General features: G+C 68.8%; 48 protein-coding genes and 2 pseudogenes (2 of these 50 running past the window's edge). 24 read left to right on the top strand and 26 right to left on the bottom strand.

Annotated elements, in window-relative coordinates; all coding sequences use genetic code 11:
- Positions 1-573 carry the beginning of a tRNA guanosine(34) transglycosylase Tgt gene (gene tgt, locus BO996_RS00525; protein ID WP_012202481.1) on the bottom strand. 600 nt of this gene lie to the left of the window's left edge, so 573 of the gene's 1,173 nt are visible here — the first part of the coding sequence; it begins with the start codon at positions 571-573; the stop codon falls past the left edge of the window.
- Positions 574-708: 135 nt separating this feature from the next.
- Here tgt and BO996_RS00520 point away from each other — a divergent pair, with 135 nt between their 5' ends.
- Positions 709-1,179 (top strand): universal stress protein, encoded by a 471-nt coding sequence (locus BO996_RS00520; protein ID WP_034397960.1) that lies wholly within the window; start codon positions 709-711, stop codon positions 1,177-1,179.
- 25 nt (positions 1,180-1,204) lie between these two features.
- Here BO996_RS00520 and BO996_RS00515 read toward each other — a convergent pair whose 3' ends face one another.
- The 4 genes from BO996_RS00515 to BO996_RS00500 form a co-directional block, all read right to left on the bottom strand.
- Entirely contained in the window at positions 1,205-1,657 is a 453-nt protein-coding gene (locus BO996_RS00515; protein WP_071953749.1) for a hypothetical protein, read from the bottom strand.
- Between the two features lie 167 nt (positions 1,658-1,824).
- Complete coding sequence (locus tag BO996_RS00510; RefSeq protein WP_071953748.1) at positions 1,825-3,045, bottom strand: phospholipase A; 1,221 nt, start codon at positions 3,043-3,045, stop codon at positions 1,825-1,827.
- 88 nt (positions 3,046-3,133) lie between these two features.
- Positions 3,134-3,622, bottom strand: coding sequence for a hypothetical protein (locus BO996_RS00505; protein WP_071953747.1), 489 nt, complete (start codon positions 3,620-3,622; stop codon positions 3,134-3,136).
- A 17-nt stretch (positions 3,623-3,639) separates the two neighbouring features.
- Positions 3,640-5,709 (bottom strand): ATP-dependent helicase, encoded by a 2,070-nt coding sequence (locus BO996_RS00500; RefSeq protein ID WP_013800309.1) that lies wholly within the window; start codon positions 5,707-5,709, stop codon positions 3,640-3,642.
- A gap of 281 nt (positions 5,710-5,990) precedes the next feature.
- Between BO996_RS00500 and BO996_RS00495 the strand changes: the two genes are divergently transcribed.
- From BO996_RS00495 to BO996_RS00455, 9 genes are all read left to right on the top strand, one after another.
- Complete coding sequence (locus BO996_RS00495) at positions 5,991-6,737, top strand: hypothetical protein (RefSeq protein WP_043824313.1); 747 nt, start codon at positions 5,991-5,993, stop codon at positions 6,735-6,737.
- Positions 6,734-7,297: a GTP-binding protein gene (locus BO996_RS00490; RefSeq protein WP_071953746.1), complete on the top strand. Its 564-nt coding sequence runs from the start codon at positions 6,734-6,736 to the stop codon at positions 7,295-7,297. Before BO996_RS00495 ends, BO996_RS00490 begins: the two co-directional genes overlap by 4 nt.
- Entirely contained in the window at positions 7,294-7,695 is a 402-nt protein-coding gene (locus BO996_RS00485; protein WP_071953745.1) for a roadblock/LC7 domain-containing protein, read from the top strand. The genes BO996_RS00490 and BO996_RS00485 overlap by 4 nt, the downstream gene beginning before the upstream one ends.
- Before the next feature lie 98 nt (positions 7,696-7,793).
- A complete protein-coding gene (locus tag BO996_RS00480; protein WP_071953744.1) occupies positions 7,794-8,153 on the top strand; it encodes a hypothetical protein in 360 nt (119 codons plus the stop codon).
- Between the two features lie 128 nt (positions 8,154-8,281).
- Positions 8,282-9,232, top strand: a complete 951-nt coding sequence (locus BO996_RS00475) for an AEC family transporter (RefSeq protein WP_012202491.1) — start codon at positions 8,282-8,284, stop codon at positions 9,230-9,232.
- Positions 9,233-9,333: 101 nt separating this feature from the next.
- Positions 9,334-10,953: a glycosyltransferase family 39 protein gene (locus BO996_RS00470; protein WP_071953743.1), complete on the top strand. Its 1,620-nt coding sequence runs from the start codon at positions 9,334-9,336 to the stop codon at positions 10,951-10,953.
- On the top strand, positions 10,950-11,954 hold the full coding sequence (locus tag BO996_RS00465) for a glycosyltransferase family 2 protein (RefSeq protein ID WP_012202493.1): 1,005 nt from the start codon (positions 10,950-10,952) through the stop codon (positions 11,952-11,954). The genes BO996_RS00470 and BO996_RS00465 overlap by 4 nt, the downstream gene beginning before the upstream one ends.
- A 2-nt stretch (positions 11,955-11,956) precedes the next feature.
- The gene (locus BO996_RS00460; RefSeq protein WP_012202494.1) at positions 11,957-12,379 is read left to right on the top strand and encodes a GtrA family protein; all 423 of its coding nucleotides are present in this window, start codon (positions 11,957-11,959) and stop codon (positions 12,377-12,379) included.
- Positions 12,376-13,242, top strand: coding sequence for a ChbG/HpnK family deacetylase (locus BO996_RS00455; RefSeq protein WP_071953742.1), 867 nt, complete (start codon positions 12,376-12,378; stop codon positions 13,240-13,242). Before BO996_RS00460 ends, BO996_RS00455 begins: the two co-directional genes overlap by 4 nt.
- A gap of 184 nt (positions 13,243-13,426) precedes the next feature.
- Here the strand turns inward: BO996_RS00455 and BO996_RS00450 are convergent, their stop codons facing one another.
- The 3 genes and pseudogenes from BO996_RS00450 to hemE form a co-directional block, all read right to left on the bottom strand.
- Entirely contained in the window at positions 13,427-14,563 is a 1,137-nt protein-coding gene (locus BO996_RS00450) for an asparaginase (protein WP_013800315.1), read from the bottom strand.
- A 223-nt stretch (positions 14,564-14,786) separates the two neighbouring features.
- Positions 14,787-17,029, bottom strand: a pseudogene (locus tag BO996_RS00445) (primosomal protein N').
- 525 nt (positions 17,030-17,554) lie between these two features.
- Entirely contained in the window at positions 17,555-18,667 is a 1,113-nt protein-coding gene (gene hemE / locus BO996_RS00440) for a uroporphyrinogen decarboxylase (protein WP_043824322.1), read from the bottom strand.
- Positions 18,668-18,844: 177 nt separating this feature from the next.
- Here hemE and BO996_RS00435 point away from each other — a divergent pair, with 177 nt between their 5' ends.
- The 9 genes from BO996_RS00435 to BO996_RS00395 all read left to right on the top strand — a co-directional run bounded on the left by BO996_RS00435 (position 18,845) and on the right by BO996_RS00395 (position 28,254).
- Complete coding sequence (locus BO996_RS00435; protein ID WP_063327655.1) at positions 18,845-19,834, top strand: tripartite tricarboxylate transporter substrate-binding protein; 990 nt, start codon at positions 18,845-18,847, stop codon at positions 19,832-19,834.
- Positions 19,835-20,065: 231 nt separating this feature from the next.
- Positions 20,066-20,848, top strand: coding sequence for an enoyl-CoA hydratase-related protein (locus tag BO996_RS00430; RefSeq protein WP_012202500.1), 783 nt, complete (start codon positions 20,066-20,068; stop codon positions 20,846-20,848).
- An 11-nt stretch (positions 20,849-20,859) separates the two neighbouring features.
- Complete coding sequence (gene paaI / locus BO996_RS00425) at positions 20,860-21,327, top strand: hydroxyphenylacetyl-CoA thioesterase PaaI (RefSeq protein ID WP_013800320.1); 468 nt, start codon at positions 20,860-20,862, stop codon at positions 21,325-21,327.
- A gap of 11 nt (positions 21,328-21,338) precedes the next feature.
- Positions 21,339-22,643: a phenylacetate--CoA ligase PaaK gene (gene paaK / locus BO996_RS00420; RefSeq protein WP_071953741.1), complete on the top strand. Its 1,305-nt coding sequence runs from the start codon at positions 21,339-21,341 to the stop codon at positions 22,641-22,643.
- 17 nt (positions 22,644-22,660) lie between these two features.
- The gene (locus BO996_RS00415; RefSeq protein ID WP_063327653.1) at positions 22,661-23,320 is read left to right on the top strand and encodes a TetR/AcrR family transcriptional regulator; all 660 of its coding nucleotides are present in this window, start codon (positions 22,661-22,663) and stop codon (positions 23,318-23,320) included.
- Positions 23,321-23,355: 35 nt separating this feature from the next.
- Positions 23,356-24,507 (top strand): ABC transporter substrate-binding protein, encoded by a 1,152-nt coding sequence (locus tag BO996_RS00410; protein WP_013800322.1) that lies wholly within the window; start codon positions 23,356-23,358, stop codon positions 24,505-24,507.
- 83 nt (positions 24,508-24,590) lie between these two features.
- Positions 24,591-25,619 carry a branched-chain amino acid ABC transporter permease gene (locus BO996_RS00405; RefSeq protein WP_012202505.1) on the top strand — a complete coding sequence of 343 codons (1,029 nt, stop codon included), beginning with the start codon at positions 24,591-24,593 and terminating at the stop codon, positions 25,617-25,619.
- Positions 25,616-27,508 (top strand): branched-chain amino acid ABC transporter ATP-binding protein/permease, encoded by a 1,893-nt coding sequence (locus BO996_RS00400; RefSeq protein WP_071953740.1) that lies wholly within the window; start codon positions 25,616-25,618, stop codon positions 27,506-27,508. The genes BO996_RS00405 and BO996_RS00400 overlap by 4 nt, the downstream gene beginning before the upstream one ends.
- Entirely contained in the window at positions 27,505-28,254 is a 750-nt protein-coding gene (locus BO996_RS00395) for an ABC transporter ATP-binding protein (RefSeq protein WP_065346537.1), read from the top strand. The genes BO996_RS00400 and BO996_RS00395 overlap by 4 nt, the downstream gene beginning before the upstream one ends.
- 70 nt (positions 28,255-28,324) lie before the next feature.
- On the opposite strand, the gene BO996_RS00390 is transcribed toward BO996_RS00395, so the two are convergent.
- The 4 genes from BO996_RS00390 to BO996_RS00375 form a co-directional block, all read right to left on the bottom strand.
- Positions 28,325-29,296 carry a Bug family tripartite tricarboxylate transporter substrate binding protein gene (locus tag BO996_RS00390; protein ID WP_013800325.1) on the bottom strand — a complete coding sequence of 324 codons (972 nt, stop codon included), beginning with the start codon at positions 29,294-29,296 and terminating at the stop codon, positions 28,325-28,327.
- A 104-nt stretch (positions 29,297-29,400) separates the two neighbouring features.
- Positions 29,401-29,667, bottom strand: a complete 267-nt coding sequence (locus tag BO996_RS00385) for a DUF2783 domain-containing protein (RefSeq protein ID WP_013800326.1) — start codon at positions 29,665-29,667, stop codon at positions 29,401-29,403.
- 31 nt (positions 29,668-29,698) lie between these two features.
- On the bottom strand, positions 29,699-31,390 hold the full coding sequence (locus BO996_RS00380; protein WP_071953739.1) for an FAD-dependent oxidoreductase: 1,692 nt from the start codon (positions 31,388-31,390) through the stop codon (positions 29,699-29,701).
- Positions 31,391-31,522: 132 nt separating this feature from the next.
- Positions 31,523-32,488, bottom strand: coding sequence for an MBL fold metallo-hydrolase (locus tag BO996_RS00375; protein WP_013800328.1), 966 nt, complete (start codon positions 32,486-32,488; stop codon positions 31,523-31,525).
- Between the two features lie 149 nt (positions 32,489-32,637).
- On the opposite strand from BO996_RS00375, the gene BO996_RS00370 reads away from it, so the two are divergent.
- Positions 32,638-33,456 (top strand): IclR family transcriptional regulator, encoded by an 819-nt coding sequence (locus BO996_RS00370; protein ID WP_170962106.1) that lies wholly within the window; start codon positions 32,638-32,640, stop codon positions 33,454-33,456.
- Between the two features lie 19 nt (positions 33,457-33,475).
- Here BO996_RS00370 and BO996_RS00365 read toward each other — a convergent pair whose 3' ends face one another.
- Positions 33,476-35,308, bottom strand: a complete 1,833-nt coding sequence (locus tag BO996_RS00365) for a methyl-accepting chemotaxis protein (RefSeq protein ID WP_071953737.1) — start codon at positions 35,306-35,308, stop codon at positions 33,476-33,478.
- Positions 35,309-35,615: 307 nt separating this feature from the next.
- On the opposite strand from BO996_RS00365, the gene BO996_RS00360 reads away from it, so the two are divergent.
- Entirely contained in the window at positions 35,616-36,449 is an 834-nt protein-coding gene (locus tag BO996_RS00360) for a GNAT family N-acetyltransferase (RefSeq protein ID WP_065346541.1), read from the top strand.
- A gap of 254 nt (positions 36,450-36,703) precedes the next feature.
- Here the strand turns inward: BO996_RS00360 and BO996_RS00355 are convergent, their stop codons facing one another.
- From BO996_RS00355 to BO996_RS00340, 4 genes are all read right to left on the bottom strand, one after another.
- Positions 36,704-37,171, bottom strand: a complete 468-nt coding sequence (locus BO996_RS00355; RefSeq protein WP_071953736.1) for a CoA-binding protein — start codon at positions 37,169-37,171, stop codon at positions 36,704-36,706.
- 28 nt (positions 37,172-37,199) lie between these two features.
- Positions 37,200-38,471 carry a Na+/H+ antiporter NhaA gene (gene nhaA, locus BO996_RS00350; protein ID WP_071953735.1) on the bottom strand — a complete coding sequence of 424 codons (1,272 nt, stop codon included), beginning with the start codon at positions 38,469-38,471 and terminating at the stop codon, positions 37,200-37,202.
- Positions 38,472-38,707: 236 nt separating this feature from the next.
- Positions 38,708-39,241, bottom strand: coding sequence for a hypothetical protein (locus BO996_RS00345; RefSeq protein WP_071953734.1), 534 nt, complete (start codon positions 39,239-39,241; stop codon positions 38,708-38,710).
- Between the two features lie 193 nt (positions 39,242-39,434).
- Positions 39,435-41,711: a protein-disulfide reductase DsbD family protein gene (locus BO996_RS00340; RefSeq protein WP_071953733.1), complete on the bottom strand. Its 2,277-nt coding sequence runs from the start codon at positions 41,709-41,711 to the stop codon at positions 39,435-39,437.
- 214 nt (positions 41,712-41,925) lie between these two features.
- On the opposite strand from BO996_RS00340, the gene BO996_RS00335 reads away from it, so the two are divergent.
- Complete coding sequence (locus BO996_RS00335) at positions 41,926-42,903, top strand: Bug family tripartite tricarboxylate transporter substrate binding protein (protein WP_071953732.1); 978 nt, start codon at positions 41,926-41,928, stop codon at positions 42,901-42,903.
- Between the two features lie 41 nt (positions 42,904-42,944).
- Complete coding sequence (locus BO996_RS00330; protein WP_071953731.1) at positions 42,945-43,808, top strand: creatininase family protein; 864 nt, start codon at positions 42,945-42,947, stop codon at positions 43,806-43,808.
- Positions 43,809-44,155: 347 nt separating this feature from the next.
- On the opposite strand, the gene BO996_RS00325 is transcribed toward BO996_RS00330, so the two are convergent.
- From BO996_RS00325 to BO996_RS00305, 5 genes and pseudogenes are all read right to left on the bottom strand, one after another.
- Positions 44,156-45,130, bottom strand: a complete 975-nt coding sequence (locus BO996_RS00325) for a Bug family tripartite tricarboxylate transporter substrate binding protein (RefSeq protein ID WP_071953730.1) — start codon at positions 45,128-45,130, stop codon at positions 44,156-44,158.
- 119 nt (positions 45,131-45,249) lie between these two features.
- Positions 45,250-45,933, bottom strand: coding sequence for a histidine phosphatase family protein (locus tag BO996_RS00320; protein WP_071953729.1), 684 nt, complete (start codon positions 45,931-45,933; stop codon positions 45,250-45,252).
- Positions 45,934-46,024: 91 nt separating this feature from the next.
- Positions 46,025-46,984: a PhzF family phenazine biosynthesis protein gene (locus BO996_RS00315; protein ID WP_071953728.1), complete on the bottom strand. Its 960-nt coding sequence runs from the start codon at positions 46,982-46,984 to the stop codon at positions 46,025-46,027.
- A 224-nt stretch (positions 46,985-47,208) separates the two neighbouring features.
- Positions 47,209-48,386: pseudogene (locus tag BO996_RS00310) on the bottom strand (aminotransferase-like domain-containing protein).
- A 233-nt stretch (positions 48,387-48,619) separates the two neighbouring features.
- Positions 48,620-49,222, bottom strand: coding sequence for a LysE family translocator (locus tag BO996_RS00305; RefSeq protein ID WP_043822593.1), 603 nt, complete (start codon positions 49,220-49,222; stop codon positions 48,620-48,622).
- A gap of 207 nt (positions 49,223-49,429) precedes the next feature.
- Between BO996_RS00305 and BO996_RS00300 the strand changes: the two genes are divergently transcribed.
- Positions 49,430-50,881, top strand: a complete 1,452-nt coding sequence (locus BO996_RS00300) for an aminotransferase-like domain-containing protein (RefSeq protein WP_034398015.1) — start codon at positions 49,430-49,432, stop codon at positions 50,879-50,881.
- A gap of 213 nt (positions 50,882-51,094) precedes the next feature.
- Here BO996_RS00300 and BO996_RS00295 read toward each other — a convergent pair whose 3' ends face one another.
- The 4 genes in view from BO996_RS00295 to flhA are tightly spaced (at most 5 nt apart) and all read right to left on the bottom strand, a layout consistent with a single transcriptional unit that may run on beyond the window.
- Positions 51,095-51,808: an RNA polymerase sigma factor FliA gene (locus tag BO996_RS00295; RefSeq protein ID WP_012202528.1), complete on the bottom strand. Its 714-nt coding sequence runs from the start codon at positions 51,806-51,808 to the stop codon at positions 51,095-51,097.
- A gap of 5 nt (positions 51,809-51,813) precedes the next feature.
- Positions 51,814-52,695 (bottom strand): hypothetical protein, encoded by an 882-nt coding sequence (locus tag BO996_RS00290; protein ID WP_012202529.1) that lies wholly within the window; start codon positions 52,693-52,695, stop codon positions 51,814-51,816.
- On the bottom strand, positions 52,688-54,343 hold the full coding sequence (gene flhF, locus BO996_RS00285) for a flagellar biosynthesis protein FlhF (protein WP_071953727.1): 1,656 nt from the start codon (positions 54,341-54,343) through the stop codon (positions 52,688-52,690). Before flhF ends, BO996_RS00290 begins: the two co-directional genes overlap by 8 nt.
- Positions 54,340-55,872 carry the 3' portion of a flagellar biosynthesis protein FlhA gene (gene flhA, locus BO996_RS00280; RefSeq protein ID WP_012202531.1) on the bottom strand. The gene runs 567 nt beyond the window's last position, so only the last 1,533 of its 2,100 coding nucleotides appear in the window; its start codon lies beyond the right edge, outside the window; it ends in the stop codon at positions 54,340-54,342. The genes flhF and flhA overlap by 4 nt, the downstream gene beginning before the upstream one ends.

The following is a 55,872-nucleotide window of genomic DNA, read 5'->3' as shown; positions in this document are numbered from 1 at the left end:
GAACAGCGCATTGGGGTTGCCCAGGCGCTGGAACTCGTCGCTGGAGCGCTTGGCCCAGCGGCGGCTCATCTCCATGCTCTTGCGCGCCTCGGCCTCGGTGGTCTTGTGGCCGTTGGTCTCGTAGGGCGTGCATTCGTCCAGTTGCATGACGATGTCCGAGTTCAGCACGGTCTGGATCTGCATGCTGACTTCGGGCGACATGAACAGCTTGTCGCCGTTGACCGGGCTGGCGAAGTGCACGCCTTCCTCGGTGATCTTGCGCATGGCGCCCAGGCTCCAGACCTGGAATCCGCCCGAGTCGGTGAGGATGGGCTTGTCCCACTTCTCGAAGCCGTGCAGGCCGCCGAAGCTCTGCATGATGTCCAGCCCCGGGCGCATCCACAGGTGGAAGGTGTTGCCCAGGATGATCTGCGCGCCCATCTCCTGCAGGCTGCGCGGCATCACGCCCTTGACGGTGCCATAGGTGCCCACGGGCATGAAGATGGGTGTCTGCACCACGCCGTGGTTGAGCGTGAGCTGGCCGCGGCGCGCGTGGCTGGAGGGATCGGTCTTGAGCAGGTCGAATTGCAGCATAGCCCTCCATTGTCCCAGATGGCCGCATGTGCGTGTCGGACGCTCCGTGACTGTCCCCGGAGCCCGTCTGGCTTAGCCGGCCCGCGTCTACACTGGGGTGGTTGCGATTCGCCAGCTACAAAAAAGGAGGTCCGCATGCTGAAGATCATGATTGCCGTCGATGGGTCCGAGCCCTCGCTGGATGCCGTGCACCACGCCATCTCCCTGGTGCGCCAGGGCCTGCAGGCGCATTTCGTGCTGGCCCATGTGCAGCAGGAAGCCTCGCTGTTCGAGCTGGCCACGCAGGACTCGGACATGATCGCCGCCGCCAGCGTGGACGCCGGCATGCACCTGGTGGCGCCGGCCGTGGCCCTGGTGCGGGCGGCCGGCATTTCCTACGAGGTGGAGATCGGCCTGGGCGAGCCCGCCGCCGCGCTGGCCGACATTGCCGAGAGCACGGGCTGCGAGCAGATCATCATCGGCGCACTGGGCCAGGGCGGCCTGCGGCGCGTGCTGATCGGCTCGGTCTCGCGCGAGGTGGCACGCAACAGCCGGCTGCCCGTGACCATCGTCAAGCATGCCGAGCCGCACGATGAAGAAGGGGAAGAGGACCTGGGTCCCGAGTGAGGTGGTGCCGGGCGCGCGCGGGCTTTCAGGCGGCCCGCCGTTGCTGGCCCTGATGGGACTGGTGCCGGCCTGCATGGGCACCATAAGCTCCGTAGGCACCATGAGCGTGCGCATGCGCGTGGGGTTGCAGCTTGCCGTGCGGCAGGCTGGCCAGGCGCTGGAACATGCGGCGGCAGTAGCCGCGTATGCCCAGGCATTTGTTGATCTCATCCACCGGCAGGGGCCCGGAGACCACGACGATGCTGTCGGCCTGGTCCCAGTCGCCGGCCGCGCGCAGCCGCCTGCGCGTGCACAGCGCCCAGGCATGGATGCGCGTGGGCGAGCCATGCTCATGGACCTGGCCCGTGACCAGGTCGAAGGCAATGGCCACCAGCTCGGTCCTGAGCCGGCAGCGGCGCTCGCCCGTGATGGCACTGGGCGTCTCGCGCATGTCGTACAGGCAGTAATTGCCGGCCTTGAGCTGGTATTGCAAATCCATGGCGGACCTCCGCGGTTCGTTCTGGGGCGGGTTCCGGGCCTGCCTGAAAAGGCCCGGGGCATCGGCGCATTCTGACGCATGGCCCCGGCCGCTGGCAATGCAGCCAGCGGGGCGGGGCTTCCCCGCGAAGGGCAAGCGGCAAAGCGTGCCCCGCGAGGGCCGGTCTTCTAGAAGTCCAGAAGACTGAAACCCACGCTGAGCACGGTGCGCTTGTAGTTGTAATCGATCAGGCTGTCACCGTATCCGCTGAAAAGCTGGACATGCAGGCGCAAATTGCTCTTGCCACCGTTCCATCCTTCGCCTAGGGTGCGCAGCCATTCGACGCGGCCCGAGCCGCGGCCCTGGCCCAGCGAGCCGCGCGCAGTGAAGCCCAGATAGTTCTGCGCATTGACGTTCCAGCCCAGTTTCACCTCGCCCCGGCCGATGTAGTCCTGGATGCGCGGGTTGTCGTCGTGCTCGGCGCTTTCGCGGATGCGCTGCCAGGCCTTGGCGTGCAGCTGCCAGCGGTTGTCCAGCTCGAAGCCGGTCATCAGATACCAGCGGTTCCAGCTGCGCGACAGCGGATCGCTCTGGCCGTTGGACTGGTGCACCAGGCCCACGCCGCTGTAGCGCCAGCGCCAGCCGAAGGGCAGCCGGGCATCGGTGGGGTAGACGTAGAAGATCTCGGGCTCGTGGTCCGTGTTGCGGAAGGGCCGCGAGATGGCGGGGCTGAACAGCTGCCAGTACGACTGCTGGGTGTAGCCGACCCACAGCGAGTCCTTGCCCGCCGAGGTGCTGCTGGTCAGCAGGCCCTGGGCGACCTTGGTGCGCACGGACAGCTGCACGCGCATTTCCTCGGTCTTGTAGGGCTGCGACTGCGCAGGGTCCTTGCCGGGCGTGGTGGGCTGCCGGTTGACATGGTCGGCCGTCACCACGGACACGGACATGGGCCGGTAGCCGCGGAAGCTGAAGGTGCCGCAGTCGCTGCCCGGTTCCAGCTCGAAGTAGCGCGACAGCTCGCTGTAGCGCGGGTCGCGGCAGCCGCCGTTGGTGGGCGTGGTGGGCAGCGCCAGGCCCTGGCCGCTGTCGGCCGTCACCACGGGGGCGGGCGTGGGCAGGGCGCCAGGATCGGCTGCGGCGCTGGCGGCCGGAGCACTCCAGCCGGTGGCCGGCGGCGCGGTCAGCGGCTGCTGCTGCTGGGCCCAGGTGTCGAAGCAGGCCAGGCGAGACTGGTTGTCCGTGGTGGCGGCGCACTGGCGCCAGGCGTCCTCGGACAGGGGGCGGGGCGCGGTCTGTGCCTGGGCGCCGAGCCAGGGCGTGGCGCCCAGTCCCATGGCCAGGGCCCACTGCAGGGGTGTCGGCGTGCGGCGTGGGCGCTTGCGGCGATCCAGGTGTGTAGGAGTCGTCATGGCTTGGGTCCGGTGATGGAAGGAGCGAAGAGTAAGGGGTAATGAGTGAAGAGGGAGCAGGGGGCTCGTGTGCAGGCTCGGGGGCCGGTCAAGGCGCGAGCTTGCGCAGCACGAAGGGCCGGGGCGCCGCATCGTCGCCTTCGATGAAGTTGCCGCGGATCTCGCGGGCGCAGCTGCCTTCGACGACATCGCCCAGCCAGGTGGCGGTGATGCGCTTGCCGTCGGCGCTTTCTTCCAGCGTGATGTGGTCATCGGCCACGTCGCCGACCATGGGGCGGGTGTCTGCGCCGCGCGCGATCGTGCCCTTGACGTTGCCCTTCCACTGGGGGTGCGGCCCCAGCTGCAGGCGCACGGGCTGGGACTGGCCTTCGACGGTTCCCGTCCATTCGCCCTGCAGCTGGCTGTCCTTCATCTCCTCGTCGCCGGGACATGGGGCGTGTGGCAGGGCGGTGGCAGCGCGGGCGGCCTTGGGCGCGGCCTGGAGGGTGGGCCGGGTGGTGGTCTGCAGGTCCGTGCTGGAGCAGGCGGTGGTCACGGCCACCAGCGACAGGCTGAGAACGGGGCGGTAAAAACGCATGCTGTGTCTTTCTGGAATCAGGAGTCGGCGGGCGTGGACTGCTGCGCCTTGAGGGCGAACTCTGCGCGCAGCTGGCGCAGCTTCTCGCGCGGGTCCTCGCGCGAGGTGGCGGCGTCCAGGCCCATTTCCTTGATGAAGCGGCTGGGCAGGGTGGAGACCATCTCGCGCCCCTTCTTGCGGCGCTTGGTCCAGCTCACGGCCAGCGAGCGCCGGGCGCGCGTGATGCCCACGTACATGAGGCGGCGCTCTTCCTGCAGGCGCTGGGCGGTTTCGTCGCTGACCTTCTGCTGGCGGCCGTTGTCGTCGTCGAGCTTGAAGGGCAGCATGCCCTCGGTCACGCCCACCAGCATCACATGCGGCCATTCCAGGCCCTTGGAGGCGTGCAGGGTGGACAGGATGACCATGTCCTGCTCCTTCTCGCGCTCGCTGATGGTGGACAGCAGGGCGATGTTGCGCGCCACTTCCAGCAGGCTCTTGACCTCGGTGTGCGTGGTCGTGCCCGCCGCATCCTCGATCTGGCCGCCGGCGCGCTGGGACATCCAGTCGCAGAACTCCAGCACGTTGCTCCAACGCGCGGCGGCGACCGATTCGCTGTCCTCGCTGTCGTAGAGGTACTGCTCGTAGCCGATCTCCTTGAGCCAGTCGAGCATGAAGCCGCGCGACTGCTCGGCGCCCAGCGTGTGGCGGGCGCGGTATTCGAGGTCGTTGATGTAGCGGCCGAACTCCAGCAGGCTGTCATGCGCCTTCTTGGGCAGGGCCGCTTCCAGCATGTGCGCGAACAGGGCGCCGAACATGCTGAGCTTGTGCTGCGAGGAAAACTCGCCCAGCTTGCCCAGCGTGGTGTGGCCTATGCCGCGCCTGGGCGTGCCGATGGCGCGCAGGAAGGCGGGGTCGTCGTCGTTGTTGATCCACAGCCGGAACCAGGCGCACAGGTCCTTGATCTCGGCGCGGTCGAAGAAGCTGGTGCCGCCCGAGACCTTGTAGGGAATGCTGGCCTTGCGCAAGGCCTTCTCGAAGGGCTTGGCCTGGTGGTTGGCGCGGTAGAGGATGGCGAAATCCTTCCAGTCCGGCGGCGGGTTGCTGGCCGCGCGCAGGCTCTGGATGCGGGCGACGGCGCGCTCGGCCTCGTGCTCCTCGGTGTCGCAGTCCACGATGCGCACGGGCTCGCCCTCGCCCAGCTCCGAGAACAGCGTCTTCGGATAGAGCTTGGGGTTGGGCTGGATGACGTTGTTGGCCGCGCGCAGGATGGCCGAGGTGGAGCGGTAGTTCTGCTCCAGCTTGATCACCTTGAGCTGCGGGAACTCCACCGGCAGCTTCTTGAGGTTGTCCAGCGTAGCGCCGCGCCAGCCGTAGATGCTCTGGTCGTCGTCGCCCACGGCGGTGAAGTGGGCGCGGCTGCCCACCAGCATCTTGAGCAGCTCGTACTGCGTGGCGTTGGTGTCCTGGTATTCGTCCACCAGCACATGGCCCAGCAGGCGCTGCCATTTCTCGCGCACCTCGATGTGGTTCTTGAGCAGGCGCATGGGCATGCCGATCAGGTCGTCGAAATCCACGCTCTGGTAGGCGGTCAGGCGCTCTTCGTAGCGCTGCATGATCAGCGCCGTGCTGCGCTCGTTGTCGTCCTGGGCCATGGCCAGGGCCTTGCGGCTGTCCCAGCCGGCGTTCTTCCAGTTGCTGATGGTCCACTGCCACTGGCGCGCCGTGGCCAGGTCGGTGGTGCCGCCCGAGCAGTCCTTGAGGATGCCCGTCACGTCGTCGGCGTCCAGGATGCTGAACTGGGGCTTGAGGCCCAGCACATGGCCGTCCTCGCGCACCATGCGCACGCCCAGGGCGTGGAAGGTGCACACCAGCACGTCCTTGGCCTGGCGGCCGATGAGGCCGGCCGCGCGCTCGCGCATTTCGGCTGCGGCCTTGTTGGTGAAGGTGATGGCCGCGATGCGGCGCGGCGCCATGCCCATCTCGATCAGGCGCCCGATCTTGTGCGTGATCACGCGTGTCTTGCCCGAGCCCGCGCCGGCCAGAACCAGGCAGGGGCCTTCGGTGTAGTGGACGGCCTGGAGCTGGGCCAGATTGAGTCCTGCGGACATGGGTGCGTTGCGCGGGGAAAGGCGTGAAAGTGAGGGAAGCGGGAGCATACCGCTTCGGGGATCGAGGCCATCAGGCCATGTGTAAGCACCCTTGGAATTCGGCGACAAATCTCGCGGCCACTCTGGTCCGTACTGTGGCGGCGTTGGTCTAAATAGAAAAGTTCACATTAAATCAAGTGAGTAATGTGTAAAAACTATCCAAAATATCAGTCTTCGCCGATGTTCTGTCACGGGCGAATCTGGTTTGTCCATTTCAGTTCCTATCCGGTGAGGTGTCAAAGATGGCTCGCACTACAGACGAGATCGGCCTGGCTGCCGAGCTGTGGTCTCCTCTGCTCAAGCAGCGTTTTGAGGCATTGTTCGCCGTGGCGTCCCGCAAGTCGCTGCGCGGCTGGCGGCAGGTGCCCCTGGTCAGCGCCCAGGTGCTGGTCGTCGATGGCAACATGCCCGCGCCCGAGGCTGCAGGGTGGATGCCCTGCGTGGTCTACGTGGGTGGAGTGCCCCAGGGACAGCACCTGGAGCGCACGCAGCAGCGACTGGCCACCTATCTGGACATGAATTTCACGCTGTCCGACCTGATCGACATGCTGGACCGGGCGGCCGTCTTCCTCATGGACTGGACGGTGCGCCAGCAGGTGGCGACGTCGCATACGCTGGCGCGGGCGCTGGACGATCTGCAGCAGCAGGGCGTGGACTGCCGCTACCGCTTCCAGCTCAAGGCCTGGGTGGCGCTGCCCGCGCCGTGGAACAACTCCGAATGCCTGCGTGCCCTGGCCATGCTGTGCCGTGGCCCCATGGAGGTGGCCCTGTTGTGCGAGCACAGCGGCATGCAGGCCCGCGCCGTGGCCGAACTGCTGCGCCATCCCCGGCTGCGCAGCCTGCTGGAGTGCAGCCTGCGGCCCGCGCGCGAAAACGATCTCCCGCCGCTGCGCGGCAGCCGCGCACAGGCGCCTGCCGCGGTGGCCGGGCTGCCGCGCCAGTGGGTGCAGAAGCTGGCCGGATGGATCCGGCGCGGAGGCGTGGCATGAGCCTGTGGATGAACGCGCAGCCTGCTGCCGGGTTGGTACGGGTGAGCCTGGTGGGCCCCATGGGCATAGGCAAGACCACGGCCCTGCGCAGCCTGTGCGGCGCGTTGATGGCGGCGGCGGATGTGCCCAATCTGGACCGGGCCTCCCATTCCAAGGAATTCACCACGGTGGGTGCCGAGTTCGGCGAGATCGACCTGGGCGGTGGAGAGCGGCTGCAGCTGGTGGGCAGCCCGGGGCAGGAACGCTTCGACTTCGTGCGCCGCTGGGTGCTCAATGCCTCGGTGGGCGTGCTGCTGATGGTGGATGTCTGCGACGTCAGCGCACCGGACTACGCGGCGCAGTGCCTGGCCGAGATCGCCTCTCTGGAATCCGGGCCCCTGGTGGTGGTGGTCAGTTGCCGTGATGCCAGCGAGCAACAGCAGGAAGCATTCAGCAGCGCCTTGGCGGACAGAGGTCACGGTATAGTGCCTGTCATCCAGGCGGACCCCCGTGACCGGCAGCAGTTGCTGGATGCGCTGGGGGTGCTCGTTTCCTTGCTTTCCTTGCAAAGTCAGGTATGAAGACACCAACGCTTCCCCGGATTCCTCCCTCTCTGATCGAAGCTGGCAGCGATGTGCTCCACCGCGTGGTGGCGCCGCTGGAGGGCGTGCACATCGCCTTGCTGTGCACGCCTGACGGCTTCGAGATCACCTCCCTGCGGGTCAGGAGCGAACTGCCGACGGAGCGCCTGTCGGCCATGGCGGGCTCGCTCATGGCCATGGCCAGGGCCGTGGCCACCGAGATAGGCCACAAGTCCTGCCGGCGGCTGACCTTCGAGACCGAGCTGGGCACCGTCCTCTTCCAGGCCGTGTCCGGCAACCAGCCGGCCATCCTGTGCATGGTGGTCGATCAAAGCGCCCTGCTGGGCCGCGCGCTGTGGGCGGCGGGCGAAGTGGCCTCCGAACTGTCCCGTTCCTGATCCGCGGCATCCGCTGCAGAAGTTTGGTTTTCTTCCCCCGAGGAGCGGGCGCGGTGGTCCATCGCACAGCCTGCCCTTGCTATTTGAAAAGGTGGCATATGGCTTCGATACATGATTCTCTGAACGGCCTGCTGGGCATCGATGGCGCCCTGTGCGCGGCCCTGGTGGACAGCACCAGCGGCATGCTCATGGGCAGCGTGGGCTCCGGCCTCGACATGGAGCTGGCCGCTGCCGGCAACACGGAGGTGGTGCGCGCCAAGCTCAAGACCATGCGCATGCTCAAGCTCGATGACGCCATCGACGACATCCTGATCACCCTGACGCACCAGTACCACATCATCCGGCCCGTGGCCGCCCATGAAGGTGTGTTCTTCTACCTGGTGCTGGACAAGAGCCGCTCCAATCTGGCGCTGGCCCGCCGCAAGGTGCAGGAAGTCGAGAAGGACCTGGCGCTGTAAGCGCACGCGCTTGTTGCGCTCACGCCCGACCTGCCGGATGCGGATTCCGGCAGGTTTTTTTTCGCCCGGCGTCCGCGCGGTGACACGGGCGCGCGGCAGCGGCACCGGCTTGCTGCCAGAATCGCCGCGTGCTGTCCGTCCTGCTGATCACCTTCCCCTTCTTCGCGCTTGTGGCCTGCGGCTTTGCGGCCACCTGGCGTGGCGTGCTGCCGCAGGCGGCGATACCGGGGCTCAATGCCTTCGTGCTGTATTTCGCGCTGCCCTGCATGCTGTTCCGCTTTGGCGCGCAGACGCCGATTGCCCAGCTGCTGGATGTGGGCGTCTCCGTGGTCTACCTGCTGTGCGCGCTGCTGATGGTGGGTGCCACCGTGGCGCTGACCGTGCGGCGCGTGGGCTGGAACGATGCGGCCTTTGGCGCGCTGGTGGCGGCCTTTCCCAACACCGGCTTCATGGGAGTGCCCATGCTGGTGGCGCTGCTGGGCGAGCGTGCGGCGGGCCCGGTCATCGTCACCATGGCCATCGACATGGTGGTGACCACTTCGCTGTGCATTGCGCTGTCGCGCCTGGGGCTGCCGGGCGGGCATGGCGTGTCCGTGGCGCTGCGCAGGGCGTTTGCCGGCATGGCCGCCAATCCCATGCCCTGGGCCATCGTGCTGGGTGGCGTGGCCTCGGCGGCAGGCTGGACGCTGCCCGGCCCCATCGACCGCACCGTGGCCATGCTGGCGGGCGCGGCCTCGCCCGTGGCGCTGTTCACCATTGGCGCCGTGCTGGCGCGCTCGCAGATGAACAGCCACGAGCGCGTGGCCGCGCGCGACTACGTGCCCATTGCGCTGGCCAAGCTGCTGGTCCACCCGCTGCTGGTCTGGGCCGTGGCCCGTGCGGCCATGGCGCTGGGCCTGCCGCTCGGCGAAGAGGCCTTTGTGGCGCTGGTGCTGCTGGCCGCGCTGCCCAGCGCCAGCAATGTCTCGCTGCTGACCGAGCGCTTCGGGGCGCACGGCGGGCGCGTGGCCCGCATCATCCTGGTGTCCACGGTGCTGGCCTTCCTGAGCTTCTCGGGCGCCGTGGCGCTGATGACCTGAGCAGGCCCCGGGCACACCTGAGGGGCAGGCCCGGGCCGCACGGGCATGCTGGTGCTCACTACAATCCCGCCCATGTTTTTTCACCACCTCGACGGGATCGCATGAAATCCTCCCCCTCTGCCCCGGCAGGCGTTCCCACGGGCGCGGCCCTGCTCTGGATGGTGACGCTGGCCTGCCTGCTCTGGGCCCTGGTGTCCTGGCTGGCCAATGGCAATCTGGACGGCTACCACGACATGCTGGAGAACTATGCCTGGGCCCAGCCGCTGCAGCTGGGCACGCACAAACATCCGCCGTTCTTCGCCTGGGTGGTCGGCCTGTGGTTCATGGTGTTCCCGCAGAACGACGGCTTCTATCGCCTGCTGTCCTATGCCAATGTGGGCGTGGGCATCTGGGGCGTCTACGTGCTGGGCAGGCGCCTGGGGCTGGCGCGCCTGGCGCCGCTGGGCGCGGCCCTGTTGCTGTGGTGCTTTCCGTATACGACGCTGGCCGGCAAGTTCAACGCCAACAGCCAGCTGCTGTCCCTGTGGCCCTGGGCGGCGGCCCTGCTGCTGGCCAGCTGGCAGGAAAAGGGGGCGCGCGGCGTGGCCTTCAGCGTGGCGCTGGGCGTGGTCTCGGCCGCCTGCATGCTCAGCAAGTACTACAGCGGCGTGTTCCTGGCCGGTTTCCTGCTGCCCATCTTCCTGGTGCGTGAAGGGCGCCAGTGGCTGCTCACTCCTCGGCCCTACGTGGCGCTGGCAGCCTTTGGCCTGGCGCTGGCGCCGCATGTGGCCTGGATTGCCCACCACCAGTGGGTGACGCTGGGCTATGCCATGGACCAGGGCGGCGGGCAGGTGGTGTGGGGCTATGTGCTGCGCTTTGCGCTGGCGCCCATCTTCTACTGGCTGCCGGCCTGGCTGGCCGTGTGCCTGGTGTATGGCTTCATGCAGGCCCGCCAGCAAGGCGGCGGCTGGCTGCGCTGGAGTGCGCGTTTCCTGCGCCGCAGCTGGTGCTGGCAGGGGCGCGGCGACACGCTGTTCTGGCTGGCCCTCATGCCCTGGCTTGCGACGCTGGGCTTTGGCGCCACCGGCGTGGTGGAGCTGTCCACGCCCTGGGCCATTCCCATCGGCTATGCCTTCGTGCTGCTGTGGCTGCGCAACCTGGACGCCGAGGCGCCCGCCGTGACGCAGGCCGCCCTGGCCTCGCTGCGCCGCGCCTGGTGGCCGAGCATGGCCGTGGTGCTGGTGATTGGCGTGGCCGCGGGCTGGGGCAATGCGCGCAAGAGCGGCTCCGACTACTACCGCCCTGCGGCCGATGCGGCGCAGGCCATCGTGCTGTCCTGGAACCAGCGCCACCCGCAGCAGCCGCTGCAGTGGGTGGGCGGCGACTGGGCGGAAAACGCCATGCTGTCTTTCTATGCCCAGCCGCATCTGCGCACCATTCCCGGCCTGCCCGACAGCGAATATGCGCGCGTGCTGGCGCTGCCGGACTGGCGCCAGCAGCCCGGGCTGCTGCTGTGCCCGCGCGGCCCGGTGGCCAGCGAGCCCGGCCCGACCGCGAAATCGCGCGACTGCGAGCAGCAGGCGCAGGCCTGGCTGGCGAAGCTGGGCCTGCCGCAGGAGGCGCGTGTGCTCACGGTGCAACGCTCGCGATGGCGTTTTCCTCGGCCCAGTCCCTATGCCTATGCGGTTTTTGACGTGTTGCCGCGCGCGGGCAGCCAGCCCGCTGACAATGCTGGCCTATGACCGAATTGCATGCTGACATTGCTCCGGCCGCTCCCAAGGGGATGCTGCCGCGCCCCCCGCTGCGGCTGAGCTGCGTGGTGCCAGCCCACAATGAAGAGGGCAACCTGGAGGCGTTCCTGCGCGCCCTGGACGCGACGGTGCGCACGCTGACACCCGACTACGAGCTGATCGTCGTCAACGACGGCAGCCGTGACGCCACGCACGAGATCGCGCTGCGCATGGCCCAGGAACTGCCCGTGCGCTATCTGGCGCTGTCGCGCAACTTCGGCAAGGAGGCGGCGCTGTCGGCCGGCATAGACCATGCGCGCGGCAACGCCGTGGTGCTGATCGACGCCGACTTCCAGCATCCGCTGGAGATGCTGCCCCAGATGTGCGAGCTGTGGCAGTCCGGCTACGACATGGTCTATGGCGTGATCGCCGACCGGGGCGCCGAAAGCGGCGCCAAGCGCGTGGGCACCAACCTGTTCTACCGGCTCATGAATGCCGGCAACCTGGTGAAGATCCCGCCCAATGCCGGCGACTTCCGCTGGCTGGACCGCTGCGTGGCCGACGCGCTCAAGGCCCTGCCGGAGAGCCACCGCTTCATGAAGGGCCTGTACGCCTGGGTGGGCTTCAAGGCCGCGGCGCTGCCGTTCGTGCCGGCCGACCGCACGGCCGGTGCGTCCAGCTTCAATTTCCGGCGCCTGGGCTCGCTGGCCCTGCTGGGGCTGACCTCGTTCACCACCTTGCCGCTGCGCGTGTGGAGCGTGGTGGGCGGGATCATCTCGCTGGCGGCCCTGCTCTACGGCCTGTGGATCACCATGGAGACGCTGATCTTCGGCAACCCGCTGGACGGCTGGCCCACGCTGGCGGCCAGCATCATGCTGTTCTCGGGCGTGCAGCTGATGTCCATCGGCATCCTGGGCGAGTACATCGGCCGGATCTATGACGAGGTCAAGCGCCGTCCCACCTACCTGCTGGCGCGCGACGAAGACCGCAGCCCGCTGGCGCCACGGGACTAGCCATGCACGACGTGATCGCACAGCTGCGCCGCCTGCCGCAGGCGCTGCAGTTCGTGCTGGTAGGGGGCTGCGCGGCCGCCACGCACCTGGCCGTGGTCGCCCTGCTGGTGCAGCGGGTGGGCATGGCGCCGCTGCATGCCAACGTGCTGGCCTTTCTCGTGGCCTTCGTGGTCAGCTACAACGGCCATGCGCTGTTCACCTTCGTGCAGGCCGGGGCGCAAGGCTGGGCCGTGGCCGGCAAGTACTTCGCCGTGGCCTGCGCCTCCTTCGTGGCCAACGAGCTGCTGTACTGGGTGGCCCTGCACTGGCTGCACTGGCACTACTTCTGGAGCCTGGCCCTGGTGCTGGTGCTGGTGGCGGTGGGCACCTTCGTCTTCGCCAAGTTCTGGGCCTTTGCGGCCCCCGGCCGCAAGGAATCCTCATGAACACCGTACCTGCCAGAAACAACGGGGAGAAGGCCTCGGCCAGAACCGTCGTCCTGTGCGCCGACGACTATGCGCTGCATCCCCTGGTCGATGAAGCCGTGGAGCAGCTCACGCTGCAGGGCCGGCTGTCGGCCACCAGCTGCATGACCACCTCGCCGCACTGGAGGCAGGCCGCCAGGCGCCTGCCCGCGCTGCGCCCGCGCCTGTCGCTGGGCCTGCACTTCAACCTGACCGAAGGCCACGGCCTGCAGCCTGCCGCCGGAATCGGTGCCGTGATCGCGCGCGCCTATGCCGGCGCACTCGGCGGCGCCGCCATGCGTGACGCCTGGCGCCGCCAGCTCGACGCCTTCGAGGACGCGCTGGGCATGGCCCCCGACTTCATCGACGGCCACCAGCACGTGCACCAGCTCCCCGGCGTGCGCGCCGCGCTGGTGCAGGAATTGCGCCAGCGCTATGGCGACAACGCCGACGACCTGCCCTGGGTCCGCTCCACCACCCCGGCCGGCCAGCTCTGGCGCGACCCCAAGGCCGCCATCATCGCCCTGCTGGGCGGCTGGACCACCACCCGCCGCCTGCGCCGCCAGGGCATGCCGCTCAACCACGGCTTTGGCGGCGTCTACGCCTTCGACCAGCCCACGCCCGAAGGCTATGGCCGCCACATGGCCCAATGGCTGGCCCAGCTGCAGCCCGGCAGCCTCATGATGTGCCACCCCGCCACCGCCCCCGTCCAGGGCGACGCCATCGGCGCCCAGCGCGCCGTCGAATACGCCTACCTGCGCTCCGACGCCTTCGCCCAGGCCCTGGAACAAGCGCACTGCCACATCGCCCAAGGCCCCCTCACCCCGCTGTTCACAACGAACTAAGAAGCGGCAATAGAAAAGGCCCGGCCAAAAATGGACCGGGCCATGTGGGCGCAGCGCAAAAAACCGGCGCGGCCCAAAGCAAGGGACAGCAAGCAAGGGCCGCCCCGCAGCGAGGCTGTCGTCCCCCTCCCCCGCGAAGCGGGTAGAGAGGGGGAAGGCGCGCAAGCGCCTCAGGGGGTGCCTATCAATACTCCCAGAAGATGCGCTGCAACTGCTTCGTGTCCTGCGTCTTGGTCAGGGCCACGGCGGCCAGCAGGCGCGCCTTCTGCGGATTCAGGTCATGGGCGACGACCCAGTCGTACTTGTCATCGGGCTGCTCGGCATTGCGCAGCACGAAGCCGGCCGGCACGCGCGAGCTGCGCACCACGATCACGCCCTTTTGGCGCAGTTCGTTGAGCTTGGGCACGATGCGGTCGGCCACCGAGCCATTGCCCGTGCCTGCATGCACGATGGCCTTGACGCCGGCCTTGCCCAGCGCGTCGATGGCCGTGGCGGGCACGTTGCCGTAGCCATAGACGATGTCCACGGCGGGCAGGTCGGTGATCTGCTCGATGTTGAACTCGCTGCCCCTGGTGTGGCGCTTGACGGGGGCGCGGAACCAGTAGGTCTTGCCCTCGACCACCATGCCCAGCGGGCCCCACTGGCTGGCGAAGGCATTGGTCTTGATGTTGGTGAGCTTGGCGACATCGCGTGCGGAGTCGATGTTGTCGTTCATGCTGACCAGCACGCCCTTGCCCGCCGAGTCCTTGGACGCGGCCGTGGCCACGGCGCCCAGCAGGTTCAGCGCGCCGTCGGCCGAGATGGCCGTGCCGGGGCGCATGGAGCCGACCATGACGATGGGCTTGTCGGTGGGCACCACCAGGTTCAGGAAGTAGCCGGTTTCCTCCAGCGTGTCCGTGCCGTGGGTGACGACGATGCCGTCCACGCCGGGCTGCTTGGCCAGCTCGTTGACGCGGCGGGCCAGCGTCAGCAGTTCCTTGTTGGTGAAGCTCTCGGAGGCGATCTGGAAGACCTGCTCGCCGGACACGTTGGCGATGTTGCTCAGCTCGGGCAGGCCGGCCAGCAGCTTGTCCACGGGCACCTTGGCGGCCGTGTAGGTGGCGCTGTTGACGGCGCTGGCGCCCGCGCCGGCAATGGTGCCGCCCGTGGCCAGGACGACCACGTTGGGCTTGCCGGCCTGTGCGGTGGGAGCGGGTGCAGGGGCGGCGGCCGTGGCGGGCGCTGCGGCTGCGGGGGCCTGGCTGGCGCCGGGCTGGGACGCGCAGCCTGCCAGCGCAAGCGCGACGGCCATCAAGGTCATACGGAAGGGGGTGAACGGCATGTATCGCTCCTGGAAAGGCATTGAATGATCCAGCCTTGTGGGCTGAATGCGGCACGATGCAATAAACATGCCCCGCCTGCATCAGCGCAAATCCCGATGGGAGCCGTGCGGCGAATGCGCTAAAAGCGCTTCCGAAAAAGGAGCGGTGAACGCTTTACGGGATTGCGCCGAAGGCCTGAAAGGCTTGAGGTTTTTTGGGGCCGTTCCAAAGGCCGTGCCACGCTCAGATGGCCAGCGGGTCCACGTCCACCAGCCAGCGCACCAGGGCGCGGTGCCCGGGCTGTGCCCTGATCCAGTGCAGGTGCGCCTGCCAGGCCCAGAGAAAGCGCAGCAGGGCGGGCCGCTGGGTCGACTCGATCAGCATCTGAGCGCGCTCCACATTGGCCACGCGCTGCACGGACATGGGAATGGGCGGGTAGAGAAACACATCGTCCACATGGGGCAGGCCGGCCTGGCGGGCAGCCTCGGCCGCAGCGGCCAGGAAGGCCTGGGCGGCTTCCTGGGTGCGCGCATCGGCCCGCACGATGGCCTGGAAGGCGAAGGGCGGCATGCCCGCATCGCGCCGCTCGCGCAACTGGCGTGCGGCGAAGGCCGGGTAGTCGTGCGAGCGCAGCGCGGTGTAGACGGGGTGGGACGGGTCGTGCGTCTGTATCCACATCTCCGGGTGGCTGCCCTGGGCGGCCACGTAGTGCGCGTCGCGTCCTGCGCGGCCGGCGGCCTGCATCAGCAGGCTGAACAGGCGCTCGGGCGCTCGGTAGTCGCTGGAGAAAAGAGCGCTGTCGGGCTGCACGGCGGCCACCAGGGTGATGCGCCGGAAGTCATGGCCCTTGGCCACCATCTGGGTGCCCACCAGCACGTCGATGTCGCCCGCATGCACCTGGGCCAGTTGCTCCTCCAGCGCGCCCTTGGCGCGCGTGGTGTCGGCGTCGATGCGCGCCACGCGGGCGGGCTCGCGGTCGGGGCGCTGCACATTGCGCAGCAGGCGGGCCAGTTCTTCCTCCAGCTGCTCCGTGCCCTTGCCCAGCGGCAGGATGTCGGGATTGCCGCAGCCAGGGCAGGCCATGGGCACGCGCTGGGTGTAGCCGCAGTGGTGGCAGCGCAGCGTGCGGTCGGCCTTGTGGAAGACCTGGTGGGCGCTGCAGTGCGGGCAGTCGCTTTTCCAGCCGCAGTCGGCGCAGAACAGGACGGGCGCGAAGCCGCGGCGGTTGAGCAGCACCAGGCTTTGCTCGCCGCGCTGCACGCGCTCGGTGATGGCATCGATCAGCGGCGGCGAGAACACGGCCTTGCGCGGCTGCTGGCCCATGTCCACCAGGCGCACGCGCGGCAGGGCGGCCGCGCCGATGCGGCTGGGCATGTGCAGGCGCAGGTAGCGGCCGCCCTGCGGCTCGTCGGCATTGGGCGGGCGGCTGGCGTGCCAGCTCTCCAGCGACGGCGTGGCACTGCCCAGGATGACCTTGGCGCCGGTATCGCGCGCGCGCCAGATGGCCAGGTCGCGCGCCGAGTAGCGTGCGCCTTCCTGCTGCTTGTAGCTGGCGTCGTGCTCCTCGTCCACCACGATCAGCGACAGGCCCGGCAGGCTGGCGAAGACCGACATGCGCGTGCCCAGCACGATGCGCGCCACGCCGGTGTGCGCGGCCAGCCAGCTCTTGAGCCGCTGGGGGTTGGTCATTGCGCTGTGCATGCTGACCACGCAGGCGGCGCCGTACTGCGGCGCGAAACGCTCCGTGAAGCGCTGCTCCAGCTGGGGCGTGAGGTTGATCTCGGGCACCATCACCAGCACCTGGGCGCCGGGGTCGGCATCCAGCGCGGCCTGGGTGGCTCTCAGATAGACCTCGGTCTTGCCGCTGCCCGTGCTGCCGAAGAGCAGGAAGGGGCCGGGATGGGCGGCGATCTGCGTGAAGACGTCGGCCTGCTCGGCGCTGAGGACGATGGGGGAATGTCTGCGGCGGCCGGGGCCGGTGCGAGCGCTGATGCAGGCGCTGATGCAGGCGCTGATGCAGGCGCAGTGCCAGGCGCCTGTTGCGCCTGTTGCGCCTGTTCCGCCTGTTCCTCTTTTGCAGCCTTGGCCGCTCTCTTCGCTGCGGCCTTGGTCGGCCTGAGCCGGCGCGCCAGTTGCTCGGCCGTCATCTCGCGCAGTTGCGGGGGCAGGGCCGTCACGGCGATTTCGCCCACGCTGCGCTGGTAGTAGTAGGCGGCGAAGGCCACCAGCCGGCGCCAGGCGGCCGGCAGCGGCGCAATGCCCTGCAGCACGGCGGCGACGGGGCGCAGCTCCACGCCTTCGGGCATGGCGGCGGGGCGGGGCGGGGCGTCCCAGACCACGCCCAGCAGGTCCCGGCGACCCAGGGGCACGCGCACCAGGGTGCCCGCCTCCAGGGGCTGGTCGCAGGTGTAGCTCAGCAGTTCGCCCACGGCGCTGTGCGCCGGCGTCTGGACGGCGACATGGACGGTGTGGGCGGGGAGGGACATGCGAATGCGGGGAAAGCGGGGCCTGAAAACGCGGGCGCCGCACGGCAGGGCCTGCGGCAACCAAGCCGCCAAGCATAAGCCTTTGGCGCTGCCCGGGACCTGGGTGCGGCGTTCTACACCAGACGCCCCGGCCGGTGACTGCGGGTTTCTGGGTATATCGTCAATTTCTGTGGATAACTTTGTGGGGATTATTCGGATCTATGGGCATGCACCTGCTTATCCGGCCTTGCCAATCGGTGCATGCTGAAAATGTTGCTATCAAAAAAATTATTCAAAAACAATGGCTTATATCGATATGTCGCCGGCGTGCAGGCGCGGATGACAACTGCAACTCCTAGGGCCTCGCTCGGATTTTTCTGTGCATAAGATGGTCTGTGGCCATCTTGTGCAGCAAGCGGCTGTCGGGTACCCGGCTTGTGGACAGCGGGGCCTTGCCGGGCCGTTGGCGGCCCCGGCAGGGGCCGGCGCTGCGCTGGCGTCCGGCCCTGGGGTTCGGGAGAAGCGGCAGGCGGGGAGGCGGCTCGCTCAGCGCTGGCGCAGGGCGCGCGAATGGCTGTGCACGGTCTCCACCAGGGCCGCCACATGCTCGGGCGGCGTGAACTGGCTGATGCCGTGGCCCAGGTTGAAGATGTGCGTGGGGCCCGTGGTGGTCCTGTCGGTGTGCGGGGCGCCGAAGCTGTCGAGCACGGCGCGCGCCTGCTCGGCCACGCGCTCGGGCGGTGCGAACAGCACATTGGGGTCGATGTTGCCCTGCAGCGCCTTGCCGGGTCCGCCCACCTCGCCGCCGACGATGGCGCGGGCGCGGGCCAGGTTGGCCGTCCAGTCCAGGCCCAGCACCTCGCAGTCCAGGTCCTTCATGTCGGGCAGCCAGATGCCGCCGCCCTTGGTGAAGACGATGCGCGGCACGTCCTGCCCATCGACGCCCGTGCGCTTGAGTCCGGCCAGCACGCGCTTGGTATAGGCCAGGCTGAATTCCTGGAAGGCGCCGTCGGCCAGCACGCCGCCCCAGCTGTCGAACACCATCACGGCCTGGGCGCCCGCATCGATCTGGGCGTTGAGGTAGGCGGCCACGCTGTCGGCGTTGATGGCCAGGATGCGGTGCATCAGGTCGGGGCGCGCATACATCAGGCTCTTGACCAGGCGGTAGTCGTCGCTGCCCTTGCCCTCGACCATGTAGCAGGCCAGGGTCCAGGGGCTGCCCGAGAAACCGATCAGCGGCACGCGGCCATCGAGCGCGCGGCGGATGCTGGTCACGGCGTCGAACACATAGCGCAGCTTGTCCATGTCGGGCACGGCCAGCTCGGCCACGGCGGCCTCGTCGCGCACCACCTTGGCAAAGCGCGGGCCTTCGCCTTCGGCAAAGGACAGGCCCAGGCCCATGGCGTCGGGCACGGTCAGGATGTCGGAGAACAGGATGGCCGCGTCCAGCGGGAAGCGCTCCAGAGGCTGCAGCGTGACCTCGGTGGCGTAGTCCACGTTGGTGGCCAGGCCCATGAAGCTGCCGGCCCGGGCGCGCGTGGCCTTGTATTCGGGGAGATAGCGGCCCGCCTGGCGCATCAGCCACAGCGGCGTGTAGTCGGTGGCCTGGCGCCGGCAGGCGCGCAGGAAGGTGTCGTTGGTCAGGGGGGCGAAGCTCATGGTGGGCGATTGTCGCCGAGTCGGCTTCGCCAGGCTGTCGCGATGCCCGAGCGGCGCAGGGCGTCTTGCCTCGGGTTAACCCTGGTCAATATCGGCGGCAACGGGCTTTTTGAGGCCGCTACATTGTGCGGCGTGCGTTCCGCACGGGAATCCGTCCATGCAAGGAGAGAGTTTGCGATGCAGCGAAGAACCCTGACCCAGATCCTGGCCCTGGCCCCGGCTGTTTCGGCCGCCAGCTGGCTGGCTGGAAGTGCCACGGCGGCCGAGCCGCTGTTTCCGGGAAAGGCGCCGCTGCGCATCGTCGTGGGCTACCCGCCCGGTGGCGCCACCGACCGCGTGGCGCGCATCGTTGCCGACAAGCTGCAGGCGCGCGTGGGCTCGCCCGTGGTGGTGGAGAACAAGCCCGGCGCGGGCGGCCGCCTGTCGGCCCAGTATGTGAAGAACGCGCCGGCCTCCCAGCCCGCGCTGCTGCTGGCCAACCCGGCCGTGATGCTGGTGGCGCCCCTGGTGTTCCCCGACTCGGGCTACGACCCCGACAAGGACTTCCGCCCGGTCAGCGAGGTCAATCGCTACGAATTCGGCGTGGCCGTGGCCAGTGCCGTGCCCGTCAGGCAGCTGTCGCACCTGCTGGCCTGGCTGCGTGCCAATCCGCAGCAGGCCAACGTGGGCGTGCCGGCCACGGGCAGCCTGCCGCACTTCTTCTCGCTGATGCTGGGCGAGGCCGCCAAGGTCCGCACCGAAACCGTGGGCTACAAGGGCTCGGCCCCGCTGCTGACCGACCTGGTGGGCGGCCAGGTGCCGCTGGCCATCGACACCTTCGACGTGCTGCTGCCCCAGCACGAGGCCGGCAAGATCCGCGTGCTGGCCGTGTCGGGCGAGCGCCGCAGCACCATGGCGCCGGACATACCCACGCTCAAGGAATCGGGCCTGAACCTGTCGGGCATGGGCTGGAACACCTTGTTCGCGCCGCAGAGCATGGCGCCCGACGTTGCCGAGCGCCTGTCGCGCATGGTGCAGGAGATCATGAAGGAACCCGACACGCGCCAGAAATTCGAGGCCAGCCGGCTGACCCCGGTCTCCAGCAGCAGCGCGCAGACGGCCGAGATGCTCAAGGCCTACCGCGCGCAGTGGACGCCGGTGGTGCAGCGCTCGGGCTTCAAGCCCTGAACCTTCGACAAAAATGGCCCGTGCGGGCCTTTTTTCATCGCCGGGCCGCCCCAAGATGAAAAACGCCCCCTCGGGGGGCAGAGTGGGGGTCATTTTTCATGGGGCCTAGGGGTTTCCTCGGTGCCTGGGCGCTTGTGGTGGAAAGGGTCTGGCGACTAACATTTACCGACCATTCGGTAAATTATGTTTGATCTGCCGCATAAAGACGGCAGACAGGCCACGGAGACTTTCATGCCCCCATCGCTGGTTCTGGTTGAGCAGCAAGACGCCGTCCGCACCCTGGTGCTGAACCGCCCCGACGCGCTCAACAGCTTCAACGCGCAGCTGCACGAGCAGCTGCTTTCGGCCCTGGAGCAGGCCGCCGGCGATGCCACGGTGCGCTGCGTGGTGCTCACGGGCGCGGGGCGCGGCTTTTGCGCGGGCCAGGACCTGTCCGACCCCGAGGCGGCGCCCGACCAGAACCTGGGCGACCTGATCGAGCGCCGCTACCAGCCGCTGTGCCTGCGGCTCAAGTCCATGCCCGTGCCCGTGGTGGCCGCCGTCAACGGCGTGGCCGCAGGCGCGGGCGCCAATATCGCGCTGGCCTGCGACCTGGTGCTGGCCGCGCGCTCGGCCAGCTTCATCCAGGCCTTTGCCAAGATCGGCCTGGTGCCCGACTGCGGCGGCACCTGGCTGCTGCCGCGCCTGGTGGGCCGTGCGCGCGCCCTGGGGCTGGCCCTGCTGGGCGACAAGCTGCCTGCGGCCGAGGCCGAACGCATCGGCCTGATCTGGCGCTGCGTGGAAGATGCCGATTTGCGCAGCGAGGCCCAGGCCCTGGCCCAGCGCCTGGCCGCCATGCCCGTGCGGGCCCTGGCGCGCACGCGGGAGGCCATGGACTCTGCCCAACTGCTGGACTACGAACATGCGCTCACGCGCGAGGCGCGCCAGCAGGGCCAGCTGGGCGCGGCCCACGACTACCAGGAGGGCGTGGCCGCCTTCCTGGGCAAGCGGGCTGCCGTGTTCTCGGACCGTTGAGGAGCGGCGCCATGCAAGACACCCACACCCCGGACGAAGCCGCACAGCGCCTGGCCGAACAGGTGCGCGACGGCATGCTGGCGCGCGACCGCGCCGCGCAAGGCCTGGGCCTGCGCATCACGGACATTGCCCCCGGCGCAGCGCGCATGGAGATGGCTGTGCGCGACGACATGCTCAACGGCTTCGACATCTGCCACGGCGGCTTCATCACGGCGCTGGCCGACACGGCCTTTGCCTATGCCTGCAATGCGCGCAACGAGATGACGGTGGCCTCGGGCCTGAGCGTGGACTTCGTCGCGCCCGGCCGGCCCGGCGACGTGCTCACCGCGCAGGCCCGCGAAATCTCGCGCGCAGGCCGCACCGGCGTCTATGACGTGCAGGTCACCAACCAGCGCCAGGAAGTGATTGCGCTGTTCCGTGGCCGCTCGCACAGCTTCAAGGGCCGGCCTACCGTGCCCGGCCTGACAGAGCCCACCTGAAGAGGTCCGCCATGTCCCTGCAGCGCCCCGCCCCCGGCGACCTCGACGCCATCGAAACCGCCAGCCGCGACGAGATCGCCTCGCTGCAGCTGCTGCGCCTGCGCTGGTCGCTGCAGCACGCCTACGACAACGTGCCCCACTACCGCCGCGCCTTCGACGAGAAGGGCGTGCATCCGTCCGACCTGCGCACGCTATCCGACCTGGCCCGCTTTCCCTTCACCACCAAGAAGGACCTGCGCGAGAACTATCCGTTCGGCATGTTCGCCGTGCCGCGCCAGAAGGTGGCGCGCGTGCATGCCTCCTCGGGCACCACGGGCAAGCCCACGGTCGTGGGCTACACGTTGAATGACATCGACAACTGGGCCAACCTGGTGGCGCGCTCCATCCGCGCGGCGGGCGGGCGGCCTGGCGACATGGTGCATGTGGCCTATGGCTACGGCCTGTTCACGGGCGGCCTGGGCGCGCACTACGGCGCCGAGCGCGCGGGCTGCACGGTGGTGCCCATGTCGGGCGGGCAGACCGAAAAGCAGGTGCAGCTGATCCAGGATTTCCGGCCCGACATCATCATGGTCACGCCCAGCTACATGCAGGTGATCGTGGAGGAGATGCAGCGCCAGGGGATGGACCCGCGCGAGAGCTCTTTGCGGATCGGCATCTTCGGCGCCGAGCCCTGGACCGAGGCCATGCGCCGCGAGATCGAGGGCAAGGCGGGGCTGGATGCCGTGGACATCTACGGCCTGTCCGAAGTCATGGGCCCGGGCGTGGCCAGCGAATGCGTGGAGAGCAAGGACGGGCCGGTGATCTGGGAAGACCATTTCTATCCCGAGATCATCGACCCGGACACGGGCGAGGTGCTGCCCGATGGAAGCGAGGGCGAGCTGGTCTTCACGTCGTTGAGCAAGGAAGCCATGCCCATCGTGCGCTACCGCACGCGGGATTTGACCCGGCTGCTGGCGCCGACCTCGCGCAGCTTCCGGCGCATGGGCAAGATCGTGGGGCGCAGCGACGACATGCTCATCATTCGCGGCGTGAACCTGTTTCCCACGCAGATCGAGGAGATCGTGCTGCAGAACGCCCAGCTGTCGGGCCAGTACCAACTGGTGGTCACGCGCGACGGCAACCTGGACCGGCTGGCCGTGCGCTGCGAGATGCAGCCGGGCACGCAGGGCGACATTGAGGCGCTGGCACTGTGGGTGCAGCAGCGCATCAAGACCCTGGTCGGCGTGAGCGCCGAGGTCGAGGTGCTGCGACCCGATTCCATAGAGCGCACCCTGGTGGGCAAGGCCCGCCGCGTGATCGACCACCGCAGCCGCTGAGCGCGCACAGGAGTCCCATGGCCCGAGGCCGATCTTCCGGATACGACGACCAGCGCGAACTGATCCTGGGCCATGCCGCCGCGCTGTTCGCGCGCAGCGGCTACCCCGGCACTTCGATGAACGAGGTGGCCCAGGCCTGCGGCCTGTCCAAGCCCACCATCTACCACTACTTCCGCGACAAGTACGCGCTGCTGGTGGACATCACCGACGGCCACATGACGCGGCTGCAGGCCCTGGTGGACGAAGTGCAGTCCATGGGCCTGCCGCCCGAGCCGCGGCTGCGCATGCTGATCGAGCGCTTCGTGCAGGAATACGCCCATGCCCGCCATGCCCACCGCGTGCTGACCGAGGATGTGCGCTTCCTGCAGGACGACGACCGCCAGCGCGTGCTGGGCAAGGAGCGCGCCGTGGTCGAGACCTTTGCCCAGGCGGTGGCCCAGCTGCGGCCGGACGCCGATGGCGCGGGCCTGTCCAAGGCGCTGGCCATGCTGCTGTTCGGGATGATGAACTGGATGTTCACCTGGCTGCGGCCCGACGGCTCGCTGGACCACGAGGCCATGGCCCCCGTGGTGGCCGACCTGTTCCTCGGAGGCCTGCCGGCCGTGCAGACCCCAGGCAAACCCGGGCATCAAACCGCTGGCAAAAAAATAGTTACCACGGTAAATTGTGGCGCCTGAAGGTGCCACGCCCCATCCAACACAAGGAGACAGACATGAAGCGTTTGACGAAACTGGGCCTGCTGGCCGCGACCCTGGCCACGGTCTGGGGCTCGGCCCTGGCCGACATCAATGTGGGCGTGGTGGTCTCGGCCACCGGACCGGCCGCCTCCCTGGGCATTCCCGAAAAGAACACCGTGGCGCTGATGCCGCGCACGGTGGCGGGCCAGAAGGTCAACTACATCATCCTGGACGACGCCTCCGACACCACGGCGGCCGTGGCCAACACGCGCAAGCTGATCAGTGAGAGTAAGGTCGATGTCATCCTGGGCTCCAGCATCACGCCCAACTCGCTGGCCATGGTGGACGTGGTCTCCGAGGCCAAGACGCCCATGATCACGCTGGCCGCCTCGGCCAAGATCGTCGAGCCCATGGATGCCAAGAAGTTCTGGGTCTTCAAGACGCCCCAGCACGACGCCATGATGGCCGCCGCCATCGGCGAGCACATGGCCAAGGCCGGCATCAAGACCGTGGGCTACATCGGTTTCAACGACGCCTACGGTGAAAGCTGGCTGCAGGAGTTCCGCAAGGTGGCCGAGGCCAAGGGCATCAAGCTCACCGCCACCGAGGCCTATTCGCGCAGCGATACCTCGGTCACGGGCCAGACGCTCAAGCTCATGTCCGCCAAGCCCGATGCGGTGCTGATCGCAGGCTCGGGCACGCCGGCCGCGCTGCCGCAGAAATCGCTCAAGGAGCGCGGCTACCAGGGCAAGATCTACCAGACCCACGGCGTGGCCAATGCCGACTTCCTGCGCGTGGGCGGCAAGGATGTGGAAGGCACGCTGCTGCCCGCCGGCCCCGTGCTGGTGGCCCACCAGTTGCCCGACAGCAATCCGGTCAAGAAGTCTGCCGTCTCCTATGTGGAGGCCTACGAGGCCGCCAACGGCAAGGGCACGGCATCGACCTTTGGCGCGCATTCCTGGGATGCGGGCCGCGTGCTCGAAGCGGCGATTCCCGCCGCGCTCAAGAAGGCCCAGCCCGGCACGGCCGAGTTCCGCGCCGCCCTGCGCGATGCGCTGGAGCAGACCAAGGACGTGGCCGGCGCCCACGGCATCTTCAACATGACGCCCACCGACCACCTGGGCCTGGACCAGCGCGCGGCCGTCATGGTCAAGATCGAGAACGGCACCTGGAAGTACCAGCCCTGAACCTGCGGGCCTGAGGCCGCAGCGGCTGCCGCACCTGGCGGCGGCCGCTGTGGCGCTCGGCCGCGCCTGCTCGAAAGTCGATCATGGATCTGCAAATCGCCCTGCTGCTGGGGCAGGACGGCATCGTCAACGGCGCCGTCTACGGCCTGATGGCGCTGGCCCTGGTGCTGGTGTTCTCGGTCACCCGCATCATCTTCATTCCGCAGGGCGAGTTCGTCGCCTTCGGCGCGCTCACCCTGGCCATGATGCAGGCCGGCCGCGTGCCCACCACGCTGTGGCTGCTGCTGGCCCTGGCCGCCGCCGTGCTGGTGGTGGACCTGCTGCGCTGGCGCGCGGGCAGCCAGGTGAGCTGGCCCGCCACCTTCCTGTGGTGCCTGGCGCTGCCGGCCATTGCCGTGGCCCTGGCCTGGGGGCTGCGCCCGTCCTCGCTGATGCTGCAGGCACTGGCCACCCTGGTGCTGATCACGCCCATGGGGCCGCTGCTGTACCGCCTGGCCTACCGGCCGCTGGCCCATGCCTCGGTGCTGATGCTGCTCATCGTCTCGGTGGCCATGCACGGCGTGCTGGTCGGCCTGGGGCTGCTGTTCTTCGGTGCCGAAGGCTCGCGCACCCCCGCGTTTTCCGAGGCGCAGCTGCGCCTGGGCGACATCACGATCTCGGGCCAGTCCCTGGTGGTGGTGGGCGTGACCCTGGTGCTAGTGGCCCTGCTGTTCGTGTTCTTCGAGCGCTCCATGATCGGCAAGGCGCTGCGCGCCACGGCCATCAACCGCGTGGGCGCACGCCTCATGGGCATTCCCACGGCCATGGCCGGCGACGTGAGCTTTGCGCTGGCCGCGCTGATCGGCGCCATCTCGGGCCTGCTGATCGCGCCGCTGACCACGGTGTACTACGACACCGGCTTTCTGATCGGCCTCAAGGGCTTCGTGGCCGCCATCGTGGGCGGGCTGGCCAGCTACCCGCTGGCCCTGGCCGGCGCGCTGCTGGTCGGGCTGCTGGAGGCCTTCTCGTCGTTCTGGGCCAGTGCCTACAAGGAGGTGCTGGTGTTCACGCTGATCATCCCGGTGCTGTGGTGGCGATCGCGCAATAGCCACCATGTGGAGGAAGAAGAATGAGCGCCCCCGTTTCCTCGCAGGCCGCGGCGCCTGCAAAGGCCGCTTCGGGCGGCATCAGCACGCGCGTGCTCACCCTGGCCGCCATTGCGCTGCTGGCCGCGTCCTGGGGCTTCCTGCCTGATTTCACCGTCGTCATCCTCAGCTACATCGGCCTGTTCGCCATGGTGGCCGCAGGCCTGGTGATGCTGACCGGCGTGGGCGGCATGACCTCGTTCGGCCAGGCGGCCTTCGTGGGCATCGGCGCCTATGCCACGGCCTGGGTCTGCACGGCACCGGCCTCGGTGGCGGCGCTGGGCGGGCTGGTGGGCGCGGCGGGCCTGCCCTGGGTGGGCCTGGCGCTGGGCCTGCTCATCACCTTCGTCGTGGCCTGGCTGCTGGGCGCGGTCACGGTCAAGCTGCAGGGCCACTACCTGCCGCTGTGCACCATCGCCTGGGGGCTGAGCCTGTACTACCTGTTCGGCAACATGGAGTTCCTGGGCGGGCAGACCGGCATCACGGGCATTGCGCCGCTGGTGATCGGCGGCGTCTCGCTGGCCTCGCCGCGCGCCATGGGCGTGGTGATCTGGGCCGTGCTGCTGGTGGCGCTGTGGCTGCTGCACAACCTGCTGGACTCGCGCGAGGGCCGGGCCATCCGCGCGCTGCGCGGCGGCCGCGTCATGGCCGAGTCCATGGGCATCGACACGGCGCACTACCGCGTCAAGCTCTTCGTGCTGGCGGCCCTGCTGGCCACGCTGTCGGGCTGGCTCTACGCCCACATGCAGCGCTTCGTGAGCCCGGCGCCCTTCAACCTCAACGTGGGCATCGAGTACCTGTTCATGGCCGTGGTCGGCGGCGCCGGCCACCTGTGGGGCGCGGTGCTGGGCGCCACGCTGATCACCCTGGTCAAGCAAAAGCTGCAGGACATACTGCCGGCCCTGCTTGGCACCAGTGGCAACTTCGAGGTCATCGTCTTCGGCCTGCTGATGGTGCTGGTGCTGCAGCGCTTTGCAGAAGGCCTGTGGCCCACGCTGCAGGCGCTCACGGCGCGCTGGGTGCGCCGGCCCGTGTCCGATCTGAAGCTGGCGGACGCGGCGCCGCTGGCGCAGCGCGCGCTGCCTGCGGCGGGCCAGGTGCTGCTGGCGGCCGAGCATGTGACCAAGCGCTTCGGCGGCCTGGTGGCCAACAACGATGTGGCCATGACGCTCAAGGCCGGCGAGGTGCATGCGCTGATCGGCCCCAACGGCGCGGGCAAGAGCACTTTCTTCAACATGATCTCGGGCGTGGACTCGCCCACCGAGGGCCAGGTGCGCTTCATGGACCAGGCCATGAACGATGCGCCCTCGCGCCGCTTCGCCGCCCTGGGCCTGGGCCGCACCTTCCAGCATGTGCGCCTGCTGGGCCAGCGCAGTGTGCTGGAGAACGTGGCCGTGGGCGCGCACCGGCGTGCGCACCGGGGCTGGCTGGCCTCCATGCTGCGCCTGGACCGGGCCGAGGAGGCCTCGGTGCTGGCCGAGGCGCGCCGCCAGATCGAGCGCTGCGGCCTGGGCGCCTTCGCCGACGTGCCGGCCGCCTCGCTGGCCCTGGGCCAGCAGCGCATCGTGGAGATCGCACGCGCCCTGGCCGGCCAGCCGGCGGCCCTGCTGCTGGACGAGCCGGCCGCCGGCCTGCGCCACCTGGAAAAACAGGCCCTGGCCGACCTGCTGCGCCAGCTGCGCGCCGAGGGGCTGGGCATTCTCGTCGTGGAGCACGACATGGAGTTCGTCATGAATCTTGCGGACCGCATCACGGTGCTGGAGTTCGGCACCGTGATCGCCGAAGGCACGCCGGCCCAGATCCAGGTCAACCAGCGCGTGCTGGATGCCTACCTGGGCGGCGGCGACGACGACGAGGCAACCGGAGAGACGGCATGAGCGACATCCTTTTGCAGCTCAAGGGCCTGAGCGTGTCCTACGGTCCCGTGGAGGCCGTGCACCAGGTGGATCTGGATGTGCGCAGCGGCGAGATCGTCACCGTCATCGGCCCCAACGGCGCGGGCAAGACCACGCTGCTGTCGGCCGCCATGGGCCTGCTGCCCTCGCGCGGAGAGATCCATCTGGACGGCAAGCGCATCGCACGCCCCGGCGTCGAGGTCATGGTGGCCAACGGCGTGGCCCTGGTGCCCGAAAAGCGCGAGCTGTTCGGCGAGATGTCGGTGGAAGACAACCTGCTGCTGGGCGGCTTCTCGCGCTGGCGCCGGGGCCTGCGCGACCAGGCGCAGCGCATGGACGAGGTCTTTGCCATCTTCCCGCGCCTGAGGGAGCGGCGCCCGCAGATGGCCTCCACCCTGTCGGGCGGCGAGCGCCAGATGCTGGCCATCGGCCGCGCGCTGATGGCACGCCCGCGCCTGCTGCTGCTGGACGAGCCCTCGCTGGGCCTGGCGCCGCTGATCGTGCGCGAGGTGCTGCAGGTCGTGGCCGGCCTGCGCGACCACGGCGTCTCGGTGCTGCTGGTCGAGCAGAACGCGCGCGCCGCCCTCAAGGTGGCCGACCGTGCCTACGTGCTGGAGATGGGCGCCGTGGCCCTCAGCGGCGCGGCCAGGGAGCTGCTGCATGACCGGCGCATCATCGATACCTATCTGGGGATGGGGCGCAGTGCGGAGGCGGAGGCGGTGGCCTGAGACGCAACCCCCCGCCACAACGAAAAAAGGCTGCCGGACCGGCAGCCTTTTTGCATCTGCAGCGGGGCGCTCAATCCAGCTTGATATTGTTGGCCGAGATCACCCGCCCCCACTTGCTGCGCTCGGCGCGCACGAACTGGCCCATCTGGTCGGCGCTGCCGGGCATGGGCTCCACGCCCATGGCGGCCAGGCGTGCCTTGGTGCGGGTGTCGGCCAGGGCCTGCTGCAGCGACTGGCTGAACTTCTTGACCACCTCGGCCGAGCTGCCCGTGGGCACGACGATGCCCTGCCAGGCATAGCCCTCGAAACCCTTGAGGCCCTGCTCCTGCAGCGTGGCGACCTGGGGCAGGACGTCCACGCGCGCGGGGCTGGCCACGCCGATGGCCTTGAGCTTTTTCTCGCTCAGGAAGGGAATGATGGTGGCGCTGTCGGCCCACATGGCAGGGATCTGGCCGCCGACCACGTCCTGCACGGCCGGGGCGGCGCCACGGTAGGGCACATGGGTCATGTTGCTGATGCCCGCCTGTTCGCGGAACAGCTCCCCCACCAGGTGGTGGGGGCTGCCCAGGCCGGCCGAGCCCCAGCTCACGCCGGTCTTTTGCTGTTTGGCCCAGGCCAGGAATTCGGCGAGGTTGGTGGCGGGCACCTCGTTGTTGACCACCAGCAGCATGGGAAAGCGCACCAGCATGCCCACGGGCTTGAAGTCGCGCTCGGCGTTGTAGTTGAGCTTGCTGAACAGGAAGGGGTTGGCCGCCAGCGTGGCGAAGTCGGCCGTGAACATGAGGTTGCCGTAGTCGCGCGAGCGGGCGCTGTACTCGGCCGCGATGTTGGTGCCCGCGCCGGGCTTGTTGTTGATGACGATGACCCGCTCCATGTTGCGGCCCATGGCCTCGGCGATGACGCGGGCGACCACGTCCGAGCCGCCGCCGGCCGCATAGCCCACGACCCATTCCAGGGGCTTGTCCTGTGCCAGGGCGGCAGGCCCTGCGGCCAGGGCCAGGCCCGAGCAGGCCAGTGCGGCCAGAAACTGCTTGCGTTGCATCCTTGTCTCCATGTTGTATGCGGCGCCCTTGTGAGATATCCAAGGTGTGAGGCGGGCGCCTTTGTGGGGATGGCAGGCCGCCGCACGGGCGGCGGCGCGCGGCTTCAGGCGGCCGCGTGCACCGGGGCGACCGGCGTCACGGCGCCGCGCTCGGCCGGGTCCGCGCCGGCAGGGGCAAGTCCTGCGCTGGCGCGGGCCAGTTCGAGCGCATGCAGCAAGGTGCCCTGGTGGCCGATGTGATTGGCCAGCAGCAGCACGAGGCGGGCATTGAGGGCATGGCTTTGCGCGGTATCGAGCCCCTGGTGGGTGGCGATCAGGGCTTCGTAGAAATCGTCGCAGGCCTGCAGGTTGGGGTGGGTGGACAGCAGCATGGCGGTCTCCTGTGGATGGGGCGTAAGAGGTTCAGGCCGTGGCGGCGGCGCCGCAGGCTCTTTGGAGAGCGGCGCGCACGCCGGCCTCGTCGGGGCGGCGCCAGCGCGCGCAGACATGCTGGTCAGGCCGCAGCAGGTAGCTGGTGCCGGGGCGTGCATCCAGGCGTTTGGCCGCCAGGCCGCGCGCATCGATGAGGTCGGCGCCGTGCGCATGGGCCTCGCCCTCGGCCGCAATGGACAGGTTGAGCACGCCGGGCAGCGCCTGCGCCCAGGCGGGCGTGGGGCCGAAGTGCAGCAGCGTGAAGTCCGGTCCCAGTGCGCGCAGCAGCCAGGCCGTGCCGTCTGCGCCGGGCCGGCGCATGGGCGCATCGGCCAGCACGGCGCCGGGCAGCTGCGTTCCGTCGAAGGTGTCGGTGTCAGGCGTGTTGAGCGCGGAGCCATGCAGCGTGGCCGGCACGGACAGCCGCCCGCTGTTGACGATGCGGCGCGCGAATTCATGGTCGCGCGCCAAGTCCAGCACGGCGTCGCGGAACAGGCGGCTGATCTCGCTCTTGGGCGTGATGAAGTCGGTGGCGCGCGTGGAGTTGCGGATGTTCTCGTCGGCCGCGTATTCGCGCTCGGCGCCGTAGGTGGCGATCAGCGAGGCATCGGCCTGGCCGCGCAGCACGCGGTCCAGCTTCCAGGCCAGGTTCTCGGCATCCTGCACGCCGCTGTTGGCGCCGCGTGCGCCAAACGGCGAGACGCCGTGGGCGCTGTCGCCCGCAAAGACCACGCGGCCATGGACGAAGCGGTCCATGCGCAGGCAGGCGAAGGTGTAGACGCTGGCCCATTCCAGCTCGAAGGGCGCGTCCTTGCCCAGCAGGGCACGGATGCGCGGCACGATGTTCTCGGGCTTTTTCTCTTCCTCGGGGTCCGCGTCCCAGCCCAGCTGGAAGTCGATGCGCCAGACATCGTCGGGCTGGCGGTGCAGCAGCACGCTCTGGCCCGGGTGGAAGGGCGGGTCGAACCAGAACCAGCGCTCGGTGGGGAATTCGGCGTGCATCTTCACGTCGGCGATCAGGAAGCGGTCGCGGAAGATGCGGCCATGGCTTTCCTGGCCCAGCAGGCCGCGCAGCGGCGAGCGCGAGCCGTCGCAGGCCAGGACCCATTGCGCATCGATGCGGTAGCTGCCGTCGGGCGTCTCCACGGTCAGCAGCGCGCCCTCGGCCTGCGGCTCCAGTGCCGTGACCTTGCTGTGCCAGCGCAGGTCGATCAGCGGCAGCTGCAGTGCGCGCTCGACCAGATAGGCCTCGGCGTAGTACTGCTGCAGGTTGATGAAGGCCGGGCGCTCGTGGCCGTCCTCGGGCAGCAGGTCGAAGCGGTACAGCGGCTGGTCCTTGAAGAAGACCTTGCCCAGGTTCCAGGACACGCCCTTGTCCACCATGGGCTGGCCCACGCCCAGGCGGTCCCAGATCTCCAGCGTGCGCTTGGAAAAGCAGATGGCGCGCGAGCCCGTGGACAGCCGGCAGTCGTTGTCCAGCAGCACCACGCGCTGGCCGCGCTGGGCCAGGTCGATGGCCAGCGACAGGCCTACGGGGCCGGCGCCGACGATGACCACGGGATGCCGGGCGGGCGTGTCCGCACCGGCGTCCTGGTCGGCATGGCGCTCGTAGGGAATGTGGATGGACTGTATGTCTGCGCCGCTGCCGCGCAGCGCTTGCAGGGAGATGGCGGGGTGGGACATGGTGTTCGTCCTCTGGCATGGGCAGTGTGGAAAAAAGGGCGCAGCCATCCCCGCCGGCGCGCCAGGGCGCCGGTTCACGGACGGGTGCGAGGGGCGGGCGTGCCGGTGTTCAGGCCCGGACGCCGCCGTGCATCAGCCTTCGAGCGCCAGCCACATCTGGCGGTCGCGCTCGGCGGTCCAGATGCGCGGGTCGGCGTGGCCCGATGCCTCGTCATAGGCGCGGGTCACATCGAAGGGCATGCAGTGGTTGAAGATCACCCACTGGCCGTACTTGGGCTGCAGCTTGGCGAAGGCGGCCTCGTAGACCTTGCGCAGGTCCTGCTGGGCATCGGCGCCGGCCTTGACCTCGGTCCACAGGTCGCTGATGAAGTCGCGCGTGCCGGCCAGGCCGGCCTGCACCTCGGCCGGCGTCTGCAGCGCGGCGCCGCGGCCGGGCACGAGCTTTTCGGGCTGCAGGGCGGCAATGGCGTCCAGCGTGTGCGGCCAGTCCTGGAAGTAGGCATCGCCTGCGTAGGGCGTGGCGCCGAACTCCACCAGGTCGCCGCTGAACAGCACCTTGTCCTGGGGCAGCCAGACCACGGTGTCGCCCTTGGTGTGGCCGCGGCCCAGCTGCAGGATCTGCACTTCCAGCTTGCCCAGCCACAGCGTCATCTTGCCGGTGAAGGTGAGGGTGGGCCAGGTCATGCCGTCGGGCACGCTTTCCACGTTCTGGAACAGGCGGGGAAAGCGGCCGATCTCGCTGGCCTTGTCCTGCTCGCCGCGCTCCACGATGAGGTCGTAGGTGTCCTGGCTGGCAATGATGTGTTCGGCACCTTCCGCGAAGAAGGCCGAGGCGCCCAGCACGCGCACCGCGTGGTAGTGCGACAGCGTGACGTACTTGATGGGCTTGTCGGTGACCTCGCGGATGCGGCGGATCACGTCCTGGGCCATGACGGGCGTGGCCTGGGTGTCGATCACCATCACCGCGTCGTCGCCAATGATGATGCCGGTGTTGGGGTCACCTTCGGCCGTATAGGCGTAGGCGTGCTCGGAGAGCTTGTCGAAGCTGACCTGCTTGATTTCGAGGTCGGCGGCGGAGGCAAAGGTCTTGGTGGTCATGGGCATCCTGCTTTTGAGATGGACAAATGCATTTGTTTTTATCGAATGCCTGAATGCTAGGGAAAAATTCAACATTGAACAATTCATTTGACATAGTGAAAAACCCTCGGAGCCGCAAACTTCGGGTTCCAGCCTTCACAATGCCTGCCATGTCCGATGCCGCCTCCTCCCCGAACGACCCCGTCTTCCCCTCCGACAGCGCCGATGACGAGCCCGCGCGCGGCCCGCGCGGCATCCAGAGCGTGGAGGTCGGCGGCCAGTTGCTCAAGGCGCTGGCGCGCACCGGCCGTCGCATGGCGCTGAAGGATCTGGCGCGCGAGGCCGGCATGACGGCGGCCAAGGCCCACCCCTACCTGGTGAGCTTCTGCAAGCTGGGCCTGATGGAGCAGGACCGCGCCAGCGGCCACTACGGCCTGGGGCCGCTGGCCATACAGATGGGGCTGATCAGCCTGCAGCAGGCCGATCCCGTGCGCCTGGCGATTGCCGAGCTGCCCGCGCTGGCGCAGGAGGTGGGCAGCACGGTGTCGATTGCCATGTGGAGCGGCCAGGGGCCGACCATCATCCGCGTGGAAGAGGGGCCCACCCATGTCTATGTGGCCATGCGCCACGGCACGCCCGCATCGCTGCGCCACACGGCCACAGGCAAGATCTTTGCGGCCTTTGGCGAGCCCGGGCGCATCGCGCCCCTGCTGGACGCGGAAGGTCACAGCCTGGAAGAGCCCGCCTTTGCAAAGGAGCTGGCCGCCATCCGCGCCAGCCGCCTGAGCCGGGTCGAGAACCAGCTGCTGTCAGGCGTGAGCGCGCTGGCCGTGCCGGTGTTCGACGGCTTTGGCCAGCTGGTGCTGGCCATTGCCGCCATCGGCCCTTCGGCCACGCTGGACCTGGACCCGCAAGGCCGGCCGGCCCTGCTGCTGCAGGCCCAGGCGCGCAGCCTGTCCCAGCGCCTGGGAGCGCCGGCCCAGGCCTGAGCCCGTCGCGTGCTGCGGCTCAGTTGGTGAGCAGCAGCTGATCCCGGGCAGGCGCACGCCCTTCCAGCGTGAAGCCGGCCACCGTGCGCGACAGGTGGTGGGCCTGCTCGTTGAGCACGGACGATGCGGCGGTGGACTCCTCCACCAGCGCGGCGTTCTGCTGCGTGGCGCGGTCCATGTCGGCCACGGCCTGGTTGATCTGGCCGATGCCCACGCTCTGCTCGGTCATGGCGCCGTTGATCTCGACAATGATCTGGGAGACGCGCTGGATGCCATCCACGATCTCGCCCATGGTCTGGCCGGCGGCGCGCACGCGGTCCGTGCCCATGGCCACGCTGGCGCCCGAGGCGTCGATCAGGGTCTTGATCTCCTTGGCGGCCGCCGCGCTGCGGTGGGCCAGGCTGCGCACTTCTGCCGCCACCACGGCAAAGCCCCGGCCCTGCTCACCCGCGCGGGCTGCCTCGACGGCGGCATTGAGCGCCAGGATGTTGGTCTGGAAGGCGATGGCGTCGATGACGCCGATGATCTCTCCGATCTTGGACGAGGCCTTGGAGATGTCGTCCATGGTGCTCACGGCGCTGCCCACCACGTCGCCGCCCTTGGTGGCCGAGCTGCTGGCCGACTGGGCCAGGCGCGTGGCCATGGCGGCCGCCTCGGCCGACTGGCGCACATTGGCCGTCAGCTGCGACAGCGAGGCCGAGGTCTCCTGCAGGCTGCTGGCCGAGGACTCGGTGCGGTTGGACAGGTCCAGGTTGCCCAGCTTGATCTCGTCGGTGGCGGTCTTCATGGACTCCACGCCGTTGCGCACATCCTTGAGCACGGTGCCGATCTGCTCGACGAAGCCGTTGAAGGACGAGGCGATCTGCGCCACTTCGTCATTGCCCGACACCGGCAGGCGCTGCGTCAGGTCGCCGCCGCCCGAGCCGATCTTGTCCATGGCGTCGCGCACCTGCGACAGGCGCCGGAAGGACTGTGCCGTCAGCGCCGCCGCCACGGCCGTGGCCAGGCAGGCCAGCAGCACGATGGCAATGGCCAGCGTCTTGAGCACGCTTTGCAGGCCGGTCGTGGCCTCGGCCTTGTCCAGCGCCACCACCAGCAGCCAGTCCGTGCCCTGCACCGGGCGGGCCTTGAGCAGCTTGGCGCTGCCGCCCAGGTTCACTTCCAGCGGTGCCGTGGCGCTGGCCAGCGCGGTCAGCGCAGCCGGCGTCAGCAGCTCGGAGAGGTCGGAGGTGGGCTTGAGCAGCAGCTTGGCATCGGCATGCGCCAGCACCTGGCCGTCACGGCTGACCACAAAGCCCAGGCTGCCGGGCGTGGGGCGGATGGCCGAGACCACCTCGCGCACGCCCTCCAGCGGCACGGCGCCGCTGATCACGCCCTGCAGCGCGCCGCCGCGCAGCATGGGCGCCACGAAGGCCACATAGGGCACGCCCGTGGTGGAGTCGCCATAGGGCTTGGTCAGCGTCAGCTTGCCGGCCTGCACGGCGCTCTTGTACCAGGGGCGGGCCGTGGGGTCGTAGTCGGGCGGGGTGCTGGTGGTGGACTTGAAGGTCTTGTCCTGCCAGCCCACCGTGGTGATGGGAAAGCCGCTGGCCTGGCCCATGTGGGCGGCAAAGCCCTGCGGGTCGCCATGCTCGATCACGGCGGCGGCGGCGCTGACGGCGCGCGCCTTGGAGGCCACCCACTGGTCGATGGCCATGGTGTTGCCTGCGGTGATGGCATCCAGGTCCTGTTCGATGGTCTGGAACGTGCTGCCGCGGACGATGTGGTACGTGGCGGCCCCCGTGATGGCAAGGGCGCCGACCACGGTGGCTGTGCTGATGGCAAGGATCTTGGAGCGAAGGGTCTGGAGCATGGCGCGGCAAGGGAAGACTGAGGACTCCGCAAGCCGCGATGGCCGGGCATGCGGCCCTGTCATTAACGCACAATTTGTTTCATTCTTGACGACATGCCAACCCTGGGATGGCGTGCACCAACTTGCGCTCAACACCTGTCATAGAGGCATTTGCTGCAGTGCACCATTGCAGTGCGGCATGACATGTTGCTGTAACGCAACCGTCGCGGGACTTTCATGGCGGCTTTCCACAATGGCGGCACGCAGGCAAACCGAGTGGCACAGGCAGGTCACCGACTGCGTCCAACATGACGAGGAAGGCGGGCATATGGACGTTCTTGACACCCTTCGCAACGCGGCGATCGACGTCGCCAAGCCCCCGCTTTCCGCGCTTCTCCAGCCACCCCAGGCCGCAGACAAACCGCTGCGGCTGGACGTGCGCTGGGCCCGGCACCTTGACGAAGTGCGACAGGTGCAGCGCCTGCGCCACGCGGTGTTCGCCGCCGAGATGGGCGCCGTGCTGCAGACGCCGCTGGCCGGGCACGACATCGACGCCTTCGACGACTTCTGCGAGCACCTCATGGTCTGCGACGCCGACCGGGGCGTGGTCATCGGCACCTACCGCCTGCTCACGCCCACCCAGGCGCTGCGCGCCGGGGGCCTGTACTCCGACCAGGAATTCGACCTCGCCCCGCTGCACGCCTGGCGCCCGCGCATGGTGGAGCTGGGCCGCAGCTGCGTGCATGCATCGCACCGCCAGGGCGGCGTGATCCTGGCGCTGTGGGGCGCCCTGGCCGAATTCATGCAGCGCAACCAGCTGGACGCCATGGTCGGCTGCGCCAGCATTCCCATGCAGTACCCCGGCCTGGCCCATGGCGAGGGCCCGGCGCGCGTCTGGCAGCAACTGCGCCAAACCCATCTGGCCGAGCCCGAGCTGCAGGTGCGTCCCCGCGTGGCCCTGCCCGAGGAGCTGGCATCCGTCAGCACCAGCGGCATGAGCGTGGAGCCGCCCGCGCTGATTCAGGGCTATCTGCGCACGGGGGCCAAGGTGCTGGGCGCGCCGGCCTGGGACAGCGACTTCAACACGGCAGACCTGCCCATCATGATGCGCATGCAGGACCTGCCTTCGCGCTACATGCGCCTGTTCACGCGGCGTGGCTGAGGCCGTCCCGGCGCTTGGGGGAATCGGGGGATTTTCGGAAAGAGAGGGCGGATCCGGCTTCTTGTGCAGTGAGCCGGACCGTGATGTGCATCACAGGGCTGTCACAAAGACCGTGCATGATGCTGGATGTGGGCTGAAGCAGACACCCGGACGGAGGCAGGTAACCTGCACCGGACTGACCGGGCCTTGGTCCACGCCAATTGCAGGCCGCAGCCTTTCAGGGGCTGCGGCCTTTTTCATGGGCAATTCCTGAGCTACCGGGCAGCGGCTGGGGCATCGGCCAGCAGGCGCTGGTGCTCGATCTTCACGCAGCGGTCCTGCACGGTCCACAGGCCTGCAGCGCGGGCCAGTTCCAGGGCTTTGTCGTTGACCACGCCCAATTGCAGCCACAGGCAGCGCGCGCCGATGGCAACGGCCTCGGCGGCCAGCGGCGGGATGTCCTCGCTCTTTCGGAAGCAATCGACCATGTCGATGCGCAGGCCCTGGGCAGCCAGCGCGGCCGCAGCGTCGGCCAGGCTGGCATGGACGGGCTCGCCCAGGATGCGTCCGCCTTCGCGTGCGACCACGGGGTTCACGGGAACGATGCGGTAGCCGTGGCACTGCATGTATTGCGAGGCCTGGTGGCTGGGCCGGTCGGGCTGCGGCGACAGGCCGACCACGGCCAGGGTGCGGCACTGCACGAGGATGTCGCGCAGGCGGGAGTCTGTGGCTGTATCACTCATGCGCCGCAGTGTACGCAGCGCATGCGGATCAGGCCGGCTGCACTGTCGCGGCCGCAGCATGGCGGCGGCGCAGCACCAGGCCCCAGGCCAGGCCCAGCACGGCGGCCGTGGCCGACGCCATCAGTACCCCCAGCTTGGCGGCATTGAGCAGGGCCTCGCTGTCAAAGGCCAGCGTGGCGATGAAGATGGCCATGGTGAAGCCAATGCCTGCCAGCAGGCCGGCCAGCAGCGCGTCGCCCCAGCCCATGCCCGGCGGCAGCGCGCACATCCGCAGGCGTACGGCCAACCAGCAGCTGAGCAGCACGCCCAGCGGCTTGCCCAGCACCAGGGCCAGGGCCACGCCCCACATCACGGCCGACGTGCCCGCCACATCAATGCCAGCGGTGCCCGCGCCCTGCAGCGGCACGCCGGCATTGGCCAGCGCAAACAGGGGCATCACGCCAAAGGCCACCCAGGGATGCAGGTCCGCCTGCACGCGCTCCACGGGCGCGGCGCTTTCGCGGCCTGCCAGTGCGTGCACGGGTGTCACCAGGCCCAGCACCACGCCGGCCAGCGTGGGATGGGCGCCGGTCTGCCAGATGCCCCACCAGAGCACGGCGCCCGGCAGCACATAGGCCCAGGCGCGGCGCACGCCCAGCGACTGCAGCAGGAACACGCCGGCCAGGCCGGCGGCGGCCACCAGCAGCTGGCTCCATTGCAGCCCGCCCGAATAGAACAGCGCAATGATGAGCACGGCCACCAGGTCGTCGATGATGGCCAGCGCCAGCAGGAACACGCGCAGCGCGGGCGGCAGGCCCCGGCCCAGCAGGGCCAGCACGCCCATGGCAAAGGCGATGTCGGTGGCCGTGGGCACGGCCCAGCCATTGCGCAGCGGCGGCGCGGCATTGAAGGCCAGGAAGATCAGGGCCGGCGCCGCCACGCCGCCCAGCGCGGCCATCACGGGCAGCAGCGCCTGGCGCGGCTGGGCCAGTGCGCCGGAATGCATCTCGCGGCGTATCTCCATGCCGACCACGAGAAAGAACACGCTCATCAGCGCATCGTTGACCCAGAAATGCAGGGATTGCGACAGCTGCCACGGGCCCAGGCCCAGGCTCAGCGGCGTGTGCCACAGCGCCTCATAGGAGCCGGCCCAGCCGGAGTTCGCCCAGAGCAGGGCGGCGGCCGCTGCCAGCAGCAGCACGATGCCGCCCGCAGCCTCGGCATGGGACCAGCGGGACAGGAAGGCGCCGACGCGATCGGCGAAAGACAGGAAAAGGGGCGTGCGCGGGCCGGACGGCCGCGGGGTCGTGTAGGTGTTCATGTGCAAAGCAGCAAAGGGGCCTTGCGGCCCCGGTGCGCAGGCGGCCCGACCTGCGCTATCAACACCTGTCCTGCCGCCCCATGCGGTCTGGACACCCAGCCGACATTATAAAAGAAGCCCCCACGCTCCCTTTGCTGCGCAAGGTCCGCTGCCCCCCGAGGGGGCCGCTTTTTGCCTTGGGGCGGCCCGGCGGCAAAAAATCGGCGGCCGGGACCCTTGCCCAAAACCCTGCGGATTCAGGGCCTGGGCGGCTCATTGCGCGCAACGCATTCGGCCAGCAGCCCCAGCGAGGACAGCGCAATCATGAAGACCAGGAACACATAGGCCGCCGTTGCCACGCCCAGGCTCATGCTGAAGCCCCATTGCAGCACCGAGCAGGCCATGCCGGTCTGCGGATACATCGCCGTGCATTGCGATGCGGCGGGCATGTGCACGTACCAGGTGACGGCGATGAACATGGCGCCCGCCACCATGGCGGCATTGCCCCAGGGATGGGTCTGCGGGTGGTAGAGCGCATAGATCAGCGCCACGGGAACGGCCAGGCCCCAGGCGAACATCATCAGCCAGCTGAACACCGGCGAGACCGCCAGGATGGACTGCAGCCACTCCATCTTGGGCAACCCGTTGACGAAGCCCAGCAGGTCCCACACAAAGGGCAGGACGATCCCCGCCACGGCCAGGCTGGCAAGCCCCAGCGCCAGCAGCAATCCCTTGCCGCGTGAACGATGGTGCACCCCCGAAGGGTGCGAATGGGTGATCAGTGCATGCATGGCCCACCTCCTGTGTCGTGCAGGGCGGGCAGTTGCCGCGCGGGCGGGTCTCCGGAGTCGGGCGGCAGCCGCGGCGCCTAGCGTTCGGATTGCGGTATTCCCCGGATGCATCCAGTCTAGGACGGCGTGCGCTGCAACAAATGTAGGCCTGGGACCTACCCAAAATCGGGGTTTGTCCCAGGAGGGCGTGCCGTCAAAGCGCGGCCAACGCCCCCAGTACCTCGTTCTTCGATAGCAGCTCGCTGAGCACCACCGGGGGCTTGCCCGGCGCATGCAGCACATAGACGGGCACGCCGCTGCGGCCCAGTTGCTGCAGCGCAGCGGTGATGGCCGGGTCGCGCCGCGTCCAGTCGGCGCGCAGCAGGGTCACGCCGTGCTTGTCGAAGGCGGCCAGCACCTCCTCATGGTTGAGCGTGGTGCGCTTGTTGACCTGGCAGGTCACGCACCAGGCGGCCGTGTAGTCCACGAACACGGGCTTGCCCGCCGCCTGCAGCTCGGCCACGCGGGCGGCCGACCAGGGCTGCCAGCGCTCGCCTGCAGCGGACGCAATGCCCGTGCCCTCGGCCTGGGCAGGCGTGGTGATCAGGGGCGCGGTGGTGGCCAGCAGCGCGCCTGCCAGCACCACGGCCAGCGTGGCCAGCACGGCCCGCGTGCGGCCCTTGAGCGTCAGCGTCCAGACCAGGGCGCTGAAGGCCAGCAGCAGGGCCAGCAGCGCGGTGGCAGCGTCGATGCCGCTCTGGTGCCCCAGCACCCAGACCAGCCAGACCACGGTGGCGAACATGGGGAAGGCCATGGCGCGGCGGAAGGTATCCATCCAGGCGCCCGGGCGCGGCAGCCAGCGCACCACGGCGGGGACGAAGCTGGCCAGCAGATAGGGCAGGGCCATGCCCAGGCCCAGGGCGGCGAACACCGTCAGCGCCTGCAGGGCCGGCATGTCGATGGCAAAGCCCAGCGAGGCGCCCATGAACGGCGCCGTGCAGGGCGAGGCAATGGCCACGGCCAGCACGCCGGACAGAAAGGCATCGGCCACCGGATGGCGCGCATGGGCCGCAGCCCAGCGGCCGGGCAGCATGGAGCCGAACTCGAACAGGCCTGCCAGGTTCAGCCCCAGCAGCGTGAACAGGGCTGCCAGCAGGGCCACGATGGCCGGCGACTGCAGCTGAAAGCCCCAGCCCAGCTGCTCGCCTGCCGCGCGCAGGGCCAGCAGCAGTCCGCCCAGGGCCAGGAAGGACAGGACCACGCCCGCCGTATAGGCCAGCCCGCCCAGGCGCTGGGCGCGGCGGTCCTGTCCATGGCGTGCAAAGCCCAGGATCTTGATGGCCAGCACCGGGAAGACGCAGGGCATGAGGTTCAGGATCAGTCCACCCACCAGGCCACCGAGCAGGGCCATCCACAGGCTGGTGGCGCTGGCAGCAGGCGCAGCGGCCTGGTTGGCCGCCAGGGCGGCGGCCAGTGCGGGGGAAACGCTGGCCATGGCGGCAGCCGTCCAGCGGCCCTCGACCGGGGCCTCGGCGCGCCAGGCCACGGGCTGGCCCTGCTCCAGCGCTGCGGCGCGCTCGGCGGGTGGCAGGGCCAGAACCACGGGCAGTTTGGCCGGAGTGTCGCCACGCATGTCGGACAGGGGCAGCTCGGCCACCCAGGCCGCGCCGTCCCAATGCTGCTGCCAGTCCTTGCCCAGTTCTGCCGCGTGGTGGAAGGTGTCGGAAGATTCGGGATAGAAGTCCAGCGTGCGGCCATGCAGGGATTCCGGCAGGCCCTCGATGCGCAGCTGCACGCGCTCGTCGGGCGTCCTGCCTTGTGCGGCAGGCTGGCTGGCCGGCACCACCTTGGCCTGTGCTGGCGCAGACAGTGCCTGGGGCTTGAGCGCCCAGGCCTGGGTGAAGGCCTGTCCCTGGCCTGCCGTGCTGCCCTGCACGGGCAGCTGCAGCTGGAAATCGCCTTCCTCGGGAATGCACTCCACGCGGCAGACCAGCCAATTCGCATGCAGGCGCAGGTCCAGCATGCCGGACGCGGGCGGCTTGAAGTCGGCGGCCACCTGCACGGGCACGGGCAGCAGCACCTGGCCCTCATAGCCGTAGTTGAGCAGCGGGCCCACGCGCAGCGCCTCGGGCACGGGCCACTGGATCTCGCCAGCCGTCAGGCCTGCAGGCAGCTGCCAGTTCAACTCGGTGGCCAGGCCGGAGTCACCGGCGTTCTTCCAGTAGGTATGCCATTCGGGCTGGTGGGTGATCAGCAGGCCCAGCCACAGCGTCTGGCCGGGTTGAACGCCTTCGGGTGCCTGGGCCACGAGCTCGGCCCGCACGCGTGGCGTGTCCACGGCCGCGGCCGCGGCCGCCCCGCTGCCGGTCTTCAGGCGCAGCTGCGCGCCGGCAGGGGTGGCAAGCAGGCTGGCGGCGGCAAGGAAAAAGGCGAGGAGCCAGAAGGCGAGGTGCTGGGGGGCAGTGTGGCGAAGAGGTGGTTGGTGCGGCATGGCGGACTGTGGGAGCCAGGGGCATGGTCTTTGGTTCCCCCGGCTGCAGGCTGCGATGGTAGCGGGCCGTCCAGAGAGATCGCCTGTGGCCGGCTGCAGGACGATTGGCAAAAGATATCGTTGCATAGGCGCTTGGTATTGGACAGGCGATATGTCCGTTGCCCATCATGGACCGGCCACCCATCCGGGATAGAGCAACACAAGGAGACAAGCCATGCAGGAGACATCTCGCCGCCACTTCCTGGCCGCTGGCGCGGCAGCGGCCGCAGCCTGGGGACTGCCGCAGCACGCAAGCGCGGCCGCCGCCTATCCCGACAAGTCCGTGCGCGTGATCGTGCCCTTTCCTGCCGGTGGCACCACCGACGTGGTGGCGCGGCTGGCCATGCAAAAGCTCGGGGAGCTGACCGGCCAGTCCTTCGTGGTGGACAACAAGGGCGGTGCCAACGGCGTCATCGGCACGGAACTGGCCGCCCGCGCTGCGCCCGATGGCTATACCCTGCTGATGAACACGGCCGGCGCGCAGACCCTGAGCCCCGTGCTCTACAAGACCAGCTACGAGGCGCTGTCCAGCTTCGAGCCCATCAGCCATCTGTGCGACGTGGGCTTCGTCCTCATCGCACGCAAGGACCTGCCCGTGAACAGCCTGCAGGAGCTGGTCGCCATGGCCAAACAGGGCAGGCCGTTGAGCGTGTCCTCGGGCAGCAGCATGATTTCGCTGATCACCGAGCAGTTCAAGAAGGTGATTGGCGCGCCGGGCATCGTCAACGCCCAGTACAAGGGCACGGCGCCGCAGATGCAGGCCGTGGTGGCGGGCGAGGTGGATTTCTCGTTCGACTCCTTCACCTCGGTGGAGATGATCCGCACGGGCAAGGTCAAGGCGCTGGCCGTGCTGCTGCCCCAGCGCGCCGAAGTCTTTCCCCAGGTGCCCACCATCAAGGAGGCCGGCGTGGACGGCATGGGCTTCAGCTCCTGGTCGGGCCTGCTGGCGCCCAAGGGCACGCCCCGCGACATCGTGGCCCAGCTCGCGCAGCAGATGGACAAGGTCATGCAGATGCCCGACGTGCTGGCCAAGCTGCGCAGCTACAGCTATGTGCCGCGCCGGGGAACGCCCGAGGAGTTCGCGCGGCTGATCGAGTCGGACAACGAGCGTTGGAAACGCATCGTCAAGGAATCCAACTTCAAGGCCGAGTGAGGAGGGCTCCGGCAGCCCATGGATGGCCCTAATATCGGGCCATGCAAGACTCCCCGCCCGAACAGATATCCCCCGGCGCCTGGCCTTCCCGCTGGTGGGCCGAGGCCTCTGCACGCGACTTTGCGCAGGCCCAGGCCAGCGGCCTGGCTGCCGAAACCATCGCCGTGCTGCCCGTGGCCGCCGTGGAGCAGCACGGTCCGCACCTGCCGATGTCCGTCGACGCCCGCCTGCTGCAGGGCGTGATCGATGCGGCCCTGCCGCTGCTGCCGCCCGAGCTGCCCGCGCTGTTCCTTCCCCCGCAGAACATCGGCTTCAGCGTGGAGCACCAATCCTTTGCCGGCACGCTGACGCTGTCGCCCGCCACGGTGATCGCGCTGTGGACCGAGCTGGGCGCCTGCGTGGCGCGGGCCGGCGTGCGCCGGCTGCTGCTGCTCAACGGCCATGGCGGACAGGTCAGCGTGATGGACATCGTGGCGCGCGAGCTGCGCATGCGCCATGGCCTGCTGGTCTACAGCAGCAGCTGGTTCGGCCTGGTGGACGATGCGGCCAATGCGCAGTTCAGCGCGCATGAGCACCGCTTCGGCATCCATGGCGGCGAGGTGGAGACGTCGATGATGCTGCACCTGGCGCCGGAGACCGTGCGCATGGAGCATGCGCGGGACTTTCATTCCACTTCGGAGGATAGGGCGCAGCGGCATGCCTTGCTGGGCAATGGGCGAAGCGCCAAGATGGGCTGGGCCATCGAGGACTACAACGTTTGCGGGGCGGTGGGGAATGCTGCGGGGGCTACGGCCGAGCGGGGGGCTTTGATGGTGGAGGCTTCGGCTCGGGGGCTGGTGCGGTTGTTGTCCGAGATGGTTGCGCTGCCTGCGGATACTGTGGGGCGGGCGCCGGAGCCGTTGTAGGTTTGTTGCGGGGGCGTTTTTGGACCCTGCCGGGTGGTGGTTTTGCGAGGCCGGGATTCGGCCCGGCGGCCGACCTACTTTCTTGCCGCGCAGCAAGAAAGTAGGCAAAGAAATGCGCCCGAATGTCCGCGACCCCTTCGCTGCGCTGCGGGGCCACCTGCGTCGTGGCGGCTGCGGGGTTCGCCGTGAAACTCACTTCGCGCTGCGCGCTACGTTCAAACATCACGGCGAGTCAGTTGACGAAGCAGTCCTGTCCTTCGGCAGGACTGCAACCCCGCAACCGCCACGACGCAGGCGCTGACATACGGGGAGTTGTTGCGGGCCTTTGCTTCGCTCGGCCTATTGCTTTATTGCTTGGGGATCTTGGCTTGGACGATCACGTCGCCCCAGCGCTTGATTTCCGACTGCAGCAATTGCGCGGTCTGCTCGGGCGTGCTGGCTTGGGCCTGCACGTTCATTTCGCGCAGTTTCTGCGTGACTTCGGGAGAGTTCACGGCGGCGGCGATTTCCTTGTTCAGGCGGGCGATGATTTCCGGAGGGGTCTTGGCGGGGGCGGCCAGGGCGTTCCAGGAGGAGGCGACGAAGCCCTTGACGCCTGACTCCTGGGCCGTGGGCACGCCGGGCAGCAGGGCCGAGCGCTTGTCGCCGGTGATGGCCAGCAGGTTGACGGCCTTGGAGTTGATCTGGCCCATGATGGGCGTGAGGATTTCCACGGCCGCGTCGATCTGCTTGCCGCGCAGGGCCGTGACCACGGCGGGGGTGCCGTTGAAGGGCACGATCTGGGCGTCGATGCTGGCGGTGGTCTTGAACAGTTCGGCCGCCAGATGCTGGGTGCTGCCGATGGCGATGCTGCCGATGTTGAGCTTGCCGGGGTTGGCCTTGGCCCAGGCCACCAGCTCGCCCAGGTTCTTGAAGCGCGAGTCGCTGGCGGTGAGCACGCCGATGTCGAAGTAGCCCAGGGTGGAAATCGGCGTGAAGTCCTTGACCATGTCGAAGGGCAGCTGGTTGAACAGCCCCACGGTGACGGCACTGCCGTTGGACATGAGGAACAGCGTGTGCCCGTCGGGCGCGGACTTGGCCACGGTGTCGGCCGCGACGATGCCGCCTGCGCTGGGCTTGTTGTCGATGATGACGGGCTGGCCCAGCTGCGAGGCCAGTTTTTGCGCGACGACGCGCGAGGTGACGTCGGCCACGCCGCCTGCGCCAAAGGGCACGACGATGCGGATGGGCTTGTTCGACAGGGGCTGGGCCTGGCTGGTGATGGCGGCCAGCAGCAGGGCCGCGCAGGCCAGGGCGCTGCGCGTGAAACGGCGTTTGTTCATGGGTCTTTTGTCTCCTGGCCGGCGAGTTTGGCGCAAAAGCGCAGGCCGGCCCAGAGCGCCCGTGTTCTGGCTGCTATGCCTTGGCGCGATAGCTGTGTGACAGCCTTGCCGGTGCCGTATCAGGCGTGCGTGATCCAGCTGCGGTGCTCGTCCGTGTCCAGGTGGTTGAGCGTGTTGAAGGTCTGCAGCATCAGGCGCTTGGGGCTGGTGGTGAACTCGGTCACGGCGCTGTTGCGGATGCGCATGTTCAGCGCAATGGTGACCTCGGGCGAGGTGCCCAGCACATGGCCCACGGCCGTGGAGATGGGGCCGCCGCTGCTGACCAGGAGCACGTTTTCGTCGGCATGCTCGTGGCGCACGCGCTCCAGCACCTGGCGCACGCCGCCCGAGAAATCATCCCAGCTGGGCATGCCTTTGGGGCTGATGGTGCCGGCCATCCACTGGGCCAGGGCATCGCACAGCAGGCGGAAGTGGTGGCGGTACAGCTCGGGTGTGTCGGGCTTGGGCAGGGGCGCCGGATGAATGGCCTGCAGCAGCGCTCCGCTGTCGTATTCATCGAGGCCTGCAAGCACCTGGGTGCGGTGCTGCTCGGCAGGCAGGCTGCCCAGGCCGTCGGCGATGCCTGCCAGCGTCTGCGCATGGCGGCGCAGCGTGCCCGTGTAGACCGCGTCGAAGCGCAGGCCGCGCTCTCGCCAGTAGGCACCCAGCCTTTGCGACTGCGCCGTGCCGCGCTCGCTGAGCTGGTCGTAGTCTTCGGCACCAAACGAGGCCTGGCCATGGCGCACAAGATAGAGGGTTCCCATGGCGCGGATTGTGGCCAGCGCCGGCGCTGGCGTTTGTCCTGCGGGCGACTGGCTGCCGCCTTGGCGACAGATTCCGGCAACCCGGCAGGCCCTACAGCAGCACCTGGCCGCTTACGCACTCCACGACATGGCCGCCTATCCACAGCGCGCCCTGCGCGTCCTCGCTGACGTGGACGCGCCCGTCGCGCCCCACGCAGCAGCCCTGGCTGGCGATGTAGGGCGCATGCAGCAGACCTTCGCCGCGCAGCCACAGGGCCAGACTGGCGTTGAGGCTGCCGGTGACGGGGTCTTCAGTGACGCCGACGGGGCTGGCGAAGCCGCGCACTTCCAGGCTGGGGGCGGCATCCGTCTGGGCTGCGGCTGGCCGCTGGCCCGTGGCAAAGGCGCGGGCCTCGCGGCTGCTGCGGCCGATCAGTGCCGGTGCATCTTGCGCGCTTTCGTACAACGCGCAGGCGCCCACCTTGGTGTTCAGCGCCTTGAGCCTTGCATGGTCGGGCTCCAGCGACAGCACCTGGTCGGGATGCTCGAAGAGCACGCCCATCCAGCGCGGGCCGTTGTCCAGCCAGGCCGCACGCAGGATCTGGCCGCGTTCTGCGCCCAGCGCGGCCGCCACGTCATCCAGCAGGCCGGGCTCCACGTCGCTGATGTCGGTGGACGGTGCCTGGAAGGCCAGGCGCCCGTCCTGGCGCTCGATGCCGATCAGCCCCTTGGCGCACTCCTGCACGATGCGCTGGGCCTGCTGCGGCACGCCGCCCTGCGCCAGCCAGGCATGGCAGCTGCCCAGCGTGGGATGGCCAGCAAAGGGCAGCTCGCCGCCCGGCGTGAAGATGCGCACGCGGTAGTCGGCGCCTGCAGCGCGGCCGGCCTCGGTTGGCGGGAGCACGAAGGTGGTCTCGGACAGATTGGTCCAGGCCGCGAAGGACTGCATCTGCGCATCGGTCAATCCGGTGGCGTCGAGCACGACGGCCAGCGGATTGCCCAGGTAGGGCCGTGCCGTGAACACATCCACGGTCATGAAGGGGCGCTGGCGGGAGACGTATGCAGGTGTCATGGCAATGGGCAGATGGAAGGGAGGATGGAAAAGCCGACAGCAAGCCGGACTTTGGTTCGACTGCGTGTCGGCTTCCCCCTGGCCCAAGCAGGTAACTGGCCCAAACACCAGGGACGCCGAGCAAGAGCCGCCTCACGGCGGGGGCGCCTAGCCGAGGGCGTCGTCCCCCTCCCTTGCGAAGCAAGTAGAGAGGGGGAAGCGGCGCTAGCCGCTCAGGGGGTGGTTTACATCGTGGAGCGGATGGCGTCGGCCAGGGCGGCGATGCCCTTGTCGATCTGCTCGGCCGACACCGTCACGTAGGACAGGCGCAGCGTGTTGGCCTGGGGCTCGTCCGCGTAGAACGGCGCGCCGGGCACGAAGGCCGTGCCGCGTTCCACGGCGGCGGGCAGCAGCTTTTGCGCATCCATGCCCTTGGGCAGGCGAACCCACAGGAACATGCCGCCCACGGGACGGGTCCACTGCACGTCCAGGCCGGCCATTTCGCGTTCCAGCGCGGCCAGCATGGCGTCGCGCTGGCGCTTGTACATGGCGCGGATGGTGGGCACATGGCGGTCCAGGAAGCCGTCCTTGATGACCTCGGAGACCACGCGCTGGTTGAAGCCCGGCGTGTGCAGGTCGGCCGCCTGCTTGGCCTGCAGCAGCTTGTTGTAGACGGACTTGGGCGCCACCAGGAAGCCGATGCGCAGGCCCGGGGCCAGCACCTTGGAAAACGAGCCCAGGTAGATCACGCCTTCGGGGTTGCGCGCGGCCAGCGGCAGGGCGGGAGCCTGCTCGAACCACAGGTCGCCGTAGGGGTTGTCCTCGATCAGCGGGATGTTGAGTTCGCGCGCCTTGTCCACCAGGGCCTGGCGGCGTGCCTCGGCCATGGTGCGGCCGGTGGGGTTCTGGAAGTTGGGCAACACGTAGGCCAGGCGGGCCTTGTCGGCGCCGGTGCCGGCCTTGGCGGCGAAGTCCTCGACGAGGATGCCGTCGTCATCGCTGTCCACGCCCACGGGAATCGGTTCCTGCGGTGCAAAGGCCTGCAGCGCGCCCAGGTAGGTGGGCTTTTCGACCAGCATGCGGCTGCCACGGTCCAGGAAGACCTTGCCGATCAGGTCCAGCGCCTGCTGCGAGCCGGTGGTGATCAGCACCTGGTCGGGGTCCACTTCCCAGGGCAGGAAGTCGGCCACGGCCTGGCGCAGGGGGCGAAGCCCTCGCTGGTGGCGTACTGCAGGGCCGAGGCGCCATCGCGCTGCATCACGGTCTGGCAGGCCTGGGTGAACTCGTCCAGCGGGAAGGCCAGCGGCGAGGGCAGGCCGCCCGCCATGCTGATGATGCCGGGACGGTCGGTGAGCTTGAGGATTTCGCGGATGGCGGAGGGGTTCATCTTGGCAGCACGGTCTGCCAGCGTCCAGGTCGTCATAAAAAAAACAGTTCCAGGTCTTGCGGTGCCCGCCATGCGGGCGGGCTGGTATGGATTGCCATGCCGTCGTGGGGCACGGGCCGGCCGCATGTGAAGAGCGGAGTGCGGATAGTGCGCTCGCTCTTGCGCCGGCAATGAGGGTATTTTGTCGCGGGCGTGAAGGGTCTGCGCATCCTCCCTTCAATAGCTGGGCAGGCCAGTACGGCCTTTGCCTGGGCGTGGGTGGAGGACCCTCATGCGGCCACCATCCATATCGCCGTCAGCGCCAGCATGGTCGCCATGGCACGGTTGAACCACAGCAGCCTGCGTCCCTGGGCCAGCCAGTGGCGCAGCAGTGCGCCCACGCAGGCATACAGCAGATTGCTGAAAAAGGCATAGGCGGCCATGACGGGCAGCACCACGGTCAGGCGCTCGGTCAGGTCGTCGCGCCCGGCCAGCCAGCCGGCCACGATGGCCAGGGCCAGCAGCCAGGCCTTGATGTTCACGAATTGCAGTCCCACGCCCTGCCAGAAGCCCACCTGCAGCTGCTGCGGCGATTGCAGCGAAGCCATCTGCGCGCTGCGGCTCAGGCGCCAGGCCATCCACAGCAGGTAGCCGATGCCGGCGGCCTTGACCAGCCACAGCAGCAGCGGCGCCGCGACAATGGCCGCGCCCACGCCGGCCGTGCTCAGCACCAGCAGCACGCACCAGCCCACGGGCACGGCCAGGACGAAGCGCAGCGCCGGGCGCAGGCCGTGGTTGGCGGCCAGGGCCGTGGACAGCGTGGTGTTGGGACCGGGGCTGAAGCTCATGGAAGCGGCGAGCAGCAGCAAGGCGGTGAGTTCGGACGGTGGCATGAGGCGGTGGCCCCGAAGGTCTCCATACAGGCGGCAGGGGCTGTTGGGGAGGAGGGCACGGCAGGCCTTCTCCGCAGCACGAATGCATGAAATATAGGTGCAAGACCTGTACAGTTCCAATACAGTTGGACCCTCAATTGCATGTTCTGTATTGGTGCCTATCCCGATACAGTGACTTTCTGGTGACCCATTCGTAGCCGTTTCCGTATGACCGTTCCCCTCTCGCGGCTGGCGCCGCAGACCCTGAGCACCCAGCTGGCCGAACGCCTGGGCGAGCGCATCCGCATGCGGCTGCTGCCTGCGGGCGCACGCCTGCCTTCGGTGCGCGAATGCGCGCGCCAGCAGGGCGTGAGCACGCACACGGTGGTGGCTGCCTATGACCTGCTGCAGGCCCAGGGCCTGGTCGAGGCGCGGCCGCAAAGCGGCTTCTTCGTGCGCGACTTCGTGCAGGATGCGCCGCTGCTGCAGCCCGAACAGGCCCGTGCGGTCCCCGCCGAGGAGGCCCCTGGCGTGCCCAAGGGCACGCGCATCAATGCCTCCATGCTGGTGCGCGGCATGTTCCACCAGAGCGTGGGCGGCAGGCCGCAGCCCGGGGCGGGCGTGCTGCCGGCCGAGTGGCTGGAGGCCGGCTTCCTGGCGGCGGCCATGCGCAAGGCCTGCTCGGGCAAGTCCCTGCACGACTCCTGCGTGGGCTACGGCGACCCGTTGGGCGACATCGGCCTGCGCGAGGCACTGTCGCGGCGCCTGGCGCGCCTGGGCATTGCGGCGGCGCCGCAGCACATCATCACCACCATGGGCGCAACGCATGGGCTGGACGTGGTCAGCCGCGCCCTGCTGCAGCCAGGCGACCCGGTGATGGTGGAGGAGCCCGGCTGGGCCGTGGAATTCGCGCGCCTGGCATCGCTGGGCATGCGCGTGCTGCCCGTGCCGCGCGGCCCCGACGGGCCGGACCTGGCCGTGATGCAGCGCTACTGCGAAAGCTGCGCACCCAAGCTCTACGTCAGTGTGAGCGTGCTGCACAACCCCACCGGCTACAGCCTGTCACCGGCCAGCGCCCACGAGGTGCTGCAGCTGGCGCGGCGATTCGGCTTCTACGTGGTGGAGGACGATACCTATGGCGAGATCGCGCCCGACCACGCCGCGCGCATGACCGTGCTGGACCGCCTCAGCCACAGCATCTATGTGAGCGGCTTCGCCAAACTGCTGGCGCCCAACTGGCGCGTGGGCTACCTGGCGCCCCCGCCCGCCCTGGTGGAGCGCCTGGTGGACACCAAGCTGCTGTCCACGCTCACCACCCCCTCGCTGATGGAACGCGCCCTGGCCCACTGCATGGACCAGGGCCAGCTGCGCCGCCATGCCGAGCGCCTGCGCCAGCACCTGGCCCAGGCCCGCATGCGCAGCGTGGCACTGGCCCAGCAGGCCGGCGCCCGCTTCGCGGCCGAGCCGGCCGGCATGTTCGGCTGGGTGGACACCGGCGTGGACACCGAAACCCTGGCCCAGCGCCTGCTGGACGCCGGCTACTTCATCGCCCCCGGCGCCATGTTCCACGCGGGCCGCCAGCCCAGCACCTGCATGCGCATCAACTTCGCCACCACGCAGGAACCCGCCTTCTGGCGCATCTTCGAACGCGAAGTCCAGGCCATGCGCGGCAGCGCATAGAAAAGGGAATGGGGCAGGGAAGGGAAACGGCGGAGAGGATCGGCATCGCCCCGCAAATCCAGATCAGACCAGGCGCACGGCGCCAAAAACCGGCGCGCCCCAAAACGAGAGACAGCAAGCAAGGGCCGCCCCGCAGCGAGGCTGTCGTCCCCCTCCCCCGCGCAGCGGGTAGAGAGGGGGAAGGCGCGCAAGCGCCTCAGGGGGTGCTTCCAGTCAATGCGCCCGCATTTTTGTCCGCAAGCGCGCAATCGCCTGGCTGTGCAGCTGGCACACGCGCGATTCGGTCACGCCGAGCACGGCGGCGATTTCCTTGAGGTTCATGTCGTGCTCGTAGTACATGCCCATGATGTACTGCTCGCGCTCGGGCAGGGCCTTGATGGCTTCGACCAGGGCCACGCGCAGGCGGTGGTCGCGCAGCAGCGCAAAGGGATCGGCGCCGCTGTCGGCCACGTGGCGTTCGAGGAAGTCCTCGCCCTCGTCGCCGCCCGACATGTCCTCCAGATACACCAGCTGCGTGCCGCGCACCTTGCCCAGCAGCGACTGGTAGTCGTCCAGGTCCATGCCCAGTTCGTCGGCGATCTCGGATTCCAGCGGCGTGCGCCCCAGGCGCTGCTCCAGGCGGTGCAGCGCGTGCTCGATGTCCTTTTGGCTCTTGCGCGAGCTGCGGCTCATCCAGTCGCCTTCGCGCAGCTCATCGAGCATGGCGCCACGGATGCGCTGGCTGGCGAAGGTCTCGAATTGCACGCCCTGCTCGCTCTCGAAGCGGGACAGGGCTTCGGCCAGGCCGATCATTCCGACCTGTATCAGATCATCAAGCTCCACATTGGGAGGCAGCTTGGCGATCATGTGCAGCGCGATCCGGCGTACCAGAGGTACATGCCGACGGATCAGTGCATCGCGGTCGAGTTGGCCTTTGGCGGTGTACATGGCAGTCAGTGGCTCCAGGCATGGGATGCGGGCAGCGGCGCGAAGCCGGCGGCCAGATCCTGGCCGCCATGTGGCAACACGCTGCCCGCATGGTTGAGCAGTTGCAGCGCCAGGCGCTGCAAGTCCGGTGCATGGTGCAGGCGCACGGGCAGCAGTCCCGGCGCATGGCCCAGGTGGCGCTGCGCGCAGCGCATCAGCGCGTCGATCTGGGATTGCAGCTGTTGCGCATCCTCCGCCTGGCTGCGGGCGCCGGTCTGTCCACGGCGCCAATCGTAGCTGGTCACGCCCAGGTCATCGGCGCTGGGCAGCAGCGGCGCCAGCAGGCAGCGCAGGCCGGCATGCACCGCCAACTGCTTGAGCTGGCGGTAGCAGCCCAGCACGCGGGTGCCTTGTTCGGGCAGCACCATCAGCGGGTGCACGGCCTGGCCGGCCAGGTTGCTGGCCAGCGTGTCGGCATTGGCATACAGCATGACGATGGCGTAGCCGCGCACGTGGCGCTGCAGCCATTGCATGGGCGTCATGCCGGCCTGGCGCGCCTGCTGGGGCAGCAGATCCAGGCCCTGGCGCGCCGGCAGCACGGCCACCGAGCTGTGACGGGGATCGGGGTGCAGGCCGGTACGGGCCTGCCAGGCGCTTTGCTGCAGCAGCTGCGCCAGGCCCGGTGCATCCGGGGATTCGCCCTGGCTGGCGTCCAGCACCAGGACGGGCAGGCCCAGGCGCTGCAGGCTGGCACAGACCGGCCACAGCAGGGATTGTTCGGCCAGGCCCTGCGGGTCGTTGGCCGTGTCGCGCAGCATGGCCAGCACACGCAGGCCCATGGGCGCGGCGGCGCCGGGCTGGCCGTGCAGGCCCAGGCCCTGGTGCAGCTGGGGGAAGGTTTCAAGCATGGTGGATCTCGCCTTCCGTGCTGGGGCTGGACGGGGTGAAGAAGAAGTCCAGGTCCAGCGCCTTGGGATCGAAGGCCGAGCGGGTGGCGGCGCGCATGGAGGCGGAGACCAGTTGCTGCGCATCGGCGCGTTCCCAGTCTTCGGGCACGCGCTGGCCGTTGGTCACGCCACGCAGCTGCATCTGGTGGCGGATCAGAGTGTCCACCGACGGGCCCAGCTTCACGGCCTCGTCCACCTTGGTGAGGATGGCCTGGCTGGAGCCGCGCGCCTTGAAGGCCTGCATCACATCGTCCAGCGCATCGCCCTGGCCGGCCGCGTTCACGGCCAGCAGTTTCTGGATGCCGGGCAGGTCCAGCAGGTCGAGGATCTCGTCCTTGCGCGGATCGCGCGGGGCCACGCCCGTGGTGTCGATCAGCACCAGCTGCTTGTTGGCCAGCAGGCCCAGCAGGTCCTGCAGCGCGGCGCGGTCATGGGCCAGGTGGGCCACCACGCCCAGCATGCGGCCGTAGGAGCGCAACTGGTCGTGGGCGCCGACGCGGTAGGTGTCCAGGGTGATCAGGCCGACGCTGGCGGCGCCGTACTTGGCGGCGCACAGGGCAGCCAGCTTGGCCGTGGTCGTGGTCTTGCCCACGCCGGTGGAGCCCACCAGGGCGAAGACGCCGCCTTGCTCGTACAGCGGGGCCTGGTCGGCGTCGGTGCGCAGATTGCGTTCCAGCACCTGCATCAGCCAGCGCACGGCGTCGCCGGCGGACAGGTCCTGGGGCATGTGCTCGACCAGGGCGCGGGCCAGCACGGGGGAGTAGCCCGCGCGGATCAGCTTGTGCGTGAGGTTGGCGTGGATGGGGTTCTGGCGCGTCTGGCCCAGCCAGGTCAGGGTGTTGAAGCGCTCTTCGATCAGGTCGCGCACGGACTGCAGCTCATCGCGCAGTGCCTGGGAGGCCATGGTCGGTGCGGGCTCGCCGCGCAGGGTCTCGCGCAGCGGCGCTTCGGCGCTGGCGCGCAGCGGGTTGTGGCGGGCCACGGACGGCGCAGGCTGTGCCTTGAACGGCTGCTGTGCAGCCGTGGGCGCGGCGGCCGGTGCTTCGCGCAGGGCGTCGCCCAGGCTGCGGCGCTGGGCAAAGCTGGGCAGCGGCTCTTCAACGCCGGCCTCGTGGCGGCGGCGCAGCATGCGTTCGCGCACATAGTCCTGGAAGGACAGGGTGCTCATGGCCAGCTGTTCGGTGTCTTCCTGCACGCTTTGGCGCAGGCCGGCCGGCTCGGCACCGTCTGCCGACAGCGAGGCCGCCTGCGAGATGGCCTGCGCAATCGCCGACGACGTTGCCTGGGAAGCACGCGATGGAGCCGCCTGCGCGGCCTGCAGTGCCGGCTGCGCCGTGCGCGGCTGGGTCTGCGCCTGGATCAGCTTGGCCTGCACCTGCGGGCGCAGGCCCGTGGTTTCCTCTGCAGAGCGGCGCTCGATGGCCTGCTGCAGCGGCGTGCTGCTGGCAGCGGCCTTGCTGTGTTCCAGCGTGTCCTCGGCCGTGGCCATGACCTCGACGCCATCGGGCGTGTTGCGGTTGGACAGGATCAGGGTGCCCGCTCCGAAAGCCATGCGCGCCTTGGCCAGGGCCTCGCGGGAGGTGGGGGCGTAGAAGCGTTTGATGTTCATGCGGATGCACCTTTAAGAATCGAGCCGATGCGGATGGTGTGCGTTTCGGGGATCTCGCTGTGGGCGAGAACCTGCAGACGCGGCGCCACGCGACGCACCAGGCGGGCAATGGAATTGCGGATGGAATCGGGAACCAGCAGGCAGGCAGGCAGGCCCAGCTCTTCTTGCTGGTTGGCCATGTCGGCCGCCTTCTGGGTGAGGATCTCGGCCACGCCGGGATCCAGTGAGGGGGAGCCGGGGTTGGACAGGGCCTGCACCAGCAGGCGTTCGAGTCCGGGCTCGATGGCGATGACGTTCAGCTCGCGGGTCGGGCCGTAGATCTGCTGGACGATGGACGGCGACAGCGCAATGCGCACGCGGCGGGCCAGCTCGACAGGGTCCTGCGTGGTCGAGGAGTGCTCGGCCAGCGTCTCGATGATGGTGCGGATGTCACGCACGTGCACCGAGTCTTCCAGCAGCAGCTGGAGCACTTTCTGGAACGTCGTGATGGACACCATTTTCGGAATGACTTCTTCGATCAGCTTGGGAGCCAGTTTGGCCACATGCTCCACCAACTGCTGCGTCTCGGTACGGCTGATCAGCTTGGCGGCATGCACTTGCATCAAGTGTGACAAATGGGTGGCCATCACGGTTTCCGAATCAACCACGGTAAAGCCTGCCATTTGTGCCGCTTCCTTCTGGCGTTCGTCGATCCAGTGGGCGGGCAGGCCGAAGGCCGGGTCGGTGGTCTGGGTGCCGATCAGCGGGGTGCTGATGCCGCCCGGATTGATGGCCAGGAACATGCCGGGGAAGGCCTCGCCCTCGCCCACCATCACGCCGCGCAGGGTGATGCGGTAGGCGCTGGGCTTGAGCTCCAGGTTGTCGCGCACATGCACGGCCGGGGGCAGAAAGCCCACTTCCTGGGCGAACTTGCGGCGCACGCCCTTGATGCGGGTCAGCAGGTCGCCCTGGCGGCCCTTGTCCACCAGGGTGATCAGGCGGTAGCCCAGCTCCAGGCCGAGCAGGTCCACCGGCTGCAGGTCGTCCCAGGTGGCTTCGCCGTCGCTGGGCGCGGCCACGGGTGCGGGCGCCTGGGTCTGCTGCGAGGCGCGTTCCTGCTGGCGGCGCGAGAGCATCCAGGCCAGCCAGCCCAGCAGCGCGCCCGTGCACAGGAACACGACGTGGGGCATGCCCGGAATGACGCCCAGCAGGCCCAGCACGCCGGCCGTGATGCCCAGCACCTTGGGCGACATGAACAGCTGCTGCGCGATCTGCTGGCCCATGTCGGTTTCCTTGCCCACGCGCGAGATCACCATGGCCGCGGCCACCGAGATCAGCAGGCCGGGGATCTGCGCGACCAGCGCATCGCCCACGGCCAGCAGGATGTAGCTGTCGGCGGCCTGGCCGGCCGACAGGCCGTGCTGGATCATGCCGATGGCGAAGCCGCCGATGATGTTGATCACCAGGATCAGAATGCCGGCGACCGCGTCGCCGCGCACGAACTTGCTGGCACCATCCATGGAGCCGAAGAAATTGGCCTCTTCCTGCAC

It is taken from the genome of Delftia sp. HK171, from assembly GCF_001886655.1.
Classification (GTDB): Bacteria; Pseudomonadota; Gammaproteobacteria; order Burkholderiales; family Burkholderiaceae_C; genus Comamonas; species Comamonas acidovorans.
The sequence above is the reverse complement of the archived record's forward strand: the minus strand, read 5'-3'. Positions and strand labels throughout refer to the sequence as shown.

Bases quoted from the DNA above. Each gene is read 5' to 3' on its own strand.
- BO996_RS00520 (WP_034397960.1), top strand. From the start codon at position 709: ATGCTGAAGATCATGATTGCCGTCGATGGGTCCGAGCCCTCGCTGGAT.
- BO996_RS00515 (WP_071953749.1), bottom strand. From the start codon at position 1,657: ATGGATTTGCAATACCAGCTCAAGGCCGGCAATTACTGCCTGTACGAC.
- BO996_RS00510 (WP_071953748.1), bottom strand. From the start codon at position 3,045: ATGACGACTCCTACACACCTGGATCGCCGCAAGCGCCCACGCCGCACG.
- BO996_RS00505 (WP_071953747.1), bottom strand. From the start codon at position 3,622: ATGCGTTTTTACCGCCCCGTTCTCAGCCTGTCGCTGGTGGCCGTGACC.
- BO996_RS00500 (WP_013800309.1), bottom strand. From the start codon at position 5,709: ATGTCCGCAGGACTCAATCTGGCCCAGCTCCAGGCCGTCCACTACACC.
- BO996_RS00495 (WP_043824313.1), top strand. From the start codon at position 5,991: ATGGCTCGCACTACAGACGAGATCGGCCTGGCTGCCGAGCTGTGGTCT.
- BO996_RS00490 (WP_071953746.1), top strand. From the start codon at position 6,734: ATGAGCCTGTGGATGAACGCGCAGCCTGCTGCCGGGTTGGTACGGGTG.
- BO996_RS00485 (WP_071953745.1), top strand. From the start codon at position 7,294: ATGAAGACACCAACGCTTCCCCGGATTCCTCCCTCTCTGATCGAAGCT.
- BO996_RS00480 (WP_071953744.1), top strand. From the start codon at position 7,794: ATGGCTTCGATACATGATTCTCTGAACGGCCTGCTGGGCATCGATGGC.
- BO996_RS00470 (WP_071953743.1), top strand. From the start codon at position 9,334: ATGAAATCCTCCCCCTCTGCCCCGGCAGGCGTTCCCACGGGCGCGGCC.
- BO996_RS00465 (WP_012202493.1), top strand. From the start codon at position 10,950: ATGACCGAATTGCATGCTGACATTGCTCCGGCCGCTCCCAAGGGGATG.
- BO996_RS00460 (WP_012202494.1), top strand. From the start codon at position 11,957: ATGCACGACGTGATCGCACAGCTGCGCCGCCTGCCGCAGGCGCTGCAG.
- BO996_RS00455 (WP_071953742.1), top strand. From the start codon at position 12,376: ATGAACACCGTACCTGCCAGAAACAACGGGGAGAAGGCCTCGGCCAGA.
- BO996_RS00450 (WP_013800315.1), bottom strand. From the start codon at position 14,563: ATGCCGTTCACCCCCTTCCGTATGACCTTGATGGCCGTCGCGCTTGCG.
- hemE (WP_043824322.1), bottom strand. From the start codon at position 18,667: ATGAGCTTCGCCCCCCTGACCAACGACACCTTCCTGCGCGCCTGCCGG.
- BO996_RS00435 (WP_063327655.1), top strand. From the start codon at position 18,845: ATGCAGCGAAGAACCCTGACCCAGATCCTGGCCCTGGCCCCGGCTGTT.
- BO996_RS00430 (WP_012202500.1), top strand. From the start codon at position 20,066: ATGCCCCCATCGCTGGTTCTGGTTGAGCAGCAAGACGCCGTCCGCACC.
- paaI (WP_013800320.1), top strand. From the start codon at position 20,860: ATGCAAGACACCCACACCCCGGACGAAGCCGCACAGCGCCTGGCCGAA.
- paaK (WP_071953741.1), top strand. From the start codon at position 21,339: ATGTCCCTGCAGCGCCCCGCCCCCGGCGACCTCGACGCCATCGAAACC.
- BO996_RS00415 (WP_063327653.1), top strand. From the start codon at position 22,661: ATGGCCCGAGGCCGATCTTCCGGATACGACGACCAGCGCGAACTGATC.
- BO996_RS00410 (WP_013800322.1), top strand. From the start codon at position 23,356: ATGAAGCGTTTGACGAAACTGGGCCTGCTGGCCGCGACCCTGGCCACG.
- BO996_RS00405 (WP_012202505.1), top strand. From the start codon at position 24,591: ATGGATCTGCAAATCGCCCTGCTGCTGGGGCAGGACGGCATCGTCAAC.
- BO996_RS00400 (WP_071953740.1), top strand. From the start codon at position 25,616: ATGAGCGCCCCCGTTTCCTCGCAGGCCGCGGCGCCTGCAAAGGCCGCT.
- BO996_RS00395 (WP_065346537.1), top strand. From the start codon at position 27,505: ATGAGCGACATCCTTTTGCAGCTCAAGGGCCTGAGCGTGTCCTACGGT.
- BO996_RS00390 (WP_013800325.1), bottom strand. From the start codon at position 29,296: ATGCAACGCAAGCAGTTTCTGGCCGCACTGGCCTGCTCGGGCCTGGCC.
- BO996_RS00385 (WP_013800326.1), bottom strand. From the start codon at position 29,667: ATGCTGCTGTCCACCCACCCCAACCTGCAGGCCTGCGACGATTTCTAC.
- BO996_RS00380 (WP_071953739.1), bottom strand. From the start codon at position 31,390: ATGTCCCACCCCGCCATCTCCCTGCAAGCGCTGCGCGGCAGCGGCGCA.
- BO996_RS00375 (WP_013800328.1), bottom strand. From the start codon at position 32,488: ATGACCACCAAGACCTTTGCCTCCGCCGCCGACCTCGAAATCAAGCAG.
- BO996_RS00370 (WP_170962106.1), top strand. From the start codon at position 32,638: ATGTCCGATGCCGCCTCCTCCCCGAACGACCCCGTCTTCCCCTCCGAC.
- BO996_RS00365 (WP_071953737.1), bottom strand. From the start codon at position 35,308: ATGCTCCAGACCCTTCGCTCCAAGATCCTTGCCATCAGCACAGCCACC.
- BO996_RS00360 (WP_065346541.1), top strand. From the start codon at position 35,616: ATGGACGTTCTTGACACCCTTCGCAACGCGGCGATCGACGTCGCCAAG.
- BO996_RS00355 (WP_071953736.1), bottom strand. From the start codon at position 37,171: ATGAGTGATACAGCCACAGACTCCCGCCTGCGCGACATCCTCGTGCAG.
- nhaA (WP_071953735.1), bottom strand. From the start codon at position 38,471: ATGAACACCTACACGACCCCGCGGCCGTCCGGCCCGCGCACGCCCCTT.
- BO996_RS00345 (WP_071953734.1), bottom strand. From the start codon at position 39,241: ATGCATGCACTGATCACCCATTCGCACCCTTCGGGGGTGCACCATCGT.
- BO996_RS00340 (WP_071953733.1), bottom strand. From the start codon at position 41,711: ATGCCGCACCAACCACCTCTTCGCCACACTGCCCCCCAGCACCTCGCC.
- BO996_RS00335 (WP_071953732.1), top strand. From the start codon at position 41,926: ATGCAGGAGACATCTCGCCGCCACTTCCTGGCCGCTGGCGCGGCAGCG.
- BO996_RS00330 (WP_071953731.1), top strand. From the start codon at position 42,945: ATGCAAGACTCCCCGCCCGAACAGATATCCCCCGGCGCCTGGCCTTCC.
- BO996_RS00325 (WP_071953730.1), bottom strand. From the start codon at position 45,130: ATGAACAAACGCCGTTTCACGCGCAGCGCCCTGGCCTGCGCGGCCCTG.
- BO996_RS00320 (WP_071953729.1), bottom strand. From the start codon at position 45,933: ATGGGAACCCTCTATCTTGTGCGCCATGGCCAGGCCTCGTTTGGTGCC.
- BO996_RS00315 (WP_071953728.1), bottom strand. From the start codon at position 46,984: ATGACACCTGCATACGTCTCCCGCCAGCGCCCCTTCATGACCGTGGAT.
- BO996_RS00305 (WP_043822593.1), bottom strand. From the start codon at position 49,222: ATGCCACCGTCCGAACTCACCGCCTTGCTGCTGCTCGCCGCTTCCATG.
- BO996_RS00300 (WP_034398015.1), top strand. From the start codon at position 49,430: ATGACCGTTCCCCTCTCGCGGCTGGCGCCGCAGACCCTGAGCACCCAG.
- BO996_RS00295 (WP_012202528.1), bottom strand. From the start codon at position 51,808: ATGTACACCGCCAAAGGCCAACTCGACCGCGATGCACTGATCCGTCGG.
- BO996_RS00290 (WP_012202529.1), bottom strand. From the start codon at position 52,695: ATGCTTGAAACCTTCCCCCAGCTGCACCAGGGCCTGGGCCTGCACGGC.
- flhF (WP_071953727.1), bottom strand. From the start codon at position 54,343: ATGAACATCAAACGCTTCTACGCCCCCACCTCCCGCGAGGCCCTGGCC.